Annotated in this window: 55 protein-coding genes, 1 tRNA gene, 1 other RNA gene, 2 pseudogenes and 1 riboswitch (2 of these 60 cut by a window edge); of the genes and pseudogenes, 32 read left to right on the top strand and 27 right to left on the bottom strand. The window is 46.1% G+C overall.

Features of this window, described 5'->3' with window-relative positions; genetic code table 11:
* On the top strand, positions 1–1,424 hold the 3' end of the coding sequence (gene dnaE, locus ICN44_RS01820) for a DNA polymerase III subunit alpha (protein ID WP_216262375.1). The gene continues 2,194 nt to the left of window position 1, outside the view; the window shows 1,424 of its 3,618 coding nt (coding positions 2,195–3,618); its start codon lies off the left edge, out of view; its stop codon occupies positions 1,422–1,424.
* Positions 1,425–1,438: 14 nt separating this feature from the next.
* Here dnaE and ICN44_RS01815 read toward each other — a convergent pair whose 3' ends face one another.
* The 3 genes from ICN44_RS01815 to ICN44_RS01805 are packed head-to-tail and all read right to left on the bottom strand — an operon-like array spanning position 1,439 to position 4,148.
* Positions 1,439–2,596 (bottom strand): glycosyltransferase family 9 protein, encoded by a 1,158-nt coding sequence (locus ICN44_RS01815; RefSeq protein WP_216262373.1) that lies wholly within the window; start codon positions 2,594–2,596, stop codon positions 1,439–1,441.
* Between the two features lie 14 nt (positions 2,597–2,610).
* Complete coding sequence (locus ICN44_RS01810) at positions 2,611–3,390, bottom strand: glycosyltransferase family 2 protein (RefSeq protein ID WP_216262371.1); 780 nt, start codon at positions 3,388–3,390, stop codon at positions 2,611–2,613.
* Positions 3,387–4,148, bottom strand: a complete 762-nt coding sequence (locus tag ICN44_RS01805) for a glycosyltransferase family 2 protein (protein WP_216262369.1) — start codon at positions 4,146–4,148, stop codon at positions 3,387–3,389. Before ICN44_RS01805 ends, ICN44_RS01810 begins: the two co-directional genes overlap by 4 nt.
* 10 nt (positions 4,149–4,158) lie before the next feature.
* On the opposite strand from ICN44_RS01805, the gene msbA reads away from it, so the two are divergent.
* Positions 4,159–5,922, top strand: coding sequence for a lipid A export permease/ATP-binding protein MsbA (gene msbA, locus ICN44_RS01800; RefSeq protein ID WP_216262367.1), 1,764 nt, complete (start codon positions 4,159–4,161; stop codon positions 5,920–5,922).
* Positions 5,923–5,932: 10 nt separating this feature from the next.
* Here msbA and rng read toward each other — a convergent pair whose 3' ends face one another.
* From rng to ICN44_RS01760, 8 genes and pseudogenes are all read right to left on the bottom strand, one after another.
* Positions 5,933–7,396: a ribonuclease G gene (gene rng, locus ICN44_RS01795; protein ID WP_216262365.1), complete on the bottom strand. Its 1,464-nt coding sequence runs from the start codon at positions 7,394–7,396 to the stop codon at positions 5,933–5,935.
* A complete protein-coding gene (locus tag ICN44_RS01790; protein WP_370624849.1) occupies positions 7,393–8,028 on the bottom strand; it encodes a nucleoside triphosphate pyrophosphatase in 636 nt (211 codons plus the stop codon). The genes rng and ICN44_RS01790 overlap by 4 nt, the downstream gene beginning before the upstream one ends.
* The gene (gene rlmH / locus ICN44_RS01785; RefSeq protein WP_216262363.1) at positions 8,021–8,464 is read right to left on the bottom strand and encodes a 23S rRNA (pseudouridine(1915)-N(3))-methyltransferase RlmH; all 444 of its coding nucleotides are present in this window, start codon (positions 8,462–8,464) and stop codon (positions 8,021–8,023) included. Before rlmH ends, ICN44_RS01790 begins: the two co-directional genes overlap by 8 nt.
* A 23-nt stretch (positions 8,465–8,487) precedes the next feature.
* A pseudogene (rsfS, locus tag ICN44_RS01780) lies at positions 8,488–8,874 on the bottom strand (ribosome silencing factor); the annotation flags it as partial.
* 45 nt (positions 8,875–8,919) lie between these two features.
* A complete protein-coding gene (locus ICN44_RS01775) occupies positions 8,920–9,609 on the bottom strand; it encodes a nicotinate-nucleotide adenylyltransferase (RefSeq protein WP_216262361.1) in 690 nt (229 codons plus the stop codon).
* Entirely contained in the window at positions 9,606–10,517 is a 912-nt protein-coding gene (hemF, locus tag ICN44_RS01770; RefSeq protein ID WP_216262646.1) for an oxygen-dependent coproporphyrinogen oxidase, read from the bottom strand. Before hemF ends, ICN44_RS01775 begins: the two co-directional genes overlap by 4 nt.
* 42 nt (positions 10,518–10,559) lie before the next feature.
* Entirely contained in the window at positions 10,560–11,837 is a 1,278-nt protein-coding gene (gene purD / locus ICN44_RS01765; RefSeq protein ID WP_216262359.1) for a phosphoribosylamine--glycine ligase, read from the bottom strand.
* A gap of 53 nt (positions 11,838–11,890) precedes the next feature.
* Positions 11,891–12,610, bottom strand: a complete 720-nt coding sequence (locus ICN44_RS01760) for a YebC/PmpR family DNA-binding transcriptional regulator (RefSeq protein WP_216262357.1) — start codon at positions 12,608–12,610, stop codon at positions 11,891–11,893.
* 152 nt (positions 12,611–12,762) lie between these two features.
* On the opposite strand from ICN44_RS01760, the gene ICN44_RS01755 reads away from it, so the two are divergent.
* Positions 12,763–12,847: transfer RNA gene (locus ICN44_RS01755), tRNA-Leu, on the top strand.
* 38 nt (positions 12,848–12,885) lie between these two features.
* Here ICN44_RS01755 and ICN44_RS01750 read toward each other — a convergent pair.
* From ICN44_RS01750 to lptF, 3 genes are all read right to left on the bottom strand, one after another.
* Entirely contained in the window at positions 12,886–13,827 is a 942-nt protein-coding gene (locus tag ICN44_RS01750; protein ID WP_216262355.1) for a CysB family HTH-type transcriptional regulator, read from the bottom strand.
* Positions 13,828–13,889: 62 nt separating this feature from the next.
* A complete protein-coding gene (lptG, locus tag ICN44_RS01745; protein ID WP_216262353.1) occupies positions 13,890–15,044 on the bottom strand; it encodes an LPS export ABC transporter permease LptG in 1,155 nt (384 codons plus the stop codon).
* The gene (gene lptF / locus ICN44_RS01740) at positions 15,041–16,156 is read right to left on the bottom strand and encodes an LPS export ABC transporter permease LptF (RefSeq protein WP_216262351.1); all 1,116 of its coding nucleotides are present in this window, start codon (positions 16,154–16,156) and stop codon (positions 15,041–15,043) included. The genes lptG and lptF overlap by 4 nt, the downstream gene beginning before the upstream one ends.
* 163 nt (positions 16,157–16,319) lie before the next feature.
* Between lptF and ICN44_RS01735 the strand changes: the two genes are divergently transcribed.
* The 9 genes from ICN44_RS01735 to ICN44_RS01695 all read left to right on the top strand — a co-directional run bounded on the left by ICN44_RS01735 (position 16,320) and on the right by ICN44_RS01695 (position 26,166).
* A complete protein-coding gene (locus tag ICN44_RS01735; RefSeq protein ID WP_370624857.1) occupies positions 16,320–17,924 on the top strand; it encodes a leucyl aminopeptidase in 1,605 nt (534 codons plus the stop codon).
* Between the two features lie 27 nt (positions 17,925–17,951).
* Positions 17,952–18,416 (top strand): DNA polymerase III subunit chi, encoded by a 465-nt coding sequence (locus tag ICN44_RS01730; RefSeq protein WP_216262347.1) that lies wholly within the window; start codon positions 17,952–17,954, stop codon positions 18,414–18,416.
* A 5-nt stretch (positions 18,417–18,421) separates the two neighbouring features.
* Positions 18,422–19,210 carry a prolipoprotein diacylglyceryl transferase gene (gene lgt / locus ICN44_RS01725; RefSeq protein ID WP_216262346.1) on the top strand — a complete coding sequence of 263 codons (789 nt, stop codon included), beginning with the start codon at positions 18,422–18,424 and terminating at the stop codon, positions 19,208–19,210.
* 7 nt (positions 19,211–19,217) lie between these two features.
* Positions 19,218–20,126: a LysR substrate-binding domain-containing protein gene (locus tag ICN44_RS01720; RefSeq protein WP_216155744.1), complete on the top strand. Its 909-nt coding sequence runs from the start codon at positions 19,218–19,220 to the stop codon at positions 20,124–20,126.
* Between the two features lie 138 nt (positions 20,127–20,264).
* Positions 20,265–21,569, top strand: coding sequence for a malonyl-CoA decarboxylase domain-containing protein (locus ICN44_RS01715; RefSeq protein ID WP_216262344.1), 1,305 nt, complete (start codon positions 20,265–20,267; stop codon positions 21,567–21,569).
* Positions 21,570–21,711: 142 nt separating this feature from the next.
* A complete protein-coding gene (dctP, locus tag ICN44_RS01710; RefSeq protein ID WP_216262341.1) occupies positions 21,712–22,746 on the top strand; it encodes a TRAP transporter substrate-binding protein DctP in 1,035 nt (344 codons plus the stop codon).
* Between the two features lies 1 nt (position 22,747).
* Entirely contained in the window at positions 22,748–23,266 is a 519-nt protein-coding gene (locus tag ICN44_RS01705) for a TRAP transporter small permease (protein ID WP_251368446.1), read from the top strand.
* Between the two features lies 1 nt (position 23,267).
* Positions 23,268–24,623: a TRAP transporter large permease gene (locus ICN44_RS01700; RefSeq protein ID WP_216262339.1), complete on the top strand. Its 1,356-nt coding sequence runs from the start codon at positions 23,268–23,270 to the stop codon at positions 24,621–24,623.
* Between the two features lie 13 nt (positions 24,624–24,636).
* Complete coding sequence (locus tag ICN44_RS01695; protein ID WP_216262645.1) at positions 24,637–26,166, top strand: AMP-binding protein; 1,530 nt, start codon at positions 24,637–24,639, stop codon at positions 26,164–26,166.
* Here ICN44_RS01695 and ICN44_RS01690 read toward each other — a convergent pair whose 3' ends face one another.
* The 5 genes and pseudogenes from ICN44_RS01690 to ICN44_RS01670 all read right to left on the bottom strand — a co-directional run bounded on the left by ICN44_RS01690 (position 26,167) and on the right by ICN44_RS01670 (position 29,782).
* The gene (locus ICN44_RS01690) at positions 26,167–26,985 is read right to left on the bottom strand and encodes a sulfite exporter TauE/SafE family protein (protein ID WP_216262337.1); all 819 of its coding nucleotides are present in this window, start codon (positions 26,983–26,985) and stop codon (positions 26,167–26,169) included.
* Positions 26,986–27,204: non-coding RNA, 6S RNA (gene ssrS, locus ICN44_RS01685), on the bottom strand.
* 96 nt (positions 27,205–27,300) lie between these two features.
* Positions 27,301–27,519: pseudogene (locus ICN44_RS12395) on the bottom strand (cell division protein ZapA); the annotation flags it as partial.
* Positions 27,500–27,787 (bottom strand): hypothetical protein, encoded by a 288-nt coding sequence (locus ICN44_RS01675; RefSeq protein ID WP_216262335.1) that lies wholly within the window; start codon positions 27,785–27,787, stop codon positions 27,500–27,502. The gene ICN44_RS01675 and the pseudogene ICN44_RS12395, both read right to left, overlap by 20 nt.
* A 27-nt stretch (positions 27,788–27,814) precedes the next feature.
* Positions 27,815–29,782, bottom strand: a complete 1,968-nt coding sequence (locus tag ICN44_RS01670) for a TonB-dependent receptor domain-containing protein (protein ID WP_216262334.1) — start codon at positions 29,780–29,782, stop codon at positions 27,815–27,817.
* A gap of 142 nt (positions 29,783–29,924) precedes the next feature.
* A riboswitch (cobalamin riboswitch) is annotated at positions 29,925–30,141 on the bottom strand.
* An 82-nt stretch (positions 30,142–30,223) separates the two neighbouring features.
* Between ICN44_RS01670 and ICN44_RS01665 the strand changes: the two genes are divergently transcribed.
* The 12 genes from ICN44_RS01665 to ICN44_RS01610 all read left to right on the top strand — a co-directional run bounded on the left by ICN44_RS01665 (position 30,224) and on the right by ICN44_RS01610 (position 41,931).
* On the top strand, positions 30,224–30,841 hold the full coding sequence (locus tag ICN44_RS01665) for a Crp/Fnr family transcriptional regulator (protein WP_216262332.1): 618 nt from the start codon (positions 30,224–30,226) through the stop codon (positions 30,839–30,841).
* Positions 30,842–31,045: 204 nt separating this feature from the next.
* On the top strand, positions 31,046–32,755 hold the full coding sequence (gene oxc, locus ICN44_RS01660) for an oxalyl-CoA decarboxylase (RefSeq protein WP_216262330.1): 1,710 nt from the start codon (positions 31,046–31,048) through the stop codon (positions 32,753–32,755).
* Positions 32,756–32,835: 80 nt separating this feature from the next.
* Positions 32,836–34,086, top strand: coding sequence for a formyl-CoA transferase (gene frc, locus ICN44_RS01655; protein WP_216262328.1), 1,251 nt, complete (start codon positions 32,836–32,838; stop codon positions 34,084–34,086).
* 105 nt (positions 34,087–34,191) lie between these two features.
* Entirely contained in the window at positions 34,192–34,620 is a 429-nt protein-coding gene (locus ICN44_RS01650; RefSeq protein WP_216262327.1) for a PAS domain S-box protein, read from the top strand.
* A gap of 117 nt (positions 34,621–34,737) precedes the next feature.
* Positions 34,738–35,985 (top strand): formyl-CoA transferase, encoded by a 1,248-nt coding sequence (frc, locus tag ICN44_RS01645; RefSeq protein ID WP_216262326.1) that lies wholly within the window; start codon positions 34,738–34,740, stop codon positions 35,983–35,985.
* Position 35,986: 1 nt separating this feature from the next.
* Positions 35,987–36,919, top strand: coding sequence for a methionyl-tRNA formyltransferase (locus tag ICN44_RS01640; RefSeq protein WP_216262325.1), 933 nt, complete (start codon positions 35,987–35,989; stop codon positions 36,917–36,919).
* Between the two features lie 187 nt (positions 36,920–37,106).
* Positions 37,107–37,859 carry a transporter substrate-binding domain-containing protein gene (locus tag ICN44_RS01635; protein WP_216262324.1) on the top strand — a complete coding sequence of 251 codons (753 nt, stop codon included), beginning with the start codon at positions 37,107–37,109 and terminating at the stop codon, positions 37,857–37,859.
* Between the two features lie 20 nt (positions 37,860–37,879).
* Positions 37,880–38,539 (top strand): amino acid ABC transporter permease, encoded by a 660-nt coding sequence (locus tag ICN44_RS01630; protein WP_216262323.1) that lies wholly within the window; start codon positions 37,880–37,882, stop codon positions 38,537–38,539.
* Positions 38,536–39,264, top strand: coding sequence for an amino acid ABC transporter ATP-binding protein (locus tag ICN44_RS01625; protein ID WP_216262321.1), 729 nt, complete (start codon positions 38,536–38,538; stop codon positions 39,262–39,264). The genes ICN44_RS01630 and ICN44_RS01625 overlap by 4 nt, the downstream gene beginning before the upstream one ends.
* Before the next feature lie 2 nt (positions 39,265–39,266).
* Positions 39,267–39,938 carry an amino acid ABC transporter permease gene (locus ICN44_RS01620; RefSeq protein WP_216262318.1) on the top strand — a complete coding sequence of 224 codons (672 nt, stop codon included), beginning with the start codon at positions 39,267–39,269 and terminating at the stop codon, positions 39,936–39,938.
* 58 nt (positions 39,939–39,996) lie between these two features.
* Positions 39,997–41,436, top strand: coding sequence for an amino acid permease (locus ICN44_RS01615; protein WP_216262316.1), 1,440 nt, complete (start codon positions 39,997–39,999; stop codon positions 41,434–41,436).
* Between the two features lie 6 nt (positions 41,437–41,442).
* Positions 41,443–41,931 carry a cupin domain-containing protein gene (locus ICN44_RS01610; protein ID WP_216262314.1) on the top strand — a complete coding sequence of 163 codons (489 nt, stop codon included), beginning with the start codon at positions 41,443–41,445 and terminating at the stop codon, positions 41,929–41,931.
* A 13-nt stretch (positions 41,932–41,944) separates the two neighbouring features.
* Here ICN44_RS01610 and panC read toward each other — a convergent pair whose 3' ends face one another.
* The 4 genes from panC to metG form a co-directional block, all read right to left on the bottom strand.
* The gene (panC, locus tag ICN44_RS01605; protein WP_216262312.1) at positions 41,945–42,796 is read right to left on the bottom strand and encodes a pantoate--beta-alanine ligase; all 852 of its coding nucleotides are present in this window, start codon (positions 42,794–42,796) and stop codon (positions 41,945–41,947) included.
* Positions 42,793–43,680, bottom strand: a complete 888-nt coding sequence (locus tag ICN44_RS01600) for a ScpA family protein (protein ID WP_216262310.1) — start codon at positions 43,678–43,680, stop codon at positions 42,793–42,795. Before ICN44_RS01600 ends, panC begins: the two co-directional genes overlap by 4 nt.
* Positions 43,673–43,861: a DUF3460 family protein gene (locus tag ICN44_RS01595; protein WP_215357447.1), complete on the bottom strand. Its 189-nt coding sequence runs from the start codon at positions 43,859–43,861 to the stop codon at positions 43,673–43,675. Before ICN44_RS01595 ends, ICN44_RS01600 begins: the two co-directional genes overlap by 8 nt.
* A 103-nt stretch (positions 43,862–43,964) precedes the next feature.
* The gene (metG, locus tag ICN44_RS01590) at positions 43,965–45,635 is read right to left on the bottom strand and encodes a methionine--tRNA ligase (RefSeq protein WP_216262308.1); all 1,671 of its coding nucleotides are present in this window, start codon (positions 45,633–45,635) and stop codon (positions 43,965–43,967) included.
* Between the two features lie 161 nt (positions 45,636–45,796).
* Here metG and ICN44_RS01585 point away from each other — a divergent pair, with 161 nt between their 5' ends.
* From ICN44_RS01585 to ICN44_RS01560, 6 genes are all read left to right on the top strand, one after another.
* The gene (locus tag ICN44_RS01585) at positions 45,797–46,639 is read left to right on the top strand and encodes a formate dehydrogenase accessory sulfurtransferase FdhD (RefSeq protein ID WP_216262306.1); all 843 of its coding nucleotides are present in this window, start codon (positions 45,797–45,799) and stop codon (positions 46,637–46,639) included.
* A gap of 40 nt (positions 46,640–46,679) precedes the next feature.
* The gene (gene dcd / locus ICN44_RS01580) at positions 46,680–47,246 is read left to right on the top strand and encodes a dCTP deaminase (protein WP_071464932.1); all 567 of its coding nucleotides are present in this window, start codon (positions 46,680–46,682) and stop codon (positions 47,244–47,246) included.
* 12 nt (positions 47,247–47,258) lie between these two features.
* Positions 47,259–48,173, top strand: a complete 915-nt coding sequence (locus ICN44_RS01575) for an ion channel (RefSeq protein WP_216262304.1) — start codon at positions 47,259–47,261, stop codon at positions 48,171–48,173.
* Positions 48,170–50,437, top strand: a complete 2,268-nt coding sequence (locus tag ICN44_RS01570; RefSeq protein ID WP_216262302.1) for an arginine/lysine/ornithine decarboxylase — start codon at positions 48,170–48,172, stop codon at positions 50,435–50,437. The genes ICN44_RS01575 and ICN44_RS01570 overlap by 4 nt, the downstream gene beginning before the upstream one ends.
* A gap of 111 nt (positions 50,438–50,548) precedes the next feature.
* Entirely contained in the window at positions 50,549–50,806 is a 258-nt protein-coding gene (locus tag ICN44_RS01565) for a type II toxin-antitoxin system Phd/YefM family antitoxin (RefSeq protein ID WP_216262299.1), read from the top strand.
* A complete protein-coding gene (locus ICN44_RS01560; RefSeq protein ID WP_216262297.1) occupies positions 50,796–51,059 on the top strand; it encodes a Txe/YoeB family addiction module toxin in 264 nt (87 codons plus the stop codon). Before ICN44_RS01565 ends, ICN44_RS01560 begins: the two co-directional genes overlap by 11 nt.
* A 60-nt stretch (positions 51,060–51,119) precedes the next feature.
* Here ICN44_RS01560 and ICN44_RS01555 read toward each other — a convergent pair whose 3' ends face one another.
* The 4 genes from ICN44_RS01555 to argH all read right to left on the bottom strand — a co-directional run bounded on the left by ICN44_RS01555 (position 51,120) and on the right by argH (position 55,985).
* Positions 51,120–52,376, bottom strand: coding sequence for a hypothetical protein (locus tag ICN44_RS01555; protein WP_216262295.1), 1,257 nt, complete (start codon positions 52,374–52,376; stop codon positions 51,120–51,122).
* A gap of 104 nt (positions 52,377–52,480) precedes the next feature.
* On the bottom strand, positions 52,481–54,013 hold the full coding sequence (locus ICN44_RS01550; protein ID WP_216262293.1) for a TRAP transporter large permease subunit: 1,533 nt from the start codon (positions 54,011–54,013) through the stop codon (positions 52,481–52,483).
* The gene (locus ICN44_RS01545) at positions 54,010–54,561 is read right to left on the bottom strand and encodes a TRAP transporter small permease subunit (RefSeq protein WP_216262291.1); all 552 of its coding nucleotides are present in this window, start codon (positions 54,559–54,561) and stop codon (positions 54,010–54,012) included. The genes ICN44_RS01550 and ICN44_RS01545 overlap by 4 nt, the downstream gene beginning before the upstream one ends.
* Positions 54,562–54,566: 5 nt before the next feature.
* Positions 54,567–55,985, bottom strand: coding sequence for an argininosuccinate lyase (gene argH / locus ICN44_RS01540; protein WP_216262289.1), 1,419 nt, complete (start codon positions 55,983–55,985; stop codon positions 54,567–54,569).
* Between the two features lie 43 nt (positions 55,986–56,028).
* Between argH and hemC the strand changes: the two genes are divergently transcribed.
* The gene (gene hemC, locus ICN44_RS01535) at positions 56,029–56,994 is read left to right on the top strand and encodes a hydroxymethylbilane synthase (protein ID WP_216262288.1); all 966 of its coding nucleotides are present in this window, start codon (positions 56,029–56,031) and stop codon (positions 56,992–56,994) included.
* A 33-nt stretch (positions 56,995–57,027) separates the two neighbouring features.
* Positions 57,028–57,671, top strand: partial view of a uroporphyrinogen-III synthase gene (locus ICN44_RS01530; protein WP_216262287.1) — the 5' portion only. 181 nt of this gene lie beyond the right edge of the window; 644 of the gene's 825 nt are visible here — the first part of the coding sequence; its start codon is at positions 57,028–57,030; its stop codon lies off the right edge, out of view.

The following is a 57,671-nucleotide window of genomic DNA, read 5'->3' as shown; positions in this document are numbered from 1 at the left end:
CTCAGCATCGCAAGATCTTTAGTGATGGTGCAAAAGCGGGTGGCATTACCGAGTCAAAAGCAAATGAGATTTATGACTTGATGGAGCGTTTTGCTGGCTACGGATTTAATAAGTCCCATGCTGCTGCATACGCACTTTTGGCATATCAAACTGCTTGGCTCAAAGCGTATTACCCAGCTGAATTTATGGCAGCCAACTTATCGCTCGCAATGGATGACACCGATAAGGTGAAAATTCTGTATGACGATTGCTTAGTCAATAACATTCGGGTGTTCTCACCAGATATCAATACTGGTGTTTATGAGTTCACGCCATTGCGCGCACCCGATGCAGCTCCAGATTCATCCATCAGCCACATTCGTTACGGCTTAGGTGCTGTGCGTGGTACTGGTGAGGCAGCAATTGAATCTATCGTGAAGGCGCGTGAAACTGGCGGGCCATTTAAAGATTTATTTGATTTCTGCGCACGAGTGGATCGTAGACAAGTCAATCGCCGCGCTATTGAAGCGCTGATACGTGCTGGTGCGTTTGATAGCTTGTATCGTGACTCCGTTCCTGCGGGCGGAAATTTGTATGACATTCGCTCTACCTTGCTCGCCTCTTTAGCTAGAGCGATTGAGGCTGCTGAGCAAGCAGAGGCATCGATTCATCAGGTGAGCTTGTTTGAGGCGGCCGGTGAGGAGGATCGCCATCTCCCAGAATTGGTGCGCGAGCCTACCTGGTCGGAGAAGAAGCGCCTTCAAGAAGAAAAGACTGCTTTAGGTCTTTGCCTAACAGGTCATATGTTTGATGCCTATCGTGATGAAACTTCTCACTTTATTCGTCAGCCTTTGGCTAAGGTAGCGGAGGGTAAAGATCAACTCATTGCCGGCATTATCACTTCAGCACGAATGCTCACTGGTCAACGCGGTCGTATGATGATTGCAACTATCGATGATGGCTCTGCTGCCCTCGAAGTGACCTTGTATAGCGAAGTCTACGAGCCCAATCGTTCTTGGTTAAAAGAAGATGAGCTCTTGGTTGCCAAGGTCAATGTGACGCCTGACAAGTTCTCAGGCGGCATGCGCATTGTGTCTGAGGCGGTAATGGATATCACAGGTGCGCGTATGCGCTTTGCCCGTAATGTGCATGTCTGCATTGATAACGCAATTGATATCAAGATGCTCCGTAGCCAAATTAATCCCTATCTTATGGCCAATCGTGTACGTGATCCTAAGCTTGGCGCATCTGCTCCTGCTGCGCCGGGATCGAACGATGGTATGAAGGGTTTAATGCTGACGGCTGCTGTGACTACTAGTGGCGGCGCTTGCTTGATGCAGTTCCCAGAAGAGTTGCGCATCTATCCTGACGATGCCTGCTTGCATGGCTTAAATCAAATCCTAGCTTCTAAGCAAAAAGATCCTGTACAGATTCAGTATCACTGATCGTATTGGTTGATCTAGTTCGGTAATGCTTTCCGAACGGCCTCAATGACTTGCTCGGGTTCTAGCAGGTCCAAGCACTCACTATAACTATCGGCCTTATCTAGGCATCCGGCTTTACGACAAGGTACGCATTCACCAGGGCCTTGCAGAATGGTGACATTGCCGACAGTTTGAGTGCGAGCACGCAATTGATATGGCTGTTCACCAATAAAACCATTGGGCCATGGGCCAAAGTTCGTTGGCGGAGTGGCGCCAAAGAGGGCGATGGTAGGCGTATTGCATGCTGCTGCTAAGTGGGTGATTGAGGTATCAACTCCGATATACAAAGCAGCACCACGAATCAAAGTGCCTGCTTGGGGGATAGATAATTTACCAGCAGCATTGATAACTTTTTTCTTAGTTTCTTCATCCAACAGGGAAATAATGTCGTGATTGAGTTGTATATCTTGCTTAGCAGGGGAGGCACTGAGGATTACCTGGAAGTTCTGCCTTACGAGCCAGGTGATGAGCTCTTGCCAATACCCTAGAGGCCAACGTTTATAGGCAGTTAGGGGTCCTGGGTGTACAACGACATAAGGTTGCTTAAGTTCGTTGGTAATGGCCGGCGTTAAGGGTTCTCCAGCAGGCGGGGTAACTGAAATTGGTTTGGAAAATAATTCAGCTCGGTTTTTAAAAAAGACCTCTAGTAGGCGCAGTTTTTCAGTGATGACATGCTGCTGAAAGTAGTCAACATCCACTGTGTGCATGCAGATAAATTTCTTCCAGGCATTTTGCTTCTCACTCTTGCTGCGATTTTGTTGATCTTGTGCATCTTTGCCTTGCGGGTGGCCACCAAGAACGCCAACTCTTCTAAAGGCGGCTACTAGACCATACAAGTAGGCGCGATCGCTTGGCTGCGTCACTACTGCTAAGTCATAACGCTGAAACAGGCGATTAAAAAGTGATAGATATTCACCAAAACCTGGTCGATCCGAAGTTTCTATCACTTCAGCAATATCAGGATTGCCATGAAGCATCTCTAGCTTGCCGCGATAACCTAAAAAATGAAACTCCGCATGAGGCCAAAGCTCTCTAGCCTTACTAATGAGGGGTGTTGTTACTAATACGTCTCCAATTTGCCTCGTGGCAATAAATAAAACCTTTTTAGGTTTGAGTGTGGAGTATGTAGTCATGGCAGTGCGAATGCTTAAAGGGCCTTAGCCAAGATCTTCTCCCGAACCCGTCGAGCATTCTCGGTGGCGTTACTTTGATCATGGATTTGATGAAAGAGATGCAGTACTTCAGTAGACCATGAGCCTGACTTGCGGCGAATGCGATGGTGTTGCAGGCGGAAGATAAAGTCGGCATCTTCATGACCCCAGCCGGTCATGGTTTCATCAAAGCCATTGACAGCTTCAGCATCGGCTTTCCAGCAAGCCATATTGCAACCCTTGATGCGACGCCAAACAAATTTTTTGTAGTCACGCCAAGAGCCATTGCCCAACTTTACTTTAAGGGGCCAATATTTATTGATGCCCCCACTTAAGCGCTTGCTGATGAGGTTTGAACAAAAGCGCTCAAAACTCCACTGAGGCCAAGTGAGTAATTCGGTGGTCAGGTTTTTATTGAGTAGGACTCTGCTGCCAGTAACTAAGTATCCCTTTTGCGCCAACGCACGATGCCGCGCTACAAAATCGGGCTGGACAATGCAATCGCCATCCAGAAAAACCAAGTAATCACTATGAGCTGCGGCAATTGCTTTATTGAGGATCTTGGTTTTCTGAAAGCCTTGGTCTTCTTGCCAAAGATGAGTAATGGATGCGGGGTGCGAGCCTTGAATGGAGTCAATGAGGTGTTTTGTGCTCTCAGTAGAGCCATCGTCGGCGATGATGATTTCAAAGTTCTTGTCGGTTTGCGTATCAAGAGATTCTAGGCAAAGCTTGAGCGCTTGTGGCCAGTTATAGGTAGCCAACAAAATCGAAATCATTTGCTGGCTTCCTGATTCAGGTGCCACAACTTGATATAGCGGTAATAGGTTCCTTGACCATTGGATATCGCCAATGCAAATCCCTGAGGACCATCTAAGAATCCCGCACGCAAAATATAGGTGCGGAAAAATGCCCAAGCAGCATGCAGAACTGCCTTAAGGGGGCTACTGGTTTTACCTCTAGCAAATGCTTGCTCTGCTGAGGCGGTGGAATAGCGATCTAGCTTTTGGAGTACTTGAGAGTAATTCATGAAGCTGTAATGCAACATGGGATTTTCTAATTTTGCGACCTGGCCATTGGGAACTAGGCGTTCATGAACCAAATCATCTGAGAAACGAGCGGTACCGCGTTTAAATAAACGATCGACATAATCCGGGCTCCAGCCAGAATGGCGGATGAAGCGTCCGCAATACCAAGAAAGTCTAGGGATGGCAAAGCAATCTATGTGGGCGCTATGGTGAATGGCCGTCAAAATTTCTGACCTTAGGGCAGGGGTAAGTCTTTCATCGGCATCCAATGAGAGAACCCACTCGCTGCTAGCTAAATCCAGGGCACGGTTCTTTTGAGGCCCAAAACCAGGCCAATCTGACGGCTGAGCTATCGTTGCCCCGTGGTTTTTGGCTATCTCAAGGGTGCGGTCAGAGCTGTTGGTATCAACAACCACGATCTGCTGGGCGATCCCCTCTAAAGAGGCCAGACAATCGTCCAAATTGGCCTCTTCATTGCGGGTGATGAGTATGACTGATAAGGTGGGCATAATTCATTATATGAATGCTCAAGACCGTACCGCCCTAAATCGCTTAATTACCTATCTCAAGCCCCATATTAGACTGATTGTTGGGTCCTTATTGGCTATGGCTGTAGTTGCTGCTGCCGAGACCTCAATCCCCGCCTTAATGAAGCCTTTGTTGGATAGAGGCTTTACGGGGCAGCTCAATAGCAAGCTCTGGCAGGTTCCTGTTTTCTTGGTAGGTTTGGCTTTGGTGCGAAGTTTGGCCCAATTTTTGTCGAACTATTTACTTACTAGGGTAATTAACTCCGTACTTTTAAAGTTACGTGCGCAAATGTTTCAAACCCTTTTGAACGCTAGCACTACTTTTTTTCAAAAGAACTCGGCATCGACTTTAATAAATGGTGTTGTCTTTGAGGTGAATAACGTTCTCTCCGTCATGGGAACAATGTTAATTAGCTTAGTGCGAGATTCATTGACGGTCGTTGGCTTAATTGGTTATTTAATTTATTTAAATTGGCAGTTGACTTTAGTCGTTTTAATTATTTTTCCCGTGATTGCATTCATCATGAGCAAAATTAATCGTCGCTTAAGGTCTCTTAACAGGGAGCAGCAAACGCTCACAAGCGATCTTGCTTATATTGTTGAAGAGGCTGCAGCGGGATATAAGATTGTCAAAGTACATGGTGCGGAAGAGTATGAAATGTCCCGCTTCATGCAAAAGGCAGAACGCTTGCGCCAGTTTGCTTTGAAGTCTGCAGTTGCTGGCGGCCTAAATCAGCCAATTACACAACTCATCGCATCTATGGCTTTATCGGTGGTGTTGGTGATTGCCTTGATGCAATCTGCTACCGAAGGTACTACTGTGGGGGGATTTGCCGCCTTCATTACTGCAATGATGTTGGTGATTTCTCCTTTAAAGCATTTAGCGGATATCAATCAACCTTTGCAGCGTGGCCTCACTGCTGCAGAGATGATTTTTGCATTGATGGACCAGCCTTTTGAGGAAGATCAAGAGCGCAAGCAAAACATGAAGTCGCTTGACAAGGCAAAAGGCGCTATTCGCTTTGATAATGTAGGGTTTTCTTATCAACAAGAGGCTGGACGTAAAGACGCCTTAAGTGATATTAATCTCACCATCAAGCCTGGAGAGGTGGTTGCTTTTGTGGGACCTTCAGGTGGCGGTAAGTCGACTCTCGTGAATTTATTACCTCGATTTTTCAAGCCTACTAGTGGCCACATTTACTTGGATGACATTCCGCTGGAAGATATTGTGCTGGCAGATGTGCGTCGACAGATCGCATTTGTGAGTCAAGACGTTATTCTCTTTAATGACACTATTGCTGCTAATGTGGCATATGGCGCAAATGGACCGGCTGGAATTGATCGCGGTCGCGTGATGGAGGCTCTAGAGGCTGCCAATCTCAGCGCTATGATCAAAGAACTGCCGGATGGCATCGATTCCATGGTGGGAGATAACGGTAATCGCCTGTCTGGTGGGCAACGCCAGCGCTTGGCAATTGCGCGTGCTATTTATAAAGATGCACCAATTCTGATTTTGGATGAAGCCACATCAGCTTTAGATTCTGAATCCGAGCGTCAGGTTCAGGAAGCGCTAGATACCTTAATGGCTAATAGAACGACTTTAGTAATTGCACACCGTTTATCGACTATTGAACATGCCGACAGAATTGTGGTTCTAGAGCACGGCAAAATTGTCGAGAATGGCTCTCACGAGGATTTAATTAAGCACGATGGCTTGTATGCGAACTTACATCGCATCCAATTCTCTAACGCTTAATTCAGAAAACTTAACTCAGAACAATATCGTATTGCTCTTGGCGGAAGCTACCTTCCGCTTGCAGGGTAATTGGCTTGCCAATGAAATCCCCCAACTGCGCCAAGAATTGATTCTCTTCCTCTAGGAATAAATCAATTACATCAGGGGCAGCCACAATCCTAAATTCACGTGGATTAAATTGGCGATGCTCTCGCACAATTTCGCGCAAAATCTCATAACAAATTGTTTGGGCGGTTTTAATCTCGCCTTTGCCAAGGCAAGTGGCACATGGCTCACAAGTGATATGGGCTAAGGACTCACGCGTCCGTTTGCGGGTCATTTCTACTAAGCCCAATGCGGAAAAGTCACTCACTGAGGTGCGAGCATGGTCGCGTTCAAGATTACGTTTGAGTTCATGTAATACAGACTCTTGATGGTCTTTGCCAAGCATGTCGATGAAATCAATGATGATGATTCCACCCAGATTACGTAAACGGAGTTGACGTGCAATCGCTTGAGCCGCTTCTAGATTGGTTTTAAAGACAGTGTCATCGAGATTGCGTGCGCCGACGTAACTACCCGTGTTCACATCAATCGTAGTCATAGACTCTGTTTGATCGATCATGAGATAGCCGCCAGACTTGAGATCAACTCGGCGACCCAGCGCTTTATTTATTTCTGCATCGACATCAAATAAGTCAAAGAGGGCGCGCTCGCCACGATGTAGAGTCAGCTTGCCCAAAAGATTGGGCATGTAAGCATTCGTAAATGCTTTGAGCTTCTCAAAATTCTCAGCAGAATCCACACGGATTTGAGTGGTGTCTTCACCTGCAACATCTCGTAATACACGCTCCGCTAGGCTAAGATCCTGATAGAGCAGGGTAGGCGCCGGGTTGTGTTTCATGGTCGCATGAATGTTTTCCCAGGTAGTTCGCAGGTAAAGCATGTCATGCTGCAGTTCTGTGTCGGATGCATCTTGAGCGCTAGTACGGACGATGATGCCGCCTTTTTCATCTTCAGCCATCAGGCCTGCAAGACGGGCCTTAATGGCCTCGCGTTCTTCAGGTTGATCAATCCGCTGAGAAACGCCAATATATTTTTCAGTAGCGGTATCGCTACCTGCTGGGGGTAGGTAGACTAAATTGCGTCCAGCAATACTCAATTGGGTTGTTAAGCGTGCACCTTTAGTTCCTAAAGGATCTTTTAATACCTGTACTAACAGTGTTTGACCTTCAAACAATAATTTTTCAATTTGTGCTTGAGGATTATTTTGTGTGATATCAGCGACGTGCATAAATGCCGTGCGCTCAAGACCAATTTCGATAAATGCCGATTGCATGCCTGGCAGTACACGAACTACTTTGGCTAAATAGATATTCCCCACAATACCGCGTTGGCGAGTGCGCTCAATCTGCAACTCTTGAACCGCTCCTTGCTGAATTAAAGCAACACGCGTTTCTTGCGGGGTGATATTAATTAGTATTTCTTCGTTCATATGCTGCTAACTTGGGCACGATCTAGTAAAAGCTTCGTTTCATAAATAGGTAGACCCATGATACCGCTATAGCTGCCCTGAATTGAGGGAATAAAAGTGCCACCCAAGCCCTGTATGCCATAGGCGCCAGCCTTGCCAAAGGGTTCGCCGCTGGCGATGTAGGTGTCAATCTGCTCTATCGACAAATCAGCAAACTGAACTTTAGAAACCTGTACAAGCTGTATGGGTTTTTCATCGGGATTCACAGTGATCGCTACCGAGCTGAGTACTTCATGTACTTTGCCGCTGAGCATAGCTAGAATTCGGGCAGCATCCGCTGCATCGACCGGTTTACCCAAAATTTCACCATCGGGATGGTTGGGTAAGCATACAGTGGTATCGGCACAGAGAATCGGAGCCCAAGGTAAGCCACCCTTTTTCCATCGGCTGAGTGCTGCAGCACTTTTTGCCAAGGTAACGCGCTCCACATAGGGGCGTGCTTTTTCTTGTGGGAGAGGGATTTCGATACTCTCACTATCTTCATCAGGACTTGGTAACAGCATTTCAAAGCGAACACCCATTTGCCTTAAGATCTCTTGGCGGCGAGGGCTTTGTGAGGCAAGATAAATAAAAGAGTTCAACGGATTACTCACGATGATAGGGATGGCCTTGCAGAATAGTCCAAGCTCTATAGAGTTGCTCCACTAGCATTACTCTGGCCATGGCATGCGGCAAGGTAAGGCTGGAGAGTCGCCACATGGCTTGCGCACCTGCTTTTAGACTGGGGTCCAAGCCATCCGCACCACCAATTAAAAAGGTAATGTCAAAACCTTCTTGGCGCCAGCTAGCCAGTTGAGTGGCAAGATTCTGAGTGGTTTGGTCTTTGCCTCGCTCATCCAAAGCGATCACTCTGGATCCCTTGGGGATGGATGCTGCAATTTTTACGGCTTCTTTTGCGGGTGTGAGATCAGGTTTGATCTCTTTGATTTCAATGCTGCAATCCGCAGGCATTCGTTTGATGTAGTCATGAGTTGCCGTGGCAACCCAATCAGGCATCTTATGACCAACAGAAACGATGGTGAGCCGCATTGCCGCAAGTGACGACGAGATTACTCGTCGTCTTCGGATTCGCTGGCCTTAACAAGACCTTTATCACCAGCTAATTTCACGCGTACAGGTTTAGCACCCCACATACCTTCAAGCTGATAGTAGGAGCGCAACATTGGTTGCAAAATATGCACGACGATGTCACCGCAATCTACCAATACCCATTCGCCAGTTTCTAAGCCTTCGATAGAAATGACTTCTCCACCTTTAGCATTTACCTCTTCTTTAACCGACATGGCTAAAGAGCGGGTTTGACGGTTACTAGAACCAGTGGCAATGACCACTCGATCAAATAACTCGCTTAATTTAGTGGTGTCATACACGCGGATATCTTGCGCTTTAACATCTTCTAGGGCATCAATCACGACGCGTTGTAATTTACGTAAGTCCATATTTTCTCGGCAATAATTTTTCTATTTAGGGTGATCTTAGCTTGATTACTGGTACAAGCCCAGATTTGTAATGATTTCTAGGGTGTGGGTTGGAATTTGCTCGGATGCAATAGAGCTCCGTGAGCTGGATTTGAGACGTTCTCGTAATGCGGTTGAGGATAGATCAATATTCAAGCTTTCATCGATGTATATGAGGCCTGCGGCGCTATTTTCAAGGGCGTCGGCGTCTGATGTTTGATGGGTCTTTAAAAATAGACCTACTTCAGGGCTTATTTCTAGCTGTAAATCATGGTGTGGCCTAGTCGCCACCGCAAAATTGACATACTGGCTCAGTTTTTCCCAGGAGTTCCAGCTAGGGAGGGCAACCAGAGAGTCTGCTCCCATTAGCCAAGTCAGGCTAGCACCTGTTCCAAAGCGCTCACGCAAGGCTTTAACGGTATCAATCGCATAACTCGGTCCAGCGCGATCAATTTCCATGCGATCAATGCCTACTTGAGTGGAAATCTTGAGATATAAAAATGCACGCGCCAAATCAATGCCGGCAGCTTCAGTCAACTTCAGGCGCGTTTCTGCGGGAGTAATGCCGGTTCCCTTTTGCCATGGCTCACCACTCGGAATAAGCAGTAGTGCATCTAAGTGGAGTAGCTTTGCAAAATGCGTAGCCAATTTCAAATGACCCACATGAGGAGGATCAAATGTACCCCCAAGAATGCCAATTTTCTTTATAGCGCTCAAGCTAGCCAATCTCGTGGCTTCAGGTAATAGTCATACAACTTAGCCTCAGGAGTGCCAGGCTTGGGTTGCCAGTTGTACCACCACTGCACTACTGGCGGCATTGACATCAAAATAGATTCAGTGCGACCACCGGAGTGCAAACCAAAGATAGTCCCACGATCAAAGATCAGGTTATATTCCACATAGCGACCGCGGCGATATTCTTGGAAGGACTTTTCTTCGGGGGTGAAGCTATCTTGATAGCGACGTTCTACTATAGGTAGGTATGCATTGATAAAGGCATCGCCCACAGCGCGCATCATGGCAAAGCTTTTTTCAAACCCAAGCTCATTAAAGTCATCAAAGAAAACGCCGCCAATGCCGCGGGGTTCTTCGCGATGCTTGAGGTAGAAATATTCATCGCACCATTTTTTAAAGCGAGGGTAAAGCTCTTGGCCAAAAGGATCTAATGCATCCTTGGCAGTTTGGTGAAAGTGTTTGCAGTCTTCATCAACGCCGTAATAGGGTGTGAGGTCAAAGCCTCCCCCAAACCACCATACTGGCTCTTTGTCAGGGGCCTGCGCAATAAAGCAACGCACGTTCATATGCGTGGTGGGTACTTTAGGATTATTTGGGTGAAATACCAAAGACACGCCCATCGCCTCAAAGCTACGACCTGCCACCTCTGGGCGATGATGAGATGCCGATGGAGGCATTTGATCACCGCGGACATGGGAAAAGCCCACGCCCCCTTTTTCTAGAATATTGCCGCCATCCAAAATGCAGGTGCGACCATAGCCTTTGAGTTTGCTATCTTCAGGTTTGTGCCACTCATCAGCAACAAAGACCTTGCCATCCAAAGCGCTCATGGCGTTTGTGATGCGATCTTGCAGACCTAAAAAATAGTCTTTTAGGGTGGCGATATCGATTTGGGTTTGTTGATCTGACAAGGACGTTCTAACTTAATGGATTTACTTAATTGCGCGGTAGCCAATATCTTTGCGATATTGCATGCCGTCAAATTGGATATGGTTGATGGCTTCATAGGCTTTTTGTTGGGCACCACGCACGGTATCAGCAAGTCCAACAACGCACATCACCCGTCCACCGGAGGTCACTACTTTGCCATCTTGTAATTTCGTACCGGCATGGAATGTAATTTGATCTTCAGTATCAGCCGGAATGCCGGTAATCACATCACCAGCACGCGGGGTATCGGGGTAATTGGTGGCTGCAAGCACAACGCCTAAGGCAGTGCGACGATCCCATTTCAGCTCAACTTCATTGAGCGTTCCATCTACTGCATGATCCAGAGCATTGACGAAATCACTGCGCAGGCGAGCCATGATCGGTTGTGTTTCTGGGTCGCCCATGCGGCAGTTAAATTCCAAAGTCTTGATCTTGCCATCAGGAGAGATCATTAAGCCCGCATACAAGAAGCCTGTATACGGAATGCCATCTGCTTGCATGCCCTTGACTGTTGGCATGATCACCTCACGCAATGCACGCGCATGAATTTCTGGTGTAACAACTGGCGCAGGGGAGTAGGCACCCATACCGCCCGTATTCGGTCCTTGGTCAGCATCAAGTAAGCGCTTGTGATCTTGGCTGGTCGCCAATGCAAGAATATTCTTGCCATCCACGAGAACAATGAAGCTAGCTTCTTCACCTGTTAGGAATTCTTCAATCACAACGCGGGCACCTGCATTGCCTAATTTGTTATCAGCCAACATCATGTCAACTGCGGCATGCGCCTCTTCAAGACTCATTGCCACTACAACACCTTTACCTGCCGCAAGGCCATCAGCCTTAATCACAATTGGCGCACCCTTGGCATCAATATAAGCATGCGCTTCAAGCGCGCTAGAAAACGTTTGGTAATCGGCAGTTGGAATGCCATGACGTTTCATAAAAGCTTTAGAAAAGTCTTTAGAAGATTCCAGTTGAGCTGCCAATTGAGTTGGGCCAAAAATACGCAAGCCATTATTACGGAAGACATCCACAATGCCAGCAGCAAGTGGCGCTTCTGGACCCACAACCGTGAGATGAATCTTCTCGCGCTTAGCAAAATCAGCCAGCTCCTGTAATCCAGTGATCGGTAAGTTCTCAATGCCCGCAGCAGTTTGTTTGGCAGTTGCTGTTCCACCATTGCCAGGAGCAACATAAACCGTTTGGACTTGTGGTGATTGAGCCAGTTTCCAGGCTAAAGCATGTTCGCGTCCGCCAGATCCGATTAGGAGAATTTTCATAACAAGCTATCTAGTATTTAAATGAGGTAATTAAAAGAAATGAATTTAAAAAATTAAAGAGCAGCATTCGTAAAAACTTCTTGAACGTCATCTAAGTTCTCGAGTGCATCTAATAATTTCTGCATACTCTCAGCCTGATCACCTTCCAAAACAATCTCAGTCTCAGGGCGCATGGCAACCGTTGCTAGCTCAGGCTTGAGGCCTGCTTTACTAATAGCATCTTGTACATTTGAAAAATCAGGAACAGGAGACAGTACCTCTAAAGAACCGTCATCGTGAGTAATCACATCTTCGGCGCCAGCATCTAAAGCTACTTCCATGAGTTGATCTTCACTGATGCCTGGAGCAAATAACATTTGACCGCAGTGTTTGAATAAAAAAGCAACAGAACCTTCGGCACCCATATTGCCGCCATTCTTATTAAAAGCATGGCGAACCTCAGCAACAGTGCGAGTACGATTATCAGTTAAGCAATCGACAATGATGGCTGCGCCATTCATGCCATAACCCTCATAACGAATTTCTTCGTAGTTAACGCCTTCAAGAGATCCAGTGCCACGTTGAATCGCTCTTTGCACATTATCGTTCGGCATATTGGAGTCTTTGGCCTTATCAATAGCCAGACGTAAACGTGGGTTGGTAGCAATATCACCACCGCCTAATTTGGCGGCAACGGTAATTTCTTTAATGAGTTTGGTCCAAATCTTGCCGCGTTTTTCGTCCTGACGACCTTTGCGGTGCTGAATATTGGCCCATTTCGAATGGCCGGCCATACGGGTAAGTCCTTTTAATAATTTGGCTAGAAGACCTCATTTTAATGGGTTCTAGACCCAAGGCAGGGGGTTACTAACCATTTTTTGTTACACTCTCATGTCTTAGCAGTAACAAAGTAGCAAATTAAGCAGAATTTCCACTGCAAACACCTGCCTCGGTGATGGAATTGGTAGACGTGCCGGACTCAAAATCCGGTGCCGCAAGGCGTGGCGGTTCGAGTCCGCCCCGAGGCACCACTCAAAGACTGTTCAGTCCTTGTGCATCCTTAGATTATCTAAATTTCGTAAGTCTCGGATTCATTATTCATTGCCTGCTCAACAATCTTCTTGGTGAGCGTTGGTGAGAAGAGTTCAATGAAGGTATAGACAAATGAGCGCAAGTAAGCACCTTGTTTGACGCCTAGGTGAGTCACGTTATTACCAAATAAATGTCCCGCAGGAATTACCTTGAGATTGCGATCGCGATCGGGGTCATAAGCATGACCCGCAACAATACCAATGCCCATGCCTGTCTCTACATAAGTCTTAATCACGTCCGCATCAATCGCCTCCAAAATAATATCGGGCGTAATATTTCTTTGCGCAAAGGCCGCATCAATTTTGCTACGACCAGCAAATGCTTTGTCATAAGTGATGATGGGGTACTTGGCAATCTCTTCCAGGGTAAGCGTTGCCTGGTTGAGAAGGGGGTGGCTTAGTGGCACCATGAGTACGTGCTGCCATTGGTAGCCCGGCAAAGCCAGTACGCCCGGAGTATTGGCAATACCTTCTGTGGCAATCGCAATATCTGCACGATCATGCGTGAGCAACTCTGCAATTTGACCTGGGTTACCTTGCTGAATGCTCACCTTTACCTTCGGAAAGCGTTTAGTAAATTCAGTCAGCACTTTAGGAAGTGCGTAGCGTGCTTGTGTATGGGTAGTGGCAATAACGAGACTACCTTGATCTTGGCTAGCAAAATCTTTACCCACTCTCTTCAGTGTTTCCACTTCATCGAGGATGCGCTCAATCGAGCTCAAAATACGTTTACCTGGTTCCGTCAAGGAGCGAATGCGCTTGCCATGGCGGCGAAAGATCTCTACGCCTAACTCATCTTCCAATTCAATAATGGCCTTAGAAACTCCTGGTTGAGAGGTGAATAAGGCTTTAGCTGCGGTCGTTAAATTGAAGTTTTGCCTAACGGCTTCACGCACGAAGCGGAATTGGTGGAGATTCATAAGGATTCCTGTCTATATATCAGCAATGATATAGGAATCAAATTCTAAATGATTTTTGGGTATTAAGCCTTAGAAACCCAGCGCAACCCGAATAGCGCCAAAAGAAAGTAAAGCAAAGGCGGGGTAAGCGCTGTTAGTAGTGCTGGCCAAGAACCCAAAAGCCCTACGTTAGAGAAGAGGGAATTAAATAGCTGGAAGCTCATGCCCAGCATGATTCCACCAAACACCTTGATACCAACACTACCTGCTCGAACCTTAAGGTATGCAAACGGAAGGGCTAGTGTGAGCATCACAAAAATCGTGAAGGGATAAACCACCTTCTTCCAAAAAGCAATGGAATGTCTTTGCGCATCTTGTTTGTTTTCACGTAGGTGGGAGATGAAGCGACCTAAGCTCATGATCGACATTTTTTCAGGGCTGATTAAGAGCACATTCAAAATTTGGGGTGTGACTTCTGACTCCAGGGTGACAATCGGGTGCGTAAAAGTTTGTGCAGAAAAGACTGGGTTTAGCGGGTCAGATTGCTTTGTTTCTTTAAAGCGGGTTTCAGTGACGTCATTTAAAACCCAAATGCCAGTCTCATCAAACTGTCCGGAGACTGCACTACGAATAGAGAGAAGATGATAGGTGTCATCAAACTCATACATGCGGATATTTTGAATTTCATTATCTTTATCAACTTTACCCACATTGACATAGCGCACGCCTGGGCGCACGGGGCCACTACCATCTTCATCGCGTAAGCGATCCTTCACCCAAACACCCGTTTTAAATTGTGACGTATAGGCTGAGCCCATAGCCCTCATGCGAATCTGGTCAGACTTTGCTTCGGAATAAGGGCCAACCCATTCACTCATGATGAGTGTGAGCGCTATTAATGGAAGTGAAATTTTTGTGAGAGTAATGAGCCCGCGTTTCACGTCTAATCCAGCGATGCGCAAAATGGTGAACTCAGACTGGCTAGCCAGCATTGCAAATACATAGATACTGCCAATCAAACCTGCAATGGGGATGATTTCAGAGATTCGGCTTGGCGCCTTTAGAAGAACATGAAGTAGGGCCAGAGGAAGTGTGTAGGCTCCTTGCACAGACCCTAACTCGCTCAAGATATCGAAAAACAAAAACAAAGCTACCAAGGCAAACAAGATAAAGCCAAAAGCAGCATAAATCTGCTTGGCTAGATAGCGCTCGTAAATGAAAGGAAAGAGCAATTTCATTTGGTGGCCATAGAGGCGGGCAATTGACGGCGCCACCACTTTAGAGAAGGATTAATACGATTGCGAATTAAGGCTGTCGCAATTAAGAGGGCAAGCAAATGAATAGGCCAGATGGCAACAAATACACTGACCTTGCCTTGTGAGACAAAATTTTGCGTCAGGTTAAGTAAGTTGCTATAGATTAAATAAATTAAGACTGCATAAAACATTGCAGTGTAATTACCCAAGCGAGGGTTCACATAAGCAAGCGGAATTGCAATCAGCACTAAACCTAATGCCATTAATGGCAAGCCAATGCGCCAGAGTAACTCAGCACGATTGGGGTTGATAGAGGCTGGATTAGGGTCATTTAACAGCTCAGTGACCGTCTTCTCGCGATCACGTGGTGCGGGCGCCAATGAATCTTTACTCCGTATCTTGGTGCTGTATTCATTAAATTCTAGAATTCTGAAATCGGGCTGCGTGGGTTGCCCCTCATAGCGTCTACCGTTATGCATCACGATGGATTTCTCGCCACCTGCAGAATTTTGAATATAGCCAGTTTGGGAAACTGCAATACTCAGTCGACCATTCTTAGAGTCGGCTACGAAGATATTCTTGACTTCACTTTTATCAACATCGAGCTCTTCAATGAAAAATACGCGCTCTGCTTTTGCAGACTCTTTGAATTGTCCAGCGCTCACCATGGATACGTCATCACGTTGTTGAAAGCGTTGACTAATTAAAGTGGATTCTCGGTTTGCCCAAGGCCAGACAAAAAGAGCCAGGAGCGCGATCACAATGATGAGCGGCGTGGCAAATTGCATGATGGGGCGAATGAGATTGGTAACGCTTAAGCCACTAGCAAACCACACAATCATTTCTGAATCTTTGTACCAGCGCACCAGAACGATGAGGGTTGCGACAAATAGGGAGACCGTCAAAAGAACCGCAAGATAACCTAGGGTGGCCAAGGCAATTAACACCAGCGCATCTTCTGGATTGACCGCCCCGTTAGCGGCATAACCCAAAATTCGGATCACCAGGGTAGTCACCATAATGGTGACTAAGACCAAAAAGACCCCGCCAGTCGTAAAACTGAGTTCGCGGCGAAGGGCCTGGTTAAAAATCATGAGAATTTATAGGTCTGGACTTGATGGGTTATTGGGCTTGTAAATGGCTTATATTGCTGCAGGTAAGGGAAGTTATTCTCATGTCGGAGGATAATGGATAAACGTCCCAAATTAGCAGATTACCCCTTTTGAAGCGACCAAAACACCGTAATAGATTATGACAATTAAATTCAGCACCAAGATTTTCCCTCAAGCAGACCTTCAGAGCCTAAAACTCCAGAAATCTAGCCTCAAATCCTTGCTTAGCCACAATACCGACTGCTTGGTTTTGGCATATTCCAAGGCGGATTTTGATAGTTTCTCAAGTGCTAAGGGCGCCAAGGCAAAAGTAGGATTTTTGCCAGAGCTAGATCTTTTGCTCGGAGGCTCAGTCAATCACGCCAATCTTGTTGGGGATTTAGATTCCAAGCAAGCTTCCGTATGCATGTTGCGTGCAGAAAAATCTTGGTCAACTAATGGGGTTAAAGTAAAACGAGTATTACTCGTTGCTTTGGGTGATGTACATCTTGCTAGCGAACGGAGTTTGACTACTTATTCCAAAGTTGCTCGCGCAGCTTTGAAGGTGTTAAGTGGCGGATCAATTGAAAGTGCGCTTTGGTTTACACCAAGTTTTGCGCTTGCACACAAAGCTGACTTCATTGCCGAAGAGGTTCGCCTTACTGTTCAATACGCTGGTGACCAAGCTTATCGTTTTGGTGTGCGTCAGCCCGCCATGAAATTTAAAGCAAAAGATAAAGCAGACACATTTAAGCATCTCATCTTTGCGGGTAACGATGCCTGCGCTAAAGAGCTAAAGCCTGCAGTAGAGCAGGGTGTCGCGATGGTAGAGGGTATGAACCTAGCGAAGGATTTGGGTAACCTTCCCCCAAATATCTGTACGCCAACCTACCTTGGTAAGGCAGCCCAGGGCTTGAGTAAAAAGACTGCTTTGAAAGTGGATGTTCTTGGGCTCAAACAAATTGAGGCCTTGGGAATGGGTTCATTCTTGTCTGTTGCTAAAGGCTCTGATACTCCGCCACAATTTATTGTGATGAAGCATCAAGGCGGCAAAGCAGGAGAGGCTCCGATTGTTTTGGTTGGCAAAGGAATCACTTTTGATACCGGCGGAATTTCATTAAAGCCAGGTGAAGCTATGGATGAAATGAAGTACGACATGTGTGGCGCAGCTTCAGTGATCGGCACCATGTATTCCATTTCTTTAATGAAGCTAAAGAAGAATGTGATTGGCGTCGTTCCTACTTGTGAAAATATGCCATCAGGCCAAGCAACACGTCCTGGCGATATTGTGAAGAGTATGTCTGGGCAGACCATTGAGGTTCTCAACACCGATGCAGAAGGTCGCTTAATTCTGTGTGATGCGCTAACTTATGTAGAGCGCTTTAAACCGGCAGCAGTGATTGACGTTGCCACCTTAACAGGGGCTTGCGTGATTGCTTTGGGTCATGTGCATAGCGGTTTGTTTTCTGAAGATGAGAACTTGGTGAGCGAGTTGACTAAAGCAGGCCATGCTTCTTTAGACACCGTATGGCGTTTGCCTTTGGATGCGGCCTACCATGAGCAACTCAAATCTAATTTTGCAGATGTGGCCAATATTGGTGGTCGTCCAGCTGGTAGCGTGACAGCGGCTTGCTTCTTGTCTCGCTTCACCGAGAAATACAAATGGGCTCACTTAGACATTGCTGGTACCGCATGGAAGAGTGGCGCTGCCAAAGGCTCTACCGGTCGTCCTGTGCCTCTCTTGGTGAACTTCTTGCTCGAGCGCAAGTAAGCGCTTTAGATCTCGGAAAAATATTGAATGGCTCGAATTGATTTTCATAGCAATGTCAGTGACAAGTTGGAATACGCCTGTCGCCTCACGCGTAAGATTTGGAGTGCTACACCTGAAGGTGAGCCAGTCCGTAATATTGTGATGGTCGGCGAGAAGGCGGATCTGAAAAAGTTGAATGAGCTTCTTTGGGCGTTTAGCAGTACTGATTTCTTGCCGCACTGTTTTATTGAGGATGAGGCCGCAGCAGAAACGCCTATCGTCTTAACTGACGACTTTGCATCCCCATCCCTGAATAACATTCCTCATGCTGATGTCATGATTCATTTGGGAATGCGTATGCCTGCTGATGTACCAGCCTTGGTCGCACGTTTTCCCAGAATCGTTGAGGTGGTCACTGTGAATGAAGCAGGGCGATTAGCAGGGCGCGAGCGCTTTAAGGCTTATCGAGAGTTAGGTCATGAGTTGCATAACTTTGACCAATCCAAAAGCTAAGAACTATGTTGATTCATCCGCAGTTTGACCCCGCAGCAATTCGTATCGGATCTTTTGCAATTCATTGGTATGGCTTGATGTATCTGATGGCCTTTGTTCAATTTTTGCTTTTGGGTCGCTTACGCATTAAAGCACCGCGTTATCAATCTCTAGGCTGGACCTATAAAGATCTTGAGGATCTTCTATTCGCCGGCGTTCTTGGCGTGGTGCTAGGTGGTCGTTTGGGTTACACCTTATTTTATATGCCAGGCTTCTATCTAACTCACCCTCTGAGTATTTTTAAGATATGGGAAGGCGGCATGTCTTTTCATGGCGGCTTGTTAGGAGTACTTGTTGCACTTTACTGGTTTGCTAAAAAGCATAAGACTACTTTTTTTGTCGTGAGTGATTTTGTTGCTCCACTAGTTCCCTTTGGCTTGGCTTTTGGTCGACTGGGGAACTTTATTAATGGCGAGTTATGGGGTAGACCTACCGATCTTCCATGGGCAATGATTTTTCCTTTAGTGGATTCTGTGCCACGCCATCCATCACAGATTTATCAACTGCTTGGTGAGGGTGTGCTCCTGGGTATTGCGCTTTGGATTTATGCGGGTAAGCCAAGACGTGTTGGCCAGATATCTGGATTTTTCATGTTGGGTTACGGTATTTGCCGCTTCTTGGCTGAGTATGCGCGTGAGCCCGATTCCTTCTTGGGCCTTCTAGGCTTAGGTTTATCGATGGGTCAGTGGTTGTGTGTGCCAATGATGTTCTTTGGTCTCTATCTCATGGCTGCATTTAAATCAAAGAGTCAATAATTAGCTCATGCTGAATGAAGAGCTAACACTTCGAAAATTAGAGGTGCTGTGCTCGTTTATTCGGACCGGTAGTCTTTCAAAAACAGCAGAAGAGTTGCGTTTAAGTTCAGTCAGTATTCATAAGGCGCTGCATTCTCTGGAGTCCGGAATAGGGTGCGCTCTATTTGTAAAAGATGGACGTCAGTTAAAGGCCTTGCCAGCAGCTATTTATTTGGCTGAAGCAAGTGCCGATTTATTGGCTGACGTAGACCGTGTATTAAAAAAGACGAGAGCCAAAGCCGGTGTCGAGAGTGGGCAAATTCGTCTGGGGTCAATGTACTCTTTGACGGCCAATATTATTCCTAGAGTTATCATGGGTACCAAAATTCGTAGACCCGACTTAGATATTGATTTATATCTAGGATCTAACGAGGATTTGATGAAAAGGCTCAGCGAGGGAAATGTAGATGCAGTAGTCATGGCAGTTCCCACAAGAGATCTTCCGGAGGGTGTCCAGGTAGTCCCCCTTTTTGAGGACCAGTTGTTTTTGGCTTCCTCAAAAAACAATAAGCCAACCGAAGCTAATATTGATTTATCTGAGTACCAAAATGAGAAATTTTTAACCCTTCAAGATGGTTTTGCCACCACCTCAGGGTTTTATGAGGCTTTCCAGTTGGCTGGATTTGCCCCCAATGTAGTCATGAAGGTGGGCGATATCTTTTCTCTCATGAATATGGTCTCAGGTGACCTGGGAAGATCTTTGCTGCCTGGTCGGGTGAAGGCTTTAATGGGTGATGCGATTGAATTTACCCCATTATTGCCAAAATATCAGGTGACGCAGCATATCGGCCTAATGTACCTCCAGGCTAATGAATCAAACCCCAACATCCTTGCTCTAGCGGCTGAAACCCGCATGTTGCATCGCAATAATCCCTAAACCCGTCTAAACACTTTTTCTAATTCATTAACTTAAAGTTAATGAATATACACTTTCATTAATTGATTCAGGTATGGCTCAGCTATACATTAGTAATCAACCCGCTACCCTTTGGGTTGAATTCTTTGAGAGATACACATGCTTGAAAAGCTAGCAAAAGCCCGTTACTTTTCCCGCGTTACAGGCGCGGTCAATCGACTCATTTCTGAGCGCGGTGAATCGAATGCTGTCAGCATGGCCGATGATGTCATCCATAACTATCGCAAGCTCTCCAAAGATCAGCATTCTAAATTTTTCAATTTTCTATTTGAAAAGCTAAATCCCGATGCCGCTGCGGTCATGGCTGCCGCGCAAAATTTTTCAGCAGAGGCGAGTGCTCGCAATTACATTAAATTACAGCGTGTGACTGAGCCACCGAGGCAAGAATTGTTTCGTCGACTTAACCGTGCAACCAATGGAACTGCTGCGCTCGTAGGTATGCGTCGTGACCTGTTGCAATTACTTGAAAAGCAGCCAGAGTTAACAGCAGTTGATTTTGATTTACGTCATCTCTTATCTTCTTGGTTTAACCCAGGATTTTTGAAGATGCATCGGGTGGATTGGAAGTCGCCTGCAGAAGTTTTAGAGAAGCTCATCCAACATGAGGCAGTTCATGCAATTGATGGTTGGGATGACCTGCGCCGCCGCTTGCAGCCTGATCGCAGATGTTTTGCGTTCTTTCATCCGCAACTTCCAAATGAGCCTTTGATTTTCGTTGAAGTAGCACTTTTGCCTGAGATCCCCGCTGTAATTACTCCGTTGGTAGATAAGAAGGCGGAGACCGTTCATCAAACCTCACAATATAAAGTGGCTGCTTTTTATTCTATTAGCAACTGCGAGCCAGGCTTGCGTGGTGTTTCAATGGGTAACTTCCTGATTAAGCGTGTTGCCGAGCAACTGCATGCAGAATTCCCAAGCCTCAAAACCTTTGTAACGCTTTCACCAATTCCAGGTTTCATTGACTGGGTCGCTGCTGGTGCAGATATTGGTGGTGAAAAGACAGGAACCCAACTTAAGCCGGCAATTCGTACAGCACGCGAGCAATCCTTGGAAGCGCTTGGACTTACTAATCGCTCTTGGTCTGAGCGTTTAAGTGCTGGCTGGCATCCAGATAATGCGACTGAAAAAGAAAAAGCCGCTTTACTGTGCCTCGCTAGTATTTACTTGGGTTTAGGTTCTGCTGGCCGTAACGGTAACCCGGTTGCCAAATTTCACTTGGGCAACGGCGCCAAGCTTCATCAAATTAACTGGGCTGGAGACCTCTCTCGCAAGGGTTTGCGACAGTCCGCGGCACTTATGGTTAATTATTTATATGATCTTTCGGCTGTTGAGGAGAATCATGAGCGATTTACCCGGGGTGAAATTGATTATTCCCGTGCGGTTGGTCGTTTAATGCAGCCCTAAGCAAGAAATTTAGTAGAGGAGGCTCTAAAGCAGAATTCACAGAGTATTCGCTTTAGAATGGAACATGAAGAAGCCAGCGGCTACAAAACTGGCAGTACCCACAGTTGTAAGTAGAAAAATAATAGTCATTTAGGAGATGAGCATGACAGATTCAAAAGAAATTTCTCAATTGCGTCGCACATTGTTGCTGGGTGCGGCTGGAGCATCCGTTGCTGGTTACGATCTGAGCGCGTTTGCTCAATCAGGCGCTAAAAGTTTAAAGATTTCTCACCAATTTCCAAGTGGCACAGACTTCCGTGATCGTTTATGCAAGAAGTTCGGTGAAGAGGTCACTAAAAAAACAAACGGCGAATTGAAGTTTGACGTTTATCCGCAATCCTCATTAATGAAAACAAATGCTCAATTTAGCGCTCTCCGCAAAGGCGCTCTTGACTTTAGTTTCTACCCAATGCCTTATGCGGGTGGAGAGGTTGTTGAGGCTAACATTGGTCTAATGCCAGCGCTAGTTACTAGTTATGAACAGGGCGCTAAATGGAAAAATGCTGAAGTTGGTAAGATCTTGAATAAGGTCATGGAGTCCAAGGGTATTGTGATTGTTAGTTGGGTGTGGCAGGCTGGTGGCGTTGCTACACGTTCTGGTCCTATCGTGGTTCCGGACGACGTTAAGGGCGTTAAGGTGAGGGGTGGCAGTCGTGAATTTGATGCCATGCTTAAGGCAGCCGGTGCATCCGTAATGACCTCGATTCCTTCGAATGAGATTTATCAGGCCGTGCAAACCGGCTCACTAGAGGCAGCCTACACATCATCAGCAAGCTTAATGTCATTCAAGCTTGCGGAGTTAACTAAAAACTTTACCTCCGCCAAAAATAAATCCTATTGGTATATGTTAGAGCCACTCATGATGTCAAAAACGGTGTTTGATTCTTTAACACCAAAACAACGCGACGTCATTATGGCGGTCGGGGTGGATATGGAAAAATTTGGTACCGAACAGGCCAAGTTGGATGATATTGATGCATCCATTGCATTTGCTAAAGCCGGCAACAAGGTTTTTGAAATGGATACGTCGATAGTTGATAAATGGAAGGCAGTGGCTAAGAATTCTGCTTGGAAAGAATTCTCGGAGCGTAATGAAACTTGTGCTGCAATGATGCGCTCGGCAGAAAAGCTTTCATAAAATGATGTTGATTCTAGAAGCTGCCGACAGGGTGATGTCGGCAGTGAATAAATTTTTGGTGTTACTGGGCTCACTCGCCCTGATGGCTGCGGCCCTCATTCTGAGTTACAGCGTTATGTCTCGTGGTTTATTTCATACGGCTAACGACTGGCAAGATGAGGCTGCTCTATTTTGCTTGGTGGGCGTAACTTTTCTCTGCAGTTCATATGTGCAAGAGAGACGTGGCCATATAGGAATTTCCGCAATTGAGGGCCTGTTGCCTCACCCAGTTAATAAAGTACGCGGAATTGTTATTGATGTGATTTCCTGCCTATTTTTTGCCTTTTTTTCTACGAAAACTTGGGATTTGCTTCAGGAGGCGTGGGTAGATGGTCAGGTAACTAACTCCACATGGGCTCCCCCTTTGTGGATTCCCTATTCAATGATGTTTGCTGGCATGGCATTGCTCACATTTCAACTATTTCTACAAATTTTCATCAGAAAAACGATCACTACTGATGTTGTGAGTGGGGGTCACTAATATGTCTATTCTTACCATTGGTCTTTTATTTGCTTTTGTAACCCTTGTGATTATGTTTTCAGGGATTTCAATTGCTTTTGCTTTAGGTATTGTTGCAATTATTTTTATGTATTTCTTCATGCCTGCTTCATCATTAGATACGGTTGCGCAGAACGTGTATGAGGAAATGTCCAGCATTACTTTAATGTCCATACCATTGTTTATCTTGAAAGGCGCCGCTATTGGCCGTTCACGCGCGGGCAAGGATTTGTATGATGCTCTTCATGTATGGATGGGTAAGATACCTGGTGGCTTAGGAGTTGCGAACGTATTTGCTTGTGCGCTGTTTGCTGCTATGGCCGGATCTAGCCCTGCAACTTGTTCTGCGATTGGTAGCGCAGGAATTCCTGAGATGCGTAAGCGTGGCTACTCTCCAGGTTTTGCAGCAGGCATTATTGCTGCTGGTGGCACCTTGGGAATTTTATTGCCACCTTCAATCACCATGATTTTATATTCTGTGGCAGCAGAGCAATCATTGGGGCGCTTATTCTTGGCGGCCATTGGCCCTGGCGTCATGCTGGTCATATTCTTTTCCGTATACACCGTCTATCGCTTCCGTAAAGAGTACGCCAGCGCTTACGAAGCTTATGCTGTCACTAAGGTTTCTACGCCCATATTGGAGCGTCAAACCTACACCATTCAGCAAAAAATGAGCTCATTGCCTAGAGTGCTGCCTTTCTTAGTTTTATTGATTGGTGTAATGGTAGCCTTGTACGGAGGATATGCAACGCCTGCTGAAACAGCGGGCTTGGGCGCAGTCTTTGCATTTTTATTAATTGCAGTGATTTATAAGATGTGGCGTTTCAAGGATTTATATCCCTTGTTAGATGTCACGATCCGCGAATCCGCGATGTTGATGTTCATCATTGGGATGTCCCTCTTATTTGCAAATGTGATGAGTTACTTGCATTTAAGTCAGTCTGCTGCACAGGCAATTGTTGATCTAAATACTTCCAGATGGGTTTTATTGGGAGCCATTCTACTGATGGTGATCGTTCTAGGATTCTTCTTGCCACCTGTCTCAATTATTTTGATGACTTCGCCAATTTTCTTGCCACCTCTGCGTGCCGCTGGCTTTGATTTAATCTGGTTTGGCGTGGTGATGACTATTGTGATGGAAACGGGCTTAATTCATCCACCAGTTGGTCTGAATATTTTCGTTATTAAGAATATTGCCCCTGATATCACCTTGCGTGAAATCATCTACGGCGTGATGCCATTTGTATTCATCATGCTTTTTTCTGTTGTATTGCTTTGCGTATTCCCAGAAATCGCCACTGGATTATCTAATTGGGTAATGGGTGCGCCTCTAGTTTAAGAAATCAAGGAATATTTTCATGAATTTGTATTCAGTATTGGAAAAAGGTTTTCCAAAGGATAAAAAAGCGTGCGCTCTCGAGACGCATGACGGTCTTTATTACTCTTGGGGTGACCTTGAGTCAGCAACCGCCAAGCTTGCCAATTTACTTGCTAGCCTGAAGCTTCCAAAAGGAGCCAGGGTTGCAGTGCAGGTTGAGAAGTCTCCTGAAGCACTTTTTCTTTATCTAGCAACGATTCGTGCGGGCTATGTGTATTTGCCGCTGAATACCGCTTATCAGTCAGCTGAAATCCAGTACTTCTTAGAAAATGCTGAGCCCGCAGTGGTTGTGTGCAGCAGCAAGAATCTCTCTTGGGTTTCTAAGGTAGCTTCTAAGGCTGGTACTAAGCATGTATTCACGCTGGACGAGAATCGTACGGGCACTTTATTAGAGCGTGCAGGAATCCTGAGCGACAAGTTCAAGACTGTTCCAGCAAAAGATGATGATCTTGCAGCAATTTTATACACCTCTGGTACAACAGGACGCAGCAAGGGCGCAATGCTTACTCATAAGAACCTTGGCAGCAATGCACAAGTGTTGCAAAAGTTCTGGGGTTGGAAAAAAGGCGATGTATTGCTGCATGCTTTGCCTATATTCCACGTTCATGGATTGTTTGTGGCGGCGCATGGCGCATTGATTAATGGCAGCAAAATGATTTGGTTGCCACGTTTAGATACAGCGCAGTTGATTAAGCACATGCCCCAGTCCACCGTGATGATGGGTGTACCTACATTCTATGTACGCCTATTGGCTGACAAAGGATTTACTAAAAAAGTAGCAAGCAATATGCGCCTATTTGTTTCTGGCTCAGCTCCTTTGCTGACAGAAACATTTAATACCTTCAAAGAAGTGATTGGCCAGCCTATTCTTGAGCGTTATGGCATGAGTGAGACGGTGATGTTGGTTTCTAATCCTTACAAAGGTAAGCGCGTAGGTGGTTCAGTTGGTCTGCCATTGCCTGGCGTTAAGGTGCGTGTAGTGGATGAAGATAACAAGCCGTGCAAAGTAAATGAGATTGGCAGTATTCAGGTGAAGGGTCCGAATATATTTTCGGGCTACTGGCGCATGCCTGAGAAGACTGCAGAGGAATTTACCAAAGACGGCTGGTTTAAAACTGGCGACGTCGGTCGTTGGGGTGGCGATGCCAATGGCGGCAAAGCTCCCAATGATTACTTGTGCATTGTTGGTCGCAGCAAGGATTTGATTATTTCTGGTGGCTATAACGTTTACCCGAAAGAGATCGAAAGTTTCATTGATGATATGGCTGGCGTTGATGAAAGTGCCGTGATTGGTATTCCGCATCCTGATTTTGGTGAGGCAGTGATGGCAGTAGTGGTGCCTAAGGCTGGAGCAAAACTCAATGCAGAAGCGATGATTGCTACTTTGAAAACACAAATTGCAAACTTTAAGATTCCAAAGCGCGTAGAGATTGTTGCTGATTTACCTCGTAACGCTATGGGTAAGGTGCAAAAGAATATTTTGCGTCAGCAGTACGCAGCGTAATTAGAAGCCGAATGCCTTGCGACTTTCATTAAACATGAAGGCTGCAAGGAAAAAAAGCATGATGCCAAAAACTCGTTTGAGCTGAGCAATATCAAGTTTTCTGGCCATCTTTGCACCTAAAGGTGCGGTAAAGATACTGACCGTCACGATGCACGCAACCGCCGGTAAATAAACAAAGCCCAAAGAGCCTGCTGGAAGATTGGGGTTGCCCCAGCTTCCATACATATAGCCTATCGTTGCTGCTGCTGCAATCGGAAAGCCCAAGCCGGATGAAGTGGCCATTGCTGTGTGCGGCTTGACGTTGCACCAAAGCATAAATGGCACAGTAATAAATGCCCCACCTGCGCCAACTAAGCTTGCAAGTGCGCCGGCAAATGCGCCAAACGAAAATAATCCAAGCGTCCCAGGCAAGTCTCTGCCTGCCTTAGGCTTCTTATTGAGCAGCATTTGGATTGAGGTGTAAACAATAAAGACGGCAAAGAAGAGTGACAGCCATGAGGTCTTGAGTGCCTCAAACAATTCGCTGCCACCAACCAGCCCACCAAAAATCATTCCGGGGCTTAAAGAGGCAACTAGTTTCCAATCAATTGAGCCATGTTTGTGATGTGCCCAAATTGCAGAGGTGGTGGTAAATAAAATGGTGGCCATTCCTGTGGCAATAGCCATATGCACGATGACTTCTTGATTAAATCCCAGATGGTTAAAAACCAAGATCATGAAGGGCACCAGAATCATGCCGCCACCAATACCTAGCAGTCCAGCCAAGTAGCCAGAGATGGCGCCGCACAACATCAACATCAAGATATCGCTTAGTAACATGAATTCCCCGCCTTAGCCGCTAGGCCGTCATCCTGAACCCTAAGGTTCAAGGTGGAACGGCTACTCTGCTTCGGGTGCATTAAGAGGCTCAGGGAGTAACCAAGTCTTAGTTGGCACTTTGAACTTGCAAAACGCTCACGCCCACAAGGTAAAGATCGTTCCTGATGCTTGCGCATCGGTTCAAGGAACTATTGGCCTTGGCGAACCAGGCAGGGAAAGGGTTTGCATCAAAGCATCTACTTGATCTTCAAGTGCATGAATCTCATCCTGAAGGCGAGTAACTTCATCCGTGCTGACATTGGAAGAGCTGCTTTGGTGCGATGGATTTTTTTGTAAGGTAATAAGATCGCCAGCAATTTTGAGTGCAGCCATCATGCTCGCTCTTTCAATGCTGCGGTTACCACCATTAATAGCCAGTTGAATTTGTTCATCTACCAAGACACACGCTGCACGGAGTAATGGCTCATGCTCGGCACTGGTTGCCAGAGTAATTTTCTGACCGGCAAGACTTACCTCAATGCGTTGTTGGCTCATTGTCATCCTCAGGGTTGTTTGGTGGGATAGCTTCGCCTAGCAGATTAAGTTGGCGACCGTCGCTTTGTTCTGGCAGGCGACTTAGGATATGTTGAATACGCTTTTGCGCATCTTCAATCTTGTTTTCGAGTTGCACTCGATTTTGGTTTAAGTTTTGAACGGCTTCAGCAATAACCTGAATTTTTCCAGAGACTCGATGGATGGATGCGCATAGCGCATCCATACCTAAGGCTAGGTCGCCAGTGGAAAGAGGGGAGGTCTCGCTCATACTGGCATTGTAGTCTGAAAAAAGAGCTTATTTCATGGCGTAACGTAGTCCTACAAATACGTTTGAGCCCGGGGTGTTATAGCCATAACTAAGTTGGTAAGTCTTATTTAAGGCATTATTCCAGCGGGCAAAGACGCTAAAGTCTTTCTCTAAATCATAGTTGGCATAGAGGTTAAAGATGGTGTAGCCGCCCATGCCGGTGTTCGCACCCTGAAAATCATCCCTTCTTCCGGAAAAGGTGGCCCCGATCCCAGCAGTTAATTTGAGATAAAGATATTCACCTGCCACATTGCCGTATTGCTTAGCTTGTTTTATCAGAGTGCTATTAGTGCTCTCGTTTACTGGGTTTTGCTGTGTGAAGGAGCCTTTTAAGCTGAGTGAGGACATTTGTACGGCACCACTCAAAGTGCTACCAGTAATTTTGGCGCTTGCCACGTTGGATGCACAGCCAAAGATGCCCGTTCCCACCGGGCACGTGTCAGAATTGCTAACTTGAATCAAGTTTGAGATGGAGTTACTAAAGACCACGACATGCCCATCAAGACCTGGTTTTTCGTAATGAAGTCCTGCTTCAGTATTTTTACTTTTCTCAGGAAGGATGGCTGTATTTCCGTATCCTGGGTAGTAGAGGTCATTAAATGTTGGCGCTCTAAAGCCAGTTCCATAGTTAATGTTCGCACGCCATTCTTTGGTGAAGAAGTAGCCGTACGCTGCTGCGCCTGTAGTTTGTGGTCCGTAACCTGTGATGCTGTCATTGCGGAGTGAGAAGTTAGCTAAGTGCGCTTCTCTTTTCAGTTGATAAGCAATAGCACCTGAATTGGTGTTACGGGTTTGATTAAAGCCCAAAAAAGGGTAGGGCGCTGTCAAGTTGTTGAAGTCACCGTTGTTGTAGTCCAATTGATTGCTGGAAACTTTTTGGGTTTTTCTTTCCGCTAATACTTGCAAAACATCAGCGCCAATAGCGAAATCATTTTGCCAGGTGTAGATATTTTGTCTTTGATTCAGAGTGCTGTCGTATGCTGGATTATCTGGTGTGCCAGGAGCATGGTTTAGTGCGGTTCCTGTTTGTGCGGATGCTTGCAGGAGGCTGCGCCAGTTTTCCATCACTTGATTTTTAGAGTAGAGGGAATAGGTTCCCAATTGAGAAACTTGATTTTGAGTTTGTTGATATAAAAACTCTTGCGGATCAAACCCGGGCAGTTGGTTATTCAGGCGACTATTTAAAAACTGCAATCCAAACTCTTGTCCCTTACTCCACTCCTGGGATAGTCTGCCAGTAATGCTGTCTTGAGCGTAGCCCGTTCTGCCTGATGCGGTAAGCCCATCCTTATTGTTAGGTGCGATGGTATTAAAGCCCATAGAGAGGGTTTGGCTTGCGGCAAGCGAGTAGCGAATTTTTTGATCGTCTTGAGTAGATCCATTAATACTGGCTTCACTAATACTCGTGCCGTAACTGCCATATCCAAAAGAAGCGCCTACCTTAGCGGGCCCATCACCTTTTTTGGTAAAGATTTGCACTACGCCACCGATGGCATCAGAACCATAAAGACTACTCTGAGGGCCAAATACGATTTCAATATGATCGATGATGGTCAGTGGGATGACTGACCAGTTGGTGCCGCCATTAATTGCATCATCAATACGCACACCATCGATTAATACCAGAGTCTGATTATTGGTAGTACCTCTCAAGAAAACGCTGGCGTTAGATCCGCCCGCTCCATAACTAGAAATGGTTACACCCTTTTGGCGTTGCAGTAATTCAACCAAGCTCGTCTGTCCGGCTTGCTCAATTTCTTCAGGGCCAATGTAAACGTTATCGGCCAATACATCGCTCGCTTTGGTTGGCGTGCGCGTAGCGGTGACGATGATGGGATTAAGTGGACTAGCTGCACTTGCTAAAACTATTGGTGAGTTGTTTTGTGCGAAGGCATTGATGCTGATGAGGGCGCCCAAAAGAAGTGCGGCTTTTTTGTTGTTGAACTGCTGCTTCATGATCCACTTTCTGTCATCGATTGCCTAGCTCACTTCCCCGTAAGCTGGGTCGAACAGAATTTCCCGTGCAGGAGTTCAGGCGTCAATTGGGCGCAGTATCGAGAGACTTAGCGCTTTCTTGGCGCGCGAAGATCCCCGTCCGCAAAATTCCACCTATCTTGGCCGGTATCCGGGCTAGTAAATATCAGAATCTGGCCTTCCCATGCGATTGACGCGCACAGTGGCTTTGTCAGATTCCTGACGCCCCAAATAAACCAAAAAGGGCGCATTTACCTACCGTTGCGGGGGCAGCACACGTTTAGTGTTTCCCGTTTAACTTTATTGCACTGCAATAAAGCACCACGACCTCATTATTCTAGCGGATTTGAAGTTCGCTAAGCGGGAATCCAAGGCTTTGAGGGTTAAAAAAGCCTACAATAGAGGGTCTTGGAGCAAGGATTCATGACCGTATTAGATAAGCATCCCGAAAAAAACCTGATTCGTCTGCAGTTGAGTCAAAACTCGGTCTTAAAAAGCTTGGATCCCTCGGCAATGGCTGATTTAGAGCGCCATTTAGAAATTGCGGACCTCAAAAAATCCGAAATTTTGCTGCATCAAGGTGATCACCAGATGGAGCAGTACTTCGTTTTGGATGGCATTCTGAAGCGGATTGTTTCAAGCGCGGATGCCAAAGAGATGATTTTGCGTTTTGCCATCGAAAAAGATATTGAAACGAGCTATGCCGCATGGCGCTTAAAAACTGCTGCACCCTACAGTATTGCGTGTGTCACTAAGGCGCGTGTAGCCCGGATGCCTATGAAGAAGTGGGCTGAATTCCTTGAGGAGCACAAACCCCTCAAAGAGAGCTTTGAGTTCGAAGTCATGCGCCTGATGAGTGAAATCATGGCCCACATCATTACCTTGCATATGCTTGATGCCCCAGGCCGGGTAGAGCGTTTCTTGCGTAAATATGAGGATTTGTTCGAGCTTCTCCCAAAGAAGGAGTTGGCAGCCTACCTCAATCTCTCTCCTGAGACCCTAAGTCGCCTTAAAACGAAGCATAAAGAGCTCTTTGTTTAAGGGACAAAACCGCCCTTAATTACAGGATTTAGGGGGAAATTGACCGAAGTCAATGATGAACCTCTCCTCCAAGCCTAATATTCATCTCAGCCTAAGCGGGACACAAAACCCGTTATGCGATTTATAACTACATTGGAGACGTTAGCGAAAGCTAAATTGCATTGGCTCTACAAGAGCAAGCCCGCAATTTCTATATAAATTTCTATGACAACTGATAATCAAAACACACAATTAACCGATGGCTTTCACCTCGTCATTGACGCCCTGAAAGCAAACGATCTCGATACTATTTTCGGCCTCGTTGGTATTCCAATTACTGACTTATGCCGTTTAGCGCAAGCAGAAGGTCTGCGTTTTATCGGCTTCCGTCACGAACAACACGCAGGTAATGCTGCCGCTATTTCTGGTTACATGACGCAAAAGCCAGGTATCTGTATGACTGTTTCTGCTCCTGGTTTCTTGAACGGTTTGACAGCACTTGCTAATGCAACTGTGAACTGCTTCCCAATGATTTTGATCTCTGGTTCAAGCGAACGTGAAATCGTTGACTTGCAACAGGGTGACTACGAAGAGATGGATCAGCTCAATGCGGCTAAGCCATACTGTAAAGCTGCCTATCGTATTAACCACATTGAAGATATCGGCATTGGTTTTGCTCGTGCAATCCGCGCTGCCGTTTCTGGTCGTCCAGGTGGCGTGTATCTAGACTTGCCAGCCCAGTTGCTTGCACAAACAATGCCTGCTGATGAAGCAAAGAAATCCATTTTCAAGGTAATCGATCCAGTTCCTCGTCAAATCCCAGCGGCTGATGCAGTTGCTCGTGCATTAGATGTGTTGAAGGGCGCTAAGCGTCCATTGATCCTCTTGGGTAAGGGCGCTGCTTATGCTCAAGCTGATAAAGAGATTCGTGATCTGGTTGAAAAATCAGGTATTCCTTACTTGCCGATGTCTATGGCTAAAGGTTTATTGCCAGACAATCACCCACAATCTGCTTCTGCAGCGCGTTCATTTGTATTGGCTGAAGCTGATGCAGTGTTATTGGTTGGTGCACGTTTAAACTGGTTGCTGGCACACGGTAAAGGTAAGACTTGGGGCAAAGAGCCTAAGAAATTTATCCAAATCGATATTCAAGCAAACGAAGTGGATAGCAACGTACAAATCGCTGCTCCATTGATTGGTGACATCGGTTCATGCGTTGGCGAACTCTTGAAGGGTATCTCCGCTGTTCCTAAGCCAAGCGCTGAGTGGATTGCCGCGATCACTGAGAAGAAAGATAAGAATCTAGCCAAGATGGCCGAGACATTGGCTAAAGAAGCAAACCCAATGAACTTCCATGGCGCGTTACGCGTGATTCGTGATGTGATTAAGAAGAACCCAGATGTGAACTTGGTAAACGAAGGCGCAAATACACTCGACTATTGCCGTGCCATCGTTGATATGTACAAGCCGCGTAAGCGTTTTGACTCTGGTACTTGGGGCATTATGGGTATCGGTATGGGTTATGCAATTGGCGCGGCCGTTACTAGCGGCTTGCCAACAGTTGCAGTTGAAGGCGACAGCGCATTTGGCTTTAGCGGCATGGAATTGGAAACAGTTTGCCGTTATAACCTGCCAATCACGACTGTTGTATTCAACAACAACGGCGTATACCGCGGTACTGACGTTAACCCAACTGGTGGTGCTGATGTTGCACCAACTGTGTTCGTGAAAGATGCTCGTTACGACAAAATGATTGAAGCGTTTGGTGGTGTTGGTTACTACGTAACTACCCCAGCAGAATTAGAAGCAGCGTTAACAGAAGCGATTGCTGCCGGTAAACCAGCCCTCATCAATGCTGTTATTGATGAAACTGCAGGTACTGAGAGTGGACGTTTAACAAACTTAAACCCATCCACAGCAGCTGCTAAGAAATAAGATATTAAAAACGGTAATAAAAAGTTAATATTTTTGAGCTAAATTTGAAGTAAACAAGAAAGACTTAAGGAGAAACAAACATGACTAAACCATTAGAAGGTATTCGCATTATTGACTTCACACACGTACAAGCAGGTCCTGCATGTACTCAGTTGTTGGCATGGTACGGCGCTGACGTAATCAAAGTTGAGCGTCCAGGTTCTGGCGACGTAACTCGTAGCCAATTGCGCGATATTCCAGGTGCAGATGCTTTGTACTTCACAATGTTGAACGGTAACAAGCGTTCTTTGACTCTCGATACTAAGACTCAAGAAGGTAAAGAAGTTTTAGAGAAGATGATCAAAACTTCCGACGTAATGGTTGAGAACTTTGGTCCAGGCGCATTGGATCGTATGGGATTCTCTTGGAAGCGTATCCAAGAATTGAACCCAAAAATGATCATGGCTTCTGTAAAAGGTTTTAGCGATGGCCACTCATATGAAGACTTAAAAGTGTATGAGAACGTTGCTCAGTGTGCTGGTGGTGCTGCTTCAACAACCGGTTTCTGGGATGGTCCTCCTACTGTTTCTGCTGCTGCTTTAGGTGACTCAAATACTGGTATGCACTTGGCAATCGGTATCTTGACAGCTTTGATGCAACGTCAAAAAACTGGCAAAGGTCAAAAAGTTTCTTGCTCAATGCAAGACGCTGTATTGAACTTGTGCCGCGTGAAGTTGCGCGACCAACAACGTTTGGACAAGATTGGTTACTTGGAAGAGTACCCACAGTACCCACACGGTTCATTTACTGACGTAGTTCCACGTGGCGGTAACGCTGGTGGTGGCGGTCAGCCAGGTTGGGTGTTGAAATGTAAGGGTTGGGAAACAGATCCAAACGCATACATTTACTTCACAATTCAAGGTCACGCTTGGGAGCCGATTACTCGTGCGATTGGTAAGCCAGAGTGGGCAACTGATCCAGCGTACATGACAGCTGAAGCCCGTCAAGACAAGATTTTTGACATCTTCGCAACCATCGAAGAGTGGCTCAAAGACAAGACTAAGTATGAAGCTGTGGACATTCTCCGCAAGTTCGATATTCCATGTGCTCCAGTTCTCTCTATGAAAGAGTTGGCTAATTCACCTGACTTGCGTAAGAGCGGTTCTATTGTTGAAGTGGACCACAAAGTACGTGGTAAGTATTTGACTATCGGTAGCCCAATCAAGTTCTCTGATTTGGAAATCGAAGTTGGTCCATCACCAGTATTGGGTGAGCACACTGACGAAGTATTGGCTGACCTTGGCTATAGCGCTGATGACATCGCTAAGTTACATACAGCTAAAGCAGTCTAATAACGATAATTATCGCTATGAATTGAAGGCGCTCCTGGTGGGCGCCTTTTTTATTGTCAGAATAAATAGTAAATCACTTAATGAAAAAGTCTGTAGACTGATCCTATGAATACCAATATTGATTTAGTTCAATTAGTAGAGTGTGTTGGAGATGCGATCATCGTTGTCGATGCACATGAAAAAATTGTGCTGTGGAATCCCGCAGCTACTCGTATCTTTGGTTACTCCGAGTCGGAGGCTTTAGGTAATACTTTGGATTTAATTGTTCCGGAGCGTCAACGCCATCGCCATAACGAGGGCTGCCGTAAGTCCATGGAAACTGGTATCACGCGTTATGGCTCATCGTTGTTAAAAGTGCCAGCTCTCCACAAGAGCGGTGGCATGCTCTCAATCGCTTTTACAGTTGGCATGCTTTTTGATGAACATCAGAAGGTCAATGGGATTGTGGCAACCATTCGGGATGAAACCGAGCGTTTTGCTCAAGAAAGGACGCTTAAAAAAAGGATTGCCGATCTTGAAGATGCCCAAATCTAGCTATATACAGTCTTAGACGGCGTCTGTGCCCAAAAATAGGGCACACCCAATCTTTCTCTTTATCCCACTGGTAAAATTCCTTAATTCAAAATTTTCATTCTTATTAGGACTTAAATCATGGCAAAAGCACTAGAGGGGGTCAAAGTCCTCGACTTTACGCACGTTCAATCAGGCCCAACCTGTACTCAGTTACTGGCTTGGTTTGGTGCGGATGTGATCAAGGTAGAAAAATCAGGCGAAGGTGATGCAACGCGCGGTCAATTGCGCGACATTCCTGATGCAGACAGTTTGTATTTCACAATGTTGAACCATAACAAGCGTTCCATCACTGTGAATACTAAAACCCAAAAGGGTAAAGAAATTCTAGAGCGCCTCATTAAAGAGTGCGACGTATTGGTTGAGAACTTTGCACCAGGCGCACTCGATCGCATGGGATTTTCTTGGGAGCGCATTCAAGAACTCAATCCCATGATGATCATGGCTTCTGTCAAAGGCTTTGGTCCTGGTCCATATGAAGATTGCAAGGTGTATGAGAACGTAGCGCAATGCGCAGGCGGTTCTGCATCAACTACAGGTTTTGATGATGGTCCTCCAATGGTGACTGGTGCACAAATTGGTGACAGCGGAACCGGTTTGCATTTAGCGCTTGGTATTGTTACAGCTCTATACCAACGTACCCATTCTGGTCGTGGTCAGAAAGTATTGGCAGCAATGCAAGATGCCGTATTGAACTTGTGTCGTGTGAAGTTGCGTGATCAACAGCGTTTAGAGCGCAACGGTACGATGCAAGAGTATCCACAGTACCCGAATGGTGAGTTCGGTGACTCTGTACCCCGCGCTGGCAATGCTTCTGGTGGCGGTCAACCAGGCTGGATTCTCAAATGCAAAGGCTGGGAAACTGATCCCAACTCTTATATTTACGTAGTAGTACAGGCGCCAGTGTGGCCAGCAATATGTAAGGTGATTGGCCGTGAAGATTGGATCACTGACCCTAACTTCGCATCCGCAATGGCACGCTTACCCCGTCTCATGGAGATTTTTGCTGAGATTGAAAAATGGACGATGACCTTAAGTAAGTTCGAGGTTATGGAGGCGCTCAATAAGTACGATGTTCCTTGTGGCCCAATTCTCTCCATGAAAGAAATTGCTGAAGAGCCTGCGTTGCGTGCTACCGGCACTGTGGTTGAAGTGGATCATCCAATTCGCGGAAAGTACCTTACTGTTGGTAACCCAATCAAGATGTCTGATAGCCCAACCGATGTGACTCGTTCACCATTGCTTGGTGAGCATACTGATGAGATTCTCAGTGAGTTAGGTTACTCAACCGATGAATTGATTTCTCTTCGTCATGATAAGGTGATCTAAGATGCGGGTTGCTTTAATTGGGAGTGCGGATTTTGGCAAAGCGTCATTAGAAGCCTTTTTAGATCGCGGCGATGAAGTCGTTGCTGTTTTCTGCCCACCCGACAATCCTAAATCAAGCAAACCCGAAGTCTTGAAAGAAGCTGCGCTAGCAAGGGGCTTAACCCCCTTGCAGTTCCCTTCCTTAAAAGGGCCAGAGGCTGCCCAAGCGATGATTGATGCCAATGCGGATATCTGCGTAATGGCTTACGTACTCCAGTTTGTGCCGCAAGAGCTCTGTAAGATTCCGAAGCACGGCACGATTCAATATCACCCATCCTTGCTGCCTAAATACCGCGGTCCGAGCGCCATCAATTGGGCAATTGCATTGGGTGAAGAGAAGACTGGTTTAACCATATTCCGCCCATCCGATGGCTTAGATGAAGGCGAAGTGATTTTGCAAAAAGAAGTAGCTATTGGACCTAATGACACATTAGGCAAGATCTACTTTGATCATTTATTCCCGATCGGTGTGCAGGCTCTCCTAGAGACTGCTGATCTTGTAGTTGCGGGCAAACATCAAGAAATCGTTCAAGATGAGTCGCAGGCTAACTACGAAGGCTGGTTTGATGCGAATGCTGCACAGATTCATTGGGCGACTCACATCAGTCAAATCTATAACCTGATTCGTGCATGCAATCCTGCGCCTGGTGCATGGACTAAGTTTGGCGAACAAAAAGTGCAGATCTACGATTGCTACAAACATGTGGCTGCAACGTTTGGTGCCGTTAAAGGTAAGCCAGGTGAAGTGACCCAAATCACGCTAGATTCTTTCTTCGTCACCTGCCATGGTGGACAGATTGAGGTCCTGAAGGCTAAAGGCGCTGGGGGTAAAGTAACTGGTGCTGAATTAGCTAAAGAGTTGAATCTAGAGGTAGGGCAGTTCTTCGCTCTTTAGATCGCTTGGCAAATAACCCAATTCGGTTATCAATCGTGATGCTCACCAGCTCTTGCCATAGAATCATCATTTACAAATAGCCATTCCACTGCTATCTTTTGATGGAATGCTTTTAAGGCTAATTGACTTGCATTAGCTTGTTTAATTTAGAAGACGCCACCTAATTTTTACTACAAGGATTTTTTCTATGAAACGCCGATTTTTGCTATTGCTGATATTTGCCCTAAGTCTAGGAATGGTTGCTTGCTCTAAAGGAACCAATTCAAGTGAAATTAAGGTTGCCGTATCGCCTGCATCACCACCGATGTTGTTTGATCAAAATGGTCAGATTGTTGGCGTAGATATGGACATATTCCAAGGTTATTGCAAGTCTCGTGGCTGTACCTTAAAAGTAACTCCTTATGATTGGCAAGGAATGCTTGGCGCCGTTTCAAGCGGTCAAGCTGATGTTGCCTTTTCTGGCATCTCAATTACGGATAAGCGCAAAGAGGCGATGGATTTTTCTCAGCCTTATTACGATAACTCTTGGCATTTGGTAAGTCTTAAAAGTAAAAATATCAAGATCACAGATTTAAATCAACTCAAGAAGTATTCGATTGGCTACCCACGCGGCATGGCTTACGATGACTTGATCAGAAATGAGTTGGAGCCAAAAGGCTACTACTCTTTGAGCAAGGTAAAGCTATATCCTTCATATGCTGAGGTGGTGACTGATCTCCAAAATGGCAATATTGATTTGGCATTTATTGAAGAGCCCGTGTTCTTGAATTATGAAAATAAGCTAAAGCTTCCTTTGGAAAGCGCCTATGTATTCAAGGGTTACGACAAATTGGGCTTTGCCTTTGCCAAGGGCTCCAAGTTGCGTGATGACTTTGATAAGTATTTAACAGAGCTGGGACCTGAAAAAATTCAAGCGATCCTAGATAAGTGGATGAAGTAATCCTCTAGCAAAGGGTAGTTATGAGTCTTTTGGGTATTCTGCTAGAGCTCTGTAATGGCGTTGCGTACACCGTTATCGTGACTCTGGTTTGCAGTATGACCGGCCTTGTTGTCGGTCTACTGCTTTCTAGTCTACATAGACTCTCTATTAGAAGTGTTTCGTTTCTGATTGATATCTACACTTATATCTTTAGAGGCGTTCCAGTACTCGTTCTCCTATTCATGGTGTATTTTGGTCTTCCCGGAATAGGCATTAAGCCACCACCCTTAATGGCGATGGCGCTCAGTTTAGGTTTGGTGGCTGGCGCCTATTTAACGGAGGTCTTTCGTGGGGCATTTAATTCAGTCGACCCAACTGAGATAGTTGCTGCACAGGCCATGGGTATGAGTCGCATCCAGGTGCTCCGTTATATTGAAATTCCGCAGATGCTCCGTTTCTCCATTCCCGGCATGGTGAATGAATTTACCTCCGTCCTGAAGTACTCTCCTTTTGCCTATACCGTTGGCATTCCAGAGATCACCAAGGAGGCCATGACATTGACAGCCAATACCCTAAAGGGAATTGATGTTTATCTAATGGTTGGAGTCCTTTATTTTGTTATTTATCGGATCTTGTTATTGGGCGTTCAACTCATTCAAAAGCATTATGAGATTCCAGAAATGAAAGAAGCTGCAGTATGACGGTAATCACCATCCGAGACCTCACTAAGAAATTTGAGGGTCAAGCAGTACTTTCAGGGATTAATTTGGACTTACAGCAGGGCGAAGTGAAAGTCCTGATGGGCTCTTCGGGAAGTGGTAAATCTACTCTCTTGAGGTGCTTAAATCGCTTGGTAGAGCCCACCTCCGGATCAATTCAATTTAAAGGCAATGAGATCTTAGGGCCCAACGTAGATGTACGGCAATTGCGCAAGCAGATTGGTTTTGTATTTCAGCAATTTGCTTTGTATAGCCATCTCACTGTATTAGACAATGTCACATTAGCCCTGCGTAAGTTAGAAGGTATGGGGCTTAAAGAAGCTAATGAAAAGGCTTTGCATGAGTTATCTCGTTTTGAGATGACCCCCCATCAAAGCAAGTATCCTTCGCAATTGTCCGGCGGGCAAAAGCAGCGCGTTGCGATTGCGCGGGCTTTAGCGATGGACCCAGCTGTATTGCTGCTGGACGAGCCAACCTCAGCACTGGATCCCATCATGTCTCGTGATGTGGGAGATCTCATAAATCGCTTGCATCACAATGGAATCACCATGATTTGTGTAACTCATGACTTGGGTTTAGCAAGTGCCATTTCAGACCGGGTGCTATTTTTGGATAAAGGCGTCATTCGTGCCGACGAACGCATTAATGTTCTTGCCAACAATCACTCCGATCCAGAGCTACAAGCTTTTTTTGGTAAGAGAGAGTAGTTATGGCGGGATCTTGGAGTGGTTTTGAACGCGATCTTTTTGAGCAGATGCCGCTCATACTGGCGGGACTTTCGAATACTCTTCAATTAGCAGTTGTTATTAGCGTTACAGGATTTTTATTAGGTGTCTTTGTCTTCTATCTGACGCTCAGTAAGAATGCCTTGATCCGCAATGCCATTAATGGCTATATTTCCTTTTTTATTGGCATGCCTTTGATCGTGCTCTTGTTCTTAATGTATTACGGGCTTCCTCAATGGGGGATTCGACTCAATCCATTTACGGTGGCTGTGATTGGATTTACCTTAAATGTGGCTGCTTACAATGCTGCATATCTAACAACGGCATTCAATGGTCTGGATAAGACTCAGTTAGAGGCTGCTAGAGCACAAGGCTTTAAGCCGTCACAGGTATTTCGCTTGATTACTCTGCCGCAGGTATTGCGTACTTCGGTGCCAGCATTAACCAACCAGGTTATAGGCAACCTTAAAGACAGCTCGATTACGTTTTTGATTCAGTACACCGAGTTCTTTGCCCGCATGCAAGAGTTGGCCTCCACTAATTTTCAGTTTTTCAAAGCCTACTTACTCACCGCTTTAGTATATTTACTCTTGGTTTCCGTGATTGTCTTGATTGCTAGAAGGATTGAGCGGCGGGTACTAATACCGATTAACTGAACTCAGCTTAATTCAGCTAAAGACAGCTAAATTAGTTTTCACCAGAAATTGGATTTGTATGGAAAGTAATCATAAATTAGAGCGCGGCTTAGGTCAGCGTCAGATCGAAATGATCGCCATTGGCGGTTGTATTGGCACCGGCTTATTCATGGGCTCTGGAAAGACCATATCCATTGCTGGCCCCAGCATCATTTTGATTTATGCCGTCATTGGCTGCATCTTATATTTTGTGATGCGGGCTATGGGAGAGTTGCTCCTATCGAACCTCAATTACAAATCCTTTGTTGATTTTTGTGAGGACTTGTTGGGGCCGTCAGCAGGATTTTTTATGGGCTGGACATATTGGTTTGCCTGGATCGTCGCTGCGATTGCTGAAATTATTGCGATTACTGGCTATATTGCTTTCTGGTGGCCCAACTTACCCCCTTGGATATCCGCTCTTTCCATTGTGCTTTTATTGCTGACTCTGAATATTCTTAGTGTTAAAGCATTTGGGGAGCTAGAGTTTTGGTTGGCCATAATCAAAGTGGTCGCCATTATTAGTCTGATTACTCTCGGGATTTATTTATGTATTACCGGCTTTGTTTCTCCGAGTGGGATTACCGCCCACATTAGTAACCTATGGTCCTACGGAGGACTGTTTCCCAATGGGGTCTCGGGCTTGCTGGGGGGTCTACAGACCGCCATCTTCGCATTTGCTGGGATGGAAATCATTGGCACCATGATGGCAGAAACAAAGGATCCAGAGCGGATGCTGCCGGATGCGATTCATAAAATTCCTTTCCGCATCATGATTTTCTATATTGGCACCGTTATGGTGTTAATGATGGTGACTCCTTGGGTAGATATCTCTCCTGATGAAAGTCCTTTTGTTGGCATGTTTTCGCTTGTGGGTATGGTGAGTGCGGCAGCCTTGATTAACGGGGTGGTAATTAGCTCGGCTACCTCATCAAGTAATAGCGGTATCTATGCCACATCACGCATGGTGTATGGCTTAGCAAAAAATCATCACGCTCCAGCAGTTTTCGGAAAGTTATCCTCCCATAAAATTCCAACTGGAGGCATCTTTTTTGGAACGGGGCTAGTGCTATCGGCATCCCTCATACTGACAACTACGCAGTCCATGATGAGCGCATTTGAATTGGTTGGCAGCGTAACAGCCATTCTCTTTATTTATATTTGGTCAATGATTTTGTTGGCCTATCTCGCATATCGCAAGCGTTTACCCCAGGTTCATGATGAGTCGAAGTTTAAGACCCCTCTGGGTAAAACGATGATTTATGTTGCATTTATATTTTTTGCTATTGTCATCTACGCTCTAGGCCTAAATGAGAACACACGCATTGCGCTGTACTTCTTGCCATTATGGTTTGTGGTGCTTGGATTCTTCTACTGGTTTAAGACTCGTAGAAGCCTGAATCAGAAAGCATTGATCGCAGCCTTTAAGAAAAAAGTCATCGAGCAAAATGCTGCTGCAGAAATATATAGGGCTCGATAGGAATATATGCAAACAGTAAATTCTCTCGTTGATGATCTCAAGCTTCTCCCACATCCTGAGGGTGGCTTTTATCGAGAAATGTATCGTTCGCCAACTATTGTTAGCGCTAATGGCGCAGGACAAAAGAGTGCCTACACCAGTATTTACTATCTCCTTGCAAGCGAAGATTTTTCATCATGGCATCGCATTAAATCAGATGAGACTTGGTACTTTCATAGCGGCTGCGATGTCAGTATCTATTTCTTTGATGCAAATAAAGAGCTACAAACGATTCAGTTAGGGCTAGATTCGAAATGCTTGCAGGCTACTATTCCTGCCAATACTTGGTTTGCTGCTAAACCCATGCATCAAGACTCGTTTTGCTTAGTGAGCTGTGCTGTAGCACCCGGTTTCGAGTTTGCAGATTTTGAAATTGGTCAGCGGGAGATCTTGTTAAGAGAATTTGGCCACTCTGCAGACAACATCAAGGCTATTGAGACCCTTACAAGGGCTTGATCAATATTTTGACTTAGATTTCGAGGTTATCAATCAAACGTGTTTTGCCAAGCTTAGCTGCTGTCAGAATGACGAGTGGCTCACCAGCTTGTAATTGCTCATTGCTTGCAGGGGCTAAATCACTTTGTTGACGAATGGCGATGTAATCCGGTTGCCAGCCACGTTTAGCCAAACTGGCAACTGCAGCTTTTTCAATCTCGGAAATAGATTGGCTGTTGCGATCCTTCAGTTGGATGACGCGTTCCCGAACTTCTTTGAGTGCCTTCATTAATTCTGGCGCTTCAGCACGCTCTTCAATTGACAGGTAGCCGTTGCGAGAGGAGAGGGCAAGCCCATCTTCCGCACGAATGGTTTCACCGGGAATGATGTCGACTGGTAGCGCAAACTGCTTAGCCATCTGACGAATAATCATCAGCTGTTGGTAATCCTTTTTGCCAAACACGGCCACCTTAGGCTGTACGCAAGAGAAAAGCTTCAATACAACGGTACAAACCCCTTTAAAGAATCCAGGGCGGAACTCACCTTCGAGGATGTCGCCTAACTGCTGCGGTGGATCAACTCGATATTCTTGTGGCTGTGGATAAAGATCGCGCTCAGTAGGTGCAAACAGGATGTACACACCTTCTTTTTCCAGCTTATCAATATCCGCCTGCATGGTGCGCGGGTAGCTATCGAAATCTTCGTTAGGACCAAACTGCAGGCGGTTCACAAAGATACTGGCCACAACTGGATCACCATGCTGTCTTGCCAAGCGCATCAGGGATAAGTGACCTTCGTGAAGGTTGCCCATGGTAGGTACAAATGAAGCGCGGTTTTGACCTCTTAAATGGTCACGTAATTCTTGAATGTCGCTAATGATTTTCATGCAACGGGTGTATAGGCGAGGCGCACGTAAATTGGTGCATACGGCTCAGCTTGGGTAATTTCTATTAAAGCTTCGCGTGACAACTCAAGCATCGCAATGAAATTCACGATAACAACCGGTATGCCTTTGCCAGAGTTAATGGCTTCTTCAAATAGCTCACTGAACTCTACAAATTTAGTGCTTTGCAAGCGGCGCAATATGCGAGTCATAAAGTCACGCACTGATAATTCTTCACGGGTAATCGTGTGATGCTGAGTGAGTTTGGCGCGATGTAAAACGTCACGCCAAGCCATTTGTAGGTCTTCTACATTGACATCTGGCCACGCAATGGCGACGGTGGTATCCACGTAGCCATGTGCTACCTGAAAATCACGCCCTTGCTGTGGAATCTGATCGAGCTCTTGAGCTGCTAACTTCATACGCTCGTACTCTAAGAGACGACGTACTAATTCTGCGCGTGGATCTTCTACTTCTTCTTCGCTATCTGCCTTCTTCATTGGCAGTAGCATGCGAGATTTAATTTCAATCAACATAGCAGCCATGAGGAGATACTCGGCAGCCAGTTCAAGGTTGTGATGACGAATTTGATCAACATAGCTCAGGTACTGTTGAGTAACCTGCGCCATTGGAATATCGAGAACATTGAAGTTCTGTTTGCGAATCAGATACAGCAACAGATCTAATGGTCCTTCGAATGCCTCTAGAAAAACTTCTAGAGCATCTGGTGGAATGTAAAGATCAGTAGGGAGCTTAAAAAGTGGTTCGCCATATAGTTTGGCGAAAGCAGACGACATACCATCGGTAACCGATGGAGTGCTATCGAGTAAATCCGATATTGGCTGAGCGCTAGGCTCATTGTCTGACGAACTACCTGAGTTAGTCATTCGAGTACACGTAGGCGCGTTGCTTGAGTTTTGCCTCTTTGGCGCGGCGCTGATCCTCAACGCTCAATGGTTCTTTATCCCACAGGAGGGCGCGACCGGCTTGTTGTTCAGCCTCGAGGTTTGGATGCTCGGTTTTGAGTTCAGTTAAGAACTGGGTGATTTCAGATTGATATCTTGCCATGGCATTTCCTAAAATACTAAATAAATTCAATAACTTATGAAATTAATTCGTAAAGTTATCTAGGGACTACAACCGCCATTATAGGTGCTTTTTAGGGCTATTTTTACAAGTTTGCAGCCAGCAAAGCCTCAATTTGAGGGGCTTCTACTCGGGTCATGAGGTGCTTATAGGGCTTGATAGGGTTCTTGCTGGAGAGCGGAGTATTAATGTCTGACCAGGAAAGGGGTGGCAAGGAGAAGAATTCTTCAACTCCAGCTGCAACTTGAGGAATCACTGGCTTGAGGTACAGACTCATCATCCGGAATGCTTCCAGCGTAATGCTGCAAATCCGCTGCAAATCCGCTTCACGTTCTAGATCTTTAGCGATTTCCCATGGCTTGTTCTCATCTACAAAGCCGTTAACTTTGTCAGCCAACTCCATCACGGTACGCAGTGCTTTTGCATATTCGCGCCCCTCATAGAGTTCAGCTATTTTTTCGCTAGCAGCAGTAATCTCTTTGAGCAATGGATTACTCATTGCTTCATCAGAAACTACACCACCAAATCGCTTTACTAAGAAGCCTGCGCTACGGCTGGCAATATTGATGTACTTACCGAGTAGATCGCTATTCACGCGTGCAACAAAGTCTTGAAGATTTAAATCTAAATCTTCCATGCTGTCATTTAGCTTAGTCGCAAAGTAATAGCGGAACCACTCAGGATTAAAGCCGCACTCAATCACGCTGTTTGCAGAAATTAAAGTGCCGCGTGACTTGCTCATCTTCTCGCCATCTACGGTTAAGAAGCCATGAGCAAATACATTAGTCGGTGTGCGATAGCCAGCAAACTTCAAAGTAGCTGGCCAGAAGAGGGTATGGAAATACAGAATATCTTTGCCGATAAAGTGGTATTGCTCGGTAGTGGTATCTGGCTTAACCCACTCATCAAAATTAAGGCCTTTAGTCTGGCAATAATTGAGGAAACTAGCGTAATAACCAATCGGGGCATCAAGCCACACATAAAAGTACTTACCTGGTGCATCAGGGATCTCGAACCCGAAATACGGGGCATCGCGGGAGATATCCCAGTCGCCCAGCTTACTTTCGCCAGGCTGGCCAACCCATTCTTTCATCTTATTGCGAGCTTCTGGCTGCAGCGGTGTTTTAACTTGCGTCCAGTCGCGTAAAAACTCTTCGCAACGTGGATCAGACAACTTAAAGAAGTAGTGATCCGAAATCTTTTTAATGGGTGTTGCACCACTCACTACTGAGAAAGGATTCTTTAAATCAGTAGGTGAATACGTTGCGCCACACTTTTCGCAGTTGTCACCATACTGATCTTTAGCGCCGCACTTAGGGCACTCACCTTTGATGAAGCGATCCGGCAAGAACATTTCTTTAACAGGATCGTAAGCTTGCTCAATCGCACGTTTTTCTATCAAGCCAGCATCACGCAGCTTGAGATAAATACTTTGCGCTAACTTCTCATTCTCGGGACTATCTGTGGTGTAGTAGTTATCAAATGAGATGAGGAAGTTATCAAAGTCGCGCTTATGTTCTTTCCAAACATTAGCAATGAGTTCTTTAGGGGTGATGCCTTCTTTTTCAGCGCGCAACATGATAGGGGTGCCATGTGTGTCATCAGCGCCAACGTAATGCACCTCGTGACCACGCATTCTTTGAAAGCGAACCCAAATATCGGTCTGTACGTATTCCACCAAATGGCCAATATGAATCTGACCATTGGCATACGGCAGTGCGGAGGTAACAAGAAGGCGGCGTTGAGAACTGCTCATGTAATACGGACTTAAATAAGAAAGTAAGAAGGTTAAATAGGGTGCAGCACTCAATTATGCTGGCTAATGCAGTGATTTTAGTCTGCGGTTAAAGTAAAGCTCCGCGGAGTGTTCCTAAACCCCGATAAAATTGAGTTCAGCCCGACCTTAGAGAGTATTTTATGGCAGCAAAACCAACCATTCAGATGTCTTCTGCCTCAGTGCCCTTGGTGCATGAGGTCGAGGTCATGGATGAGCTGGGCCGCTTAAAAAAGACTCATATTCCTGGGGAGCGCCCTTTAACCATTTATTTGGATAAGCGTGAAGTCGTAACGCTCATGACCTTGGGGAGCGCCCCAGAAGCGTTGGTCTTGGGCTATTTGCGTAATCAGCGCCTTGTAGAGTCGCCTGATGACATTGAAAGCATCCAAGTAGACTGGGAGACCGACTCAGCTGCAGTTAAGACCCGCCGCAGCACAGTCGATATTGATGCCTTAACCAGCAAGCGGGTAGTAACGACTGGTTGCGGTCAGGGAACGATGTTTGGTGGCTTGATTGAGGAGATGGATGCAATTCAGTTGCCCGAGGGGCCGCTACTCTCTCAAGAGGCAATAGTTGCCTTGATTGACTCCATTCGAATCCACGACACCATCTACAAGAAGTCTGGCTCGGTCCATGCCTGTGCGGTCTTTGAGCGAGACGGTCAGGATGGTGTGCGACTGTTGCACTTTATTGAAGATGTTGGCCGCCATAATGCGGTAGATTCCATTTCTGGCTTGATGTGGCTAGTCAATAAGCCGGGCAAGGATTTGATTTTCTTTACTACTGGGCGCCTGACCTCAGAGATGGTGATCAAGGGGGCTCAGATGGGGATTCCTTTCCTTCTGACCCGCTCGGGTGTGACATTGATGGGTCTGGAGCTGGCGCGGAAAACCAATCTCACCATTCTCTCCCGTTGCTCCGGCAAACACTTTGAGATCTATAACGCCCCGGAGCGGGTCATTTTTAGCCAAAAACCCCAATAAATTCGTCGGCAGGTGAGGGCGAAGGTTTTACAATTCGGTCATGACTATTAAATCAGACCACTGGATCCGCCGCATGGGCGAGCAAGGCATGATCAGCCCATTTGAACCTGGGCAAGTTCGCCAAGACGCCGCCGGTAACAAAATTGTAAGTTATGGCACTTCAAGCTATGGCTATGACATTCGTTGCGCAGACGAATTCAAAATCTTTACGAATATCAATAGCACCATCGTTGATCCGAAGAATTTCGATGAACAATCATTCGTCGACTTCAAGGGTGATGTTTGCATCATTCCACCAAACTCTTTTGCATTGGCAAGAACAGTGGAGTATTTCAAGATTCCACGCAGCGTATTAACCGTCTGCGTAGGTAAGAGTACGTATGCTCGCTGCGGCATTATTGTGAACGTCACGCCATTTGAGCCTGAGTGGGAAGGTTATGTCACTTTAGAGTTTTCAAACACCACACCATTGCCTGCAAAGATTTATGCGGGTGAAGGTTGTGCGCAAGTACTCTTCTTTGAGAGTGATGAAGTGTGTGGAACATCATATAAAGATCGCGGTGGTAAGTATCAGGGTCAGCGGGGCGTTACCCTGCCTAAGACCTAAGCCATTACGGCAGTGCGTAAATTTCTATTTAATCGCCGTCCATCGCGGATTAATCTAGAAGAATATCGCGCCACACTCTCGCACTCAGAAATGGCGCGCCCAGAGAATAATTTCTACCATTGGCTGCTAGGTACCACCTGGACTAGCTTTATGTTGCTAGTTGTCTTTGTATATCTTGGCACAAACCTTTTATTTGCTTTTGCGTATATCGCATGTGGAGACGGCGCCATAACTAATGCCCGACCAGGCTCATTGTTGGATGTCTTTTTCTTTAGTGTGCAAACGATGGCAACCATTGGTTATGGTCGAATGACGCCTACCGGTAGTTGGCCTAATGCGATTGTGACTTTTGAGGCGTTCTTTGGAATTGTGTACTCCGCATTAACTACGGGTCTGGCCTTTGCGCGTTTTACTAGGCCTACCGCAGGCATACGTTTCTCTAAAGTAGCTGTAGTTGGCAATCATGACGGTATCAAGACATTGAAGTTCCGCGTAGCCAATGATCGCAGCTCCCATATTGTGGAGGCGCAGTTACGGTTATGGCTCATTGCAGAAAGCATGACAAGCGAGGGTGAGCGCTATCGTCGATCCGTTGAGTTGCAGCTTCATCGCTCCGAGAGCCCGGTCTTTTCCTTGACCTGGACGGCGATGCATAGTGTGGATGATTCAAGCCCACTAAAAGATTTTTTGGGTAAAGCCGAACTGAATGGCCATTGGCACCTTTTAATTACCTTTACGGGGTATCACGAGAGCTTGGCCAATCAAGTCTATGCTCGCCATGTTTACTTACCAAGAGATGTGCAGCAAAATGCGACTTTTGTCGATATAGTCACGGTTTCGTCAGATGGCAGTCGGATAATAGATCTAGCCAACTTTGAGAAGTGGGTTCCGAATGTCTCGGATAAATTAGTAGGGGAGTTTTTATGAAATTTCGTTTTCCAATCATCATTATTGATGAAGACTTCCGCTCCGAAAATATTTCGGGTTCGGGAATTCGTGACCTCGCCGAGGCGATCGAGAATGAGGGCATGGAAGTTATTGGTTTAACTAGCTATGGTGACCTGACTTCGTTTGCTCAGCAAGCTTCTCGTGCATCCTCATTCATCGTCTCGATTGATGATGAGGAGTTTGACTCTGACTCAGAAGATAATGATCTTCCAGCCTTAAATAACTTGCGTGCTTTCATCACTGAAGTGCGTAAACGTAACGAAGATATTCCCATCTTCTTGTACGGTGAGACACGCACCTCTCGTCATATGCCCAATGACATCTTGCGCGAGTTGCACGGTTTCATTCATATGAATGAAGACACCCCAGAATTCGTGGCACGTCATATCATTCGAGAAGCCAAGGTGTATTTAGATTCATTAGCGCCCCCATTCTTCCGTGCGTTAACTAACTACGCTTCTGAAGGTTCCTATTCTTGGCATTGCCCAGGCCACTCTGGCGGCGTTGCTTTCTTAAAGAGCCCAGTAGGCAGAATGTTCCACCAATTCTTTGGTGAGAATATGCTCCGTGCTGACGTCTGTAACGCCGTGGAAGAATTGGGTCAGCTTCTGGACCATACAGGCCCAGTGCTGCAGAGCGAGCGTAATGCCGCACGCATCTTCAATGCCGACCATTTGTTCTTCGTTACCAATGGCACATCGACTTCCAACAAGATTGTTTGGCACTCTACGGTTGCGCCTGGTGACGTTGTCTTGGTTGACCGCAATTGCCATAAGTCCGTGATTCATTCGATCACCATGATGGGCGCGATTCCTATCTTCTTGATGCCTACTCGTAATCACTTGGGCATTATTGGCCCAATTCCGAAGGAAGAGTTCGAATGGAAAAACATCCAGAAGAAAATTGATGCCAATCCGTTCATCAAGGATAAGAATGTAGTGCCTCGCGTCATGACGCTGACCCAAAGTACTTATGACGGTATTGTCTACAACGTTGAAATGATTAAAGAGATGCTAGATGGCAAAGTAGATTCATTGCATTTTGATGAAGCTTGGTTGCCACACGCAGCATTCCATCCCTTCTATAAAGACATGCATGCCATTGGTTCAGATCGTAAGCGCACCAAGAAGAGTTTGATGTTTGCAACTCAATCAACTCACAAGTTGCTAGCTGGCTTATCTCAAGCATCACAGGTATTAGTGCAGGATGCTGAAGATACTAAGCTGGATCGTGATTGCTTCAATGAAGCCTATTTGATGCATACCTCTACTAGCCCGCAGTACGCCATCATTGCTTCATGCGACGTTTCTGCGGCCATGATGGAGTCTCCTGGCGGCACAACTTTGGTTGAAGAATCGATTGCTGAAGCAATGGACTTCCGCCGCGCCATGCGTGAGGTGGATGATAAGTTTGGGGCTGACTGGTGGTTCAAGGTCTGGGGCCCAGATCATTTAGCGGAAGAGGGTATTGGCGAGCGCTCAGATTGGATTCTAGAACCCTCTGCTGCTTGGCATGACTTTGGTAAATTGGCTAAAGACTTCAATATGCTCGACCCTATTAAGGCGACAGTAGTTACGCCTGGTTTGGATATTGAGGGCAACTTTGGCTCTATGGGTATTCCGGCGAGCATCGTGACCAAGTATCTTGCTGAGCATGGCGTGATCGTGGAGAAGTGCGGTCTCTACTCATTCTTCATCATGTTCACGATCGGTATTACCAAGGGGCGTTGGAACACGCTCGTAACAGAGTTACAGCAGTTCAAGGATCACTTTGATAAAAATGCACCTTTGTGGAAAGTATTGCCCGAGTTTGTGGCTAAGCACCCACGCTACGAGCGTGTTGGCTTGAAAGATATTTGCCAGCAAATTCATGAGTTCTATAAGGGTCGTGATGTCGCTCGTATGACCACTGAGATGTACACCTCAGATATGGTTCCGGCCATGATGCCTTCAGAAGCTTGGGCTAAGATGGCTCATAAAGAAGTAGATCGTGTACCACTGGATCAATTAGAGGGTCGCGTAACAGCCATGTTAGTTACTCCCTATCCTCCAGGTATTCCATTGCTAATTCCGGGCGAGCGCTTTAACAAACGCATTATTGACTACCTCTACTTTGCTCGAGACTTTAATGAGAGGTTCCCTGGATTTGAGACGGATATCCATGGACTCGTTAAAGCCAGCATCGATGGCAAGAGCGAGTATTACGTTGACTGTGTCAGGCAAGAGCGCGACATAACGCTTTGATCCACCTCACTTTTTGTACCCTAAAGCCCCGCTAAAGCGGGGTTTTTTACTTGCGCTATATTTGGTTAGTCTTTATACTTGTACAATAAATTGAACAAGTCAAAGGCTGCCATGAGAGTTATTAATTTTTCCGATGCTAGAAATCAATTTAAACAAGTCATTGATCAGGTAGTGGCTGATTGTGATGTTGCTGTGATCTCACGCAGAGATGCGGAGGATGCTGTAGTCATGTCTTTGAATACCTATAACAGCATGATGGAAACATTCCATTTATTAAAATCTCCGGCTAACGTAAAGCATTTGGAGAAATCGTTGGCGCAATATCGCAAAGGACAGACCAAAGCAAAGGCTCTGGTGGATGCTCAGTAGGCTGGTGTGGACAAATGCAGCATGGGTTGACTACGTTTATTGGCAGGGGCAGGATAAGAAAACCTTGAAGCGTATTAACTCTTTAATCAAAGAATCCTTGAGAAATCCCAAAGAGGGGATCGGAAAGCCGGAAGAGCTTAGAGAGAGTCTGTCAGGATTTTGGTCCAGAAGAATTGATGATGTTCATCGTCTGGTGTATGCCATCGAAAAAGATCAGCTGGTTATTATTGCCTGCCGTTACCACTACGAGTAATGCATGACTCTTCAATCAATCTGGCCCCTAGGGCCAGATTGATTGCTGCTGCATGGTTTTTTATTTCAGTAAGACTGATGGTGATGCCGGAATACTTCCTGGAATCTTCTGTAGTGACATAAATTGCGAGAGCAATTTAATGGCTAGGGGTGAGTAGCCGTTATTTTCACTTGGGATGCTGTAGAGATTACCATCCAAGCCTTCGATATTTGAAAAAGGCCTTGGAGTCGATTGATTTTTATTCACTACAAAAAGAGCATATTGATTGAATTTGCTTGTATTGCTATTGAATGTTGTCGCGGTTGGTGGCAAGGTCACCATGTAAGGCTTTTCGGCCAGTTGAGCTTTTACTACTTGCCCTAAATATTCAAAAATATTATTCGTTGAGCGAATACGAATATTGAGCTTAGGCTGCAATTTTTTCTCTACGCTTGGCTTGCCGATCTCTTGTGCAAGGGTTTCTTGACAAAAGATGCTATCACCATACTCTTGACGAACAAAATTTTCATATTTATTTGTATTGATACAAAGTTTATATTTTTTAGATACCTGTATTGGCTGAAATTTGAGTTCGGATGAACTGCCCACTTTTTTCAATACGATCCCCGATTCTTTCATCGCTTCGAAAGCGTTGTCGCCAAAAGTAGACTTCAAATGAGAAACGCTCAGGGGTGGCCCAATTTTTTGCGAGGTATCTATTAAATAAGCTCCAAGACCATATGCAATAAGCTTGTAAAGGTGTTTCTGGAATTCTTCATGGTCAGGTCTCAAGGGATTATTTATCAGCGTGAGTGACTCACCATTGGGCTTAGTGATTTCAATTTCATCAACCACCAAGCTCAAGAGAACCTCTTTTGGAATGTGATTGTGTTCAAAGTACTTCACATTTTCTATCGGAAGCTCATTGAGATAACCCTTCCAAAACACTGCGTTATCGAGAGAGGATTGGGTGAAGTTAAAACTATTGCCAACGGACAGCGAAACTCCGGGTGTAATACTATTTAAGCCACCATTAATTGGAAGGTAGGATGCATTGTATGGAAGGATGCCGCCCGTAAAGAATGCGCTCGCATATGGTGTGGTTGTAATGGATCCCGAGCCATTGATATTTGGCATATCTAAAAAGCTAACGGGACGATTTTCGGAAGAACGTAGGATATTCTGGAAGATCATATTGATCTGGTATTGCTCCAGAATATTGGCGTACTTTGCTGACATCTGGCTAAAGTCAGGTGCTGTAGTTGAACCGCAGCCGCTAAGAGCTGCGGATAGGGTAATAGCAGGAAGTGCTCTGCGCACCAAAAAGAGAAAGTTCATTTTTAAACCCATTAAATTTTCCCTAGCGTAATGGATTTTTATGAAAAAGACCCATTCTTGGCACAAATTTGGGGAAAACCTTTTCCTCCAATCGGAGGAAGCTCTTACTTAATGGGTTTATCCAGCTGAAACGTAACTGGAGCATCCTCGTCTGCTTTATTGGTGGGCGCTTCTGGTTTGCCATCTTCATTACCGGTGAAATTAAAGTCTTGGCTTTGAGCCACGGCAGCAGGCTTATCTAGGAGGGTAGTTACTAAGGCCGGGAATACCATCACCAGCACGACCATCACTAACTGCAGACCTACCCAGGGGAGTGCGCCCCAGTAGATATCACTACTCTTCACTTCTTTGGGCGCAACCCCTCTAAGGTAGAAGAGGGCAAAGCCAAAAGGCGGATGCATAAAAGAGGTTTGCATGTTTACACAGAGCATGACTCCAAACCACACTAGAGCTGCGCTAGCTGCTGCTTGAGGATTGCCATTCATAGAGTCGAGCAATACCGGTGAAAGTAATTTCACTGCGACCGGTGCCAACATCGGCACAACGATGAAGGCGATTTCAAAGAAGTCTAAGAAGAAAGCCAAGAAGAAAACAAACAAATTCACAACGATTAAGAATCCAATCCAACCACCAGGAAGATTAGAGAATAGTTCCTCAACCCAGAAGCCACCATCCACCCCCTGAAAGACGACAGAGAAGCAAGTTGATCCAATGAGGATGAACACCACCATGGCAGTAATGCGCATCGTGTTTTGATAAGCCTCTTTTATAAGTCCTTTGAGATTCAGAATGCTTGCTCTTCGAAGCCACGCTAAGAGTAGGGCTCCCATTGCGCCCATAGCACCCGATTCAGTAGGGGTGGCAATACCAGTCATGATGGTGCCTAGAACCAGGAAAATCAGGACCGCTGATGGGATGATCCCCAGGAGACATTTTTTCCAAAGCGCCCAGCCTTTAAGTGTGAGGGCGCTCTCTGGTACTGGCGGTAGATAGTCGGGGCGAACACGACTCAGGAAGAAGGTATACAGGGCAAAGAGGGCGATCTGCAAAAGCGATGGACCCCATGCGCCGAGATACATACTGCCCACATCTGCACTGCCGCTTTGTGTTTTGAGTTGGTCTGCCAACACAATCAATACCAGCGATGGGGGTACTAACTGCGTAATAGTCCCAGAAGCTGCTAAAACGCCCGTAGCGTAGCGCATGTTGTAGCCGTAACGCATCATCACCGGTAAAGAAATCATCGCCATGGCAATCACCTGAGCAGCTACAGTGCCAGTGATAGCGCCCAAGATAAATCCAACGATGATTACGGAGTAACCAAGGCCGCCACGGACGCGCCCAAACAATTGGCCCATCGAGTCGAGCATTTCTTCTGCAAGACCACAACGCTCTAAGATGGCGCCCATGAAGGTAAAGAAGGGAATGGCTAGCAGTAGATCATTGGCGAGCACGCTACCAAAGATGCGCTGCGGAATGGCTTGCAAAAATGGGATGCCAAAGAAACCCTCGCTAATAGCGATAGCTGAGAAAAATAATCCCGCAGCCATTAAAGAGAATGCAACTGGAAAGCCGATCAACATAAAGACGATCAGTCCACCAAACATTAACGGGGGCATCCACTCCAATGGAATCATTGCATCGGCTTTTCGTAATGAAGGTCTTCAGCGGGGAGGGCTGTTTTACCCTGCAAAGCACCGATACGCTTAATGATTTCTGAAACACCTTGCAGGCTCAGCATAAAAAATCCAAAGGGCACTACAAACTTAATGGGGTAACGCGCTAAGCCACCAGAGTTTGAAGAATGCTCCATCACCAACCATGATGGGTAAAAGAGCGTTTTCCAAGAGAGCCAAGCAAATAAGAGGCAGGCTGGCATTAAAAAGAAAATTAAACCAAAGAGATCAACCCACAAGCGCCCGCGATCAGAAAGCTGTGAGTAAATTAAATCAACGCGAACATGTTCATTACGTTTGAGTGTGTAAGACGTGCCGAGCATAACTGCAGCAGCGAAGAGATACCATTGAAGTTCTAATGGCCAGTTATTGCTGACATCGAATCCATAGCGCAGCAGGGCATTGAGTGCTGACACGATACAAGACAACAAAATCATGATGCTGGCTGCCTTGCCCAGAAGCTGGTTTACGTAGTCAATCCCTGCAGAGAGTTTAGACCAAAACCCCATGCACTTTAGAGGTCTGCGCGACCTCGTTTAATAGCGGCAAGAACCTGGTCTGGGGCGGTACCACCGGCATGTTGGCGTGATTGCACTGAGCCATCAACGGTGAGCAATACAAACACATCATCGCTAATGAGTTCGGGGCGGTTATCTAAACCACATGCAAAGCGCAACTCAGAAAGACTGAGATCAGTGAGCATACAGTTTCTGCCAACACAAGCCTTAACAGCATGGGCAACTGCTTCATGGGCATCGCGGAAAGCCAAACCTTTTTTAACCAAGTAGTCAGCCAAGTCGGTTGCTGTCGCAAAACCTTCTTCAGCTGCCTTCTTCATCACTTCAGCTTTAACTTCAATATGCGGAACCATGTCAGCAAAAATACGCAAGGTATCTTGAACGGTATCTACTGCATCAAACAATGGTTCTTTATCTTCTTGGTTATCTTTGTTGTAAGCCAGTGGCTGACCCTTCATGAGAGTCAACAAAGAAATTAGATCACCATAAACGCGACCAGTCTTGCCGCGGGCCAATTCTGGAACGTCCGGATTTTTCTTTTGCGGCATGATTGAGCTACCAGTGCAGAAGCGGTCTGGCAGATCAATAAAGCCAAAGCGGGGGCTCAGCCATAAGATCAATTCTTCAGACAGGCGCGACACGTGCATCATCAAGATGGATGAGAAAGCGCAGAACTCAATAGCAAAGTCACGATCAGATACGGCATCTAATGAGTTATTGCAGATGCCATCAAAGCCGAGGGTCTTGGCAACTTGCTCACGATCAATCGGGTAGGTCGTTCCCGCCAACGCCGCTGCACCTAAAGGCAGGCGATTGAAACGAGCGCGTAAATCAGTCAAACGACTTGCATCACGGCTAAACATTTCGTAATAGGCCATCAGGTGGTGACCAAAAGTAATTGGTTGGGCCACTTGCAAATGGGTATGACCAGGCATGATCGTAGAGGCATGCTTCTCGGCCAAATCCAAAAGCGCTACGCGCAAAGATTTGAGGGTGACTGCGATGTCATCTACGCTGCCACGCAACCATAGACGTAAATCTGTCGCTACTTGGTCATTACGTGAACGACCGGTATGTAAACGTTTGCCAGCATCGCCTACCAATGCAGTTAAGCGTGCCTCAATGTTCAGGTGCACATCTTCTAGTGCTAATTGCCAATTAAATTGTCCGGACTCGATTTCACTCTTAATTTGAGCCATACCCTTTTGAATATCCGCCAAATCCTGGGCGCTAATGATTTTTTGGGTAGCTAGCATCTCGGCATGGGCTAGGGAGCCGGCGATATCAACCAGCGCAAACCGTTGATCAAAGCCAATAGAAGCGGTATAACGCTGAACAAGTTCGTCGACGGGTTCGGCAAAACGGGCCGACCACGCTTGGGCTTTGTTGGCTAAGGAATTATTTGATGAGCTCATAAACACAGTATATTGGTGTAGTTCTTTTATTATTTTAAATGTTATGTCCCAAACCCTAAATTCCGCCCCCCTTGACGCCCCAAAGCGCCTTGTAATCGCCTCCCGTGAAAGTCGCCTAGCCATGTGGCAGGCAGAGTACCTTAGGGATTGCCTTAAAAAGCTCTATCCAGACTGTGATGTTCAGATCCTGGGGATGACCACCCGGGGGGACCAGATTTTGGATAAAGCCCTCTCTAAAGTGGGTGGCAAAGGCCTTTTTGTCAAAGAGCTCGAAACCGCATTAGAGGATGGCCGCGCTGATCTAGCGGTTCATTCCTTAAAAGATGTCCCCATGGTGATGCCCGAGGGCTTTGACCTTTCTTGCGTCATGGCCAGGGAAGATGCCAGAGATGCCTTTGTTTCTAATGATTACGCCAGCCTAGAAGATCTTCCTCACGGGGCAATTGTGGGTACTTCAAGCTTGCGCCGTGAGTCGGTCCTACGGGCCAAGTTTCCCCATCTCCAAATTGAACCCCTGCGCGGCAACTTAGACACCCGCATGGGCAAATTAGACCGTGGTGAGTATCAGGCTATTATTTTGGCCGCTGCTGGTCTGAAGCGTTTAGGTTTGGAGTCCCGCATTCGTGCATTTTTGCCATACGATCCTTACACACCGGCTGCAGGTCAAGGGGCACTGGGGATTGAGACCTTAAGTGTGCACCCCCATATCAAACAGTGGCTTGCTCCACTCAATGATTTACCAACACTACTAGCGGTATCTGCTGAACGTATGGTCTCTCGTCAGCTAGGGGGTTCTTGTGAAGTACCGCTAGCCGCGCATGCCATATGGGATCAGAACCACCTGCAGATTCGTTCCTTTGTAGCAAGTGTTGATGGCAAGGCTATTTGCTTAGCTAATGGCAGTGCTCAGGTGACATCAGTTGAAGACGCGGAGGCGCTAGGACTTGCGGTAGCTAAGGATTTGCTGGCCCAAGGTGCGGCTGATTTGATTCCTAAACTTTCCAAGTAACATATAGAAATAGAGAAAAAGTAGCCATTCAGCATGAGCACTAAAACCATTATTGTCACGAGACCTAGTGGTCAGGCTCGTCAATTGATTGAAGTGCTCACCAAAGCAATCGAGGCGAGCGGCGTCGGAAAGCGCAGTCTTCCAGAAATACTCTCTTTACCTTTGCTAACGATTGTTCCAAAGTCGGATGGGCATTTAGCTGACCACATCGCTACCACCCTGAGTGACGCAGATCTTGCCATCTTTGTAAGTCCTAATGCCATCGAGAGTGTGATGCGTTTATTGGAGCGAGATTGGCAAGATTTTTCTAAGAAGATTATTCCAATTGGTGTGATGGGTGGCAGCAGTCATCTTGCCCTAAAAAATCATGGTGTTGGATCGGAAGACAATCCCACTCCCATCATCATTCCGGGAAATAACGAACACTGGGACTCTGAAGGTTTGTGGAAAGAGCTTCAATCCTTGAAATGGAATTGGCAGGGCAAAAAAGTAGTGATCTTTAAAGGTGAGGGTGGCCGTGATTGGCTGGCTGATACTTTGAAAAAGGCAGGGGCAACTGTGGAAGCTATTTCAACCTACACACGCGTGCCTTTGGATATTGATAATCCTGCTTGGCAACTGGTGCGAGAAATGGATTTGAGTAAATCACTTTGGTTGCTCACTTCCTCTGAGGCGGT

Origin of the sequence: Polynucleobacter sp. JS-Fieb-80-E5 (assembly GCF_018882015.1) — a bacterium.
GTDB lineage: Bacteria > Pseudomonadota > Gammaproteobacteria > Burkholderiales > Burkholderiaceae > Polynucleobacter.
The sequence above is the reverse complement of the archived record's forward strand: the minus strand, read 5'-3'. Positions and strand labels throughout refer to the sequence as shown.

Excerpts from the sequence above, each read along its gene's own strand:
- ICN44_RS01815 (WP_216262373.1), bottom strand. The coding sequence starts at position 2,596 with ATGACTACATACTCCACACTCAAACCTAAAAAGGTTTTATTTATTGCC.
- ICN44_RS01810 (WP_216262371.1), bottom strand. The coding sequence starts at position 3,390 with ATGATTTCGATTTTGTTGGCTACCTATAACTGGCCACAAGCGCTCAAG.
- ICN44_RS01805 (WP_216262369.1), bottom strand. The coding sequence starts at position 4,148 with ATGCCCACCTTATCAGTCATACTCATCACCCGCAATGAAGAGGCCAAT.
- msbA (WP_216262367.1), top strand. The coding sequence starts at position 4,159 with ATGAATGCTCAAGACCGTACCGCCCTAAATCGCTTAATTACCTATCTC.
- rng (WP_216262365.1), bottom strand. The coding sequence starts at position 7,396 with ATGAACGAAGAAATACTAATTAATATCACCCCGCAAGAAACGCGTGTT.
- rlmH (WP_216262363.1), bottom strand. The coding sequence starts at position 8,464 with ATGCGGCTCACCATCGTTTCTGTTGGTCATAAGATGCCTGATTGGGTT.
- purD (WP_216262359.1), bottom strand. The coding sequence starts at position 11,837 with ATGAAAATTCTCCTAATCGGATCTGGCGGACGCGAACATGCTTTAGCC.
- ICN44_RS01760 (WP_216262357.1), bottom strand. The coding sequence starts at position 12,610 with ATGGCCGGCCATTCGAAATGGGCCAATATTCAGCACCGCAAAGGTCGT.
- ICN44_RS01750 (WP_216262355.1), bottom strand. The coding sequence starts at position 13,827 with ATGAATCTCCACCAATTCCGCTTCGTGCGTGAAGCCGTTAGGCAAAAC.
- lptG (WP_216262353.1), bottom strand. The coding sequence starts at position 15,044 with ATGAAATTGCTCTTTCCTTTCATTTACGAGCGCTATCTAGCCAAGCAG.
- lptF (WP_216262351.1), bottom strand. The coding sequence starts at position 16,156 with ATGATTTTTAACCAGGCCCTTCGCCGCGAACTCAGTTTTACGACTGGC.
- ICN44_RS01730 (WP_216262347.1), top strand. The coding sequence starts at position 17,952 with ATGGCTCGAATTGATTTTCATAGCAATGTCAGTGACAAGTTGGAATAC.
- lgt (WP_216262346.1), top strand. The coding sequence starts at position 18,422 with ATGTTGATTCATCCGCAGTTTGACCCCGCAGCAATTCGTATCGGATCT.
- ICN44_RS01720 (WP_216155744.1), top strand. The coding sequence starts at position 19,218 with ATGCTGAATGAAGAGCTAACACTTCGAAAATTAGAGGTGCTGTGCTCG.
- ICN44_RS01715 (WP_216262344.1), top strand. The coding sequence starts at position 20,265 with ATGCTTGAAAAGCTAGCAAAAGCCCGTTACTTTTCCCGCGTTACAGGC.
- dctP (WP_216262341.1), top strand. The coding sequence starts at position 21,712 with ATGACAGATTCAAAAGAAATTTCTCAATTGCGTCGCACATTGTTGCTG.
- ICN44_RS01705 (WP_251368446.1), top strand. The coding sequence starts at position 22,748 with ATGATGTTGATTCTAGAAGCTGCCGACAGGGTGATGTCGGCAGTGAAT.
- ICN44_RS01700 (WP_216262339.1), top strand. The coding sequence starts at position 23,268 with ATGTCTATTCTTACCATTGGTCTTTTATTTGCTTTTGTAACCCTTGTG.
- ICN44_RS01690 (WP_216262337.1), bottom strand. The coding sequence starts at position 26,985 with ATGTTACTAAGCGATATCTTGATGTTGATGTTGTGCGGCGCCATCTCT.
- ICN44_RS01675 (WP_216262335.1), bottom strand. The coding sequence starts at position 27,787 with ATGAGCGAGACCTCCCCTCTTTCCACTGGCGACCTAGCCTTAGGTATG.
- ICN44_RS01670 (WP_216262334.1), bottom strand. The coding sequence starts at position 29,782 with ATGAAGCAGCAGTTCAACAACAAAAAAGCCGCACTTCTTTTGGGCGCC.
- ICN44_RS01665 (WP_216262332.1), top strand. The coding sequence starts at position 30,224 with ATGACCGTATTAGATAAGCATCCCGAAAAAAACCTGATTCGTCTGCAG.
- oxc (WP_216262330.1), top strand. The coding sequence starts at position 31,046 with ATGACAACTGATAATCAAAACACACAATTAACCGATGGCTTTCACCTC.
- frc (WP_216262328.1), top strand. The coding sequence starts at position 32,836 with ATGACTAAACCATTAGAAGGTATTCGCATTATTGACTTCACACACGTA.
- ICN44_RS01650 (WP_216262327.1), top strand. The coding sequence starts at position 34,192 with ATGAATACCAATATTGATTTAGTTCAATTAGTAGAGTGTGTTGGAGAT.
- frc (WP_216262326.1), top strand. The coding sequence starts at position 34,738 with ATGGCAAAAGCACTAGAGGGGGTCAAAGTCCTCGACTTTACGCACGTT.
- ICN44_RS01640 (WP_216262325.1), top strand. The coding sequence starts at position 35,987 with ATGCGGGTTGCTTTAATTGGGAGTGCGGATTTTGGCAAAGCGTCATTA.
- ICN44_RS01635 (WP_216262324.1), top strand. The coding sequence starts at position 37,107 with ATGAAACGCCGATTTTTGCTATTGCTGATATTTGCCCTAAGTCTAGGA.
- ICN44_RS01630 (WP_216262323.1), top strand. The coding sequence starts at position 37,880 with ATGAGTCTTTTGGGTATTCTGCTAGAGCTCTGTAATGGCGTTGCGTAC.
- ICN44_RS01625 (WP_216262321.1), top strand. The coding sequence starts at position 38,536 with ATGACGGTAATCACCATCCGAGACCTCACTAAGAAATTTGAGGGTCAA.
- ICN44_RS01620 (WP_216262318.1), top strand. The coding sequence starts at position 39,267 with ATGGCGGGATCTTGGAGTGGTTTTGAACGCGATCTTTTTGAGCAGATG.
- ICN44_RS01615 (WP_216262316.1), top strand. The coding sequence starts at position 39,997 with ATGGAAAGTAATCATAAATTAGAGCGCGGCTTAGGTCAGCGTCAGATC.
- ICN44_RS01610 (WP_216262314.1), top strand. The coding sequence starts at position 41,443 with ATGCAAACAGTAAATTCTCTCGTTGATGATCTCAAGCTTCTCCCACAT.
- panC (WP_216262312.1), bottom strand. The coding sequence starts at position 42,796 with ATGAAAATCATTAGCGACATTCAAGAATTACGTGACCATTTAAGAGGT.
- ICN44_RS01600 (WP_216262310.1), bottom strand. The coding sequence starts at position 43,680 with ATGACTAACTCAGGTAGTTCGTCAGACAATGAGCCTAGCGCTCAGCCA.
- ICN44_RS01595 (WP_215357447.1), bottom strand. The coding sequence starts at position 43,861 with ATGGCAAGATATCAATCTGAAATCACCCAGTTCTTAACTGAACTCAAA.
- metG (WP_216262308.1), bottom strand. The coding sequence starts at position 45,635 with ATGAGCAGTTCTCAACGCCGCCTTCTTGTTACCTCCGCACTGCCGTAT.
- ICN44_RS01585 (WP_216262306.1), top strand. The coding sequence starts at position 45,797 with ATGGCAGCAAAACCAACCATTCAGATGTCTTCTGCCTCAGTGCCCTTG.
- dcd (WP_071464932.1), top strand. The coding sequence starts at position 46,680 with ATGACTATTAAATCAGACCACTGGATCCGCCGCATGGGCGAGCAAGGC.
- ICN44_RS01570 (WP_216262302.1), top strand. The coding sequence starts at position 48,170 with ATGAAATTTCGTTTTCCAATCATCATTATTGATGAAGACTTCCGCTCC.
- ICN44_RS01565 (WP_216262299.1), top strand. The coding sequence starts at position 50,549 with ATGAGAGTTATTAATTTTTCCGATGCTAGAAATCAATTTAAACAAGTC.
- ICN44_RS01560 (WP_216262297.1), top strand. The coding sequence starts at position 50,796 with ATGCTCAGTAGGCTGGTGTGGACAAATGCAGCATGGGTTGACTACGTT.
- ICN44_RS01555 (WP_216262295.1), bottom strand. The coding sequence starts at position 52,376 with ATGAACTTTCTCTTTTTGGTGCGCAGAGCACTTCCTGCTATTACCCTA.
- ICN44_RS01550 (WP_216262293.1), bottom strand. The coding sequence starts at position 54,013 with ATGATTCCATTGGAGTGGATGCCCCCGTTAATGTTTGGTGGACTGATC.
- ICN44_RS01545 (WP_216262291.1), bottom strand. The coding sequence starts at position 54,561 with ATGGGGTTTTGGTCTAAACTCTCTGCAGGGATTGACTACGTAAACCAG.
- argH (WP_216262289.1), bottom strand. The coding sequence starts at position 55,985 with ATGAGCTCATCAAATAATTCCTTAGCCAACAAAGCCCAAGCGTGGTCG.
- hemC (WP_216262288.1), top strand. The coding sequence starts at position 56,029 with ATGTCCCAAACCCTAAATTCCGCCCCCCTTGACGCCCCAAAGCGCCTT.